This is a genomic window from Moraxella sp. E33BD, from assembly GCF_041807865.1.
Classification (GTDB): domain Bacteria; phylum Pseudomonadota; class Gammaproteobacteria; order Pseudomonadales; family Moraxellaceae; genus Moraxella; species Moraxella haemolytica.
In genome coordinates this window covers 57,672-115,342 of record NZ_JBGTZD010000008.1, presented here as the reverse complement: position 1 = coordinate 115,342, position 57,671 = coordinate 57,672, and the positions used below count along the sequence as shown (strand labels likewise).

At 44.3% G+C, this 57,671-nt stretch carries 49 protein-coding genes, 4 tRNA genes and 2 pseudogenes (1 of these 55 only partly in view); 26 read left to right on the top strand and 29 right to left on the bottom strand.

Annotated features, from left to right (window positions below):
* The first annotated feature begins 22 nt into the window (after nucleotides 1–22).
* From ACERC6_RS06530 to ACERC6_RS06490, 9 genes are all read left to right on the top strand, one after another.
* A complete protein-coding gene (locus ACERC6_RS06530) occupies nucleotides 23–472 on the top strand; it encodes a YraN family protein (protein ID WP_373628243.1) in 450 nt (149 codons plus the stop codon).
* 166 nt (nucleotides 473–638) lie between these two features.
* Nucleotides 639–1,451, top strand: coding sequence for a BON domain-containing protein (locus ACERC6_RS06525; RefSeq protein WP_373628242.1), 813 nt, complete (start codon nucleotides 639–641; stop codon nucleotides 1,449–1,451).
* Nucleotides 1,452–1,560: 109 nt separating this feature from the next.
* The gene (locus tag ACERC6_RS06520; protein WP_284673470.1) at nucleotides 1,561–1,806 is read left to right on the top strand and encodes a BolA family protein; all 246 of its coding nucleotides are present in this window, start codon (nucleotides 1,561–1,563) and stop codon (nucleotides 1,804–1,806) included.
* On the top strand, nucleotides 1,807–3,069 hold the full coding sequence (gene murA, locus ACERC6_RS06515) for a UDP-N-acetylglucosamine 1-carboxyvinyltransferase (RefSeq protein ID WP_373628241.1): 1,263 nt from the start codon (nucleotides 1,807–1,809) through the stop codon (nucleotides 3,067–3,069).
* A 133-nt stretch (nucleotides 3,070–3,202) separates the two neighbouring features.
* A complete protein-coding gene (hisG, locus tag ACERC6_RS06510) occupies nucleotides 3,203–3,838 on the top strand; it encodes an ATP phosphoribosyltransferase (RefSeq protein ID WP_373628240.1) in 636 nt (211 codons plus the stop codon).
* Nucleotides 3,839–3,902: 64 nt separating this feature from the next.
* The gene (hisD, locus tag ACERC6_RS06505; RefSeq protein ID WP_373628239.1) at nucleotides 3,903–5,222 is read left to right on the top strand and encodes a histidinol dehydrogenase; all 1,320 of its coding nucleotides are present in this window, start codon (nucleotides 3,903–3,905) and stop codon (nucleotides 5,220–5,222) included.
* Between the two features lie 32 nt (nucleotides 5,223–5,254).
* Nucleotides 5,255–6,349: a histidinol-phosphate transaminase gene (gene hisC / locus ACERC6_RS06500; RefSeq protein WP_373628238.1), complete on the top strand. Its 1,095-nt coding sequence runs from the start codon at nucleotides 5,255–5,257 to the stop codon at nucleotides 6,347–6,349.
* Nucleotides 6,350–6,461: 112 nt separating this feature from the next.
* A complete protein-coding gene (locus tag ACERC6_RS06495) occupies nucleotides 6,462–7,988 on the top strand; it encodes a fumarate hydratase (protein WP_284673475.1) in 1,527 nt (508 codons plus the stop codon).
* Nucleotides 7,989–8,003: 15 nt separating this feature from the next.
* Entirely contained in the window at nucleotides 8,004–8,240 is a 237-nt protein-coding gene (locus tag ACERC6_RS06490) for a hypothetical protein (protein ID WP_284673476.1), read from the top strand.
* Here the strand turns inward: ACERC6_RS06490 and mraY are convergent.
* The 6 genes from mraY to rsmH all read right to left on the bottom strand — a co-directional run bounded on the left by mraY (nucleotide 8,183) and on the right by rsmH (nucleotide 15,902).
* Entirely contained in the window at nucleotides 8,183–9,280 is a 1,098-nt protein-coding gene (mraY, locus tag ACERC6_RS06485; protein WP_373628237.1) for a phospho-N-acetylmuramoyl-pentapeptide-transferase, read from the bottom strand. The genes ACERC6_RS06490 and mraY overlap by 58 nt on opposite strands.
* Before the next feature lie 82 nt (nucleotides 9,281–9,362).
* Nucleotides 9,363–10,838, bottom strand: a complete 1,476-nt coding sequence (gene murF / locus ACERC6_RS06480; RefSeq protein ID WP_373628235.1) for a UDP-N-acetylmuramoyl-tripeptide--D-alanyl-D-alanine ligase — start codon at nucleotides 10,836–10,838, stop codon at nucleotides 9,363–9,365.
* Nucleotides 10,839–10,847: 9 nt separating this feature from the next.
* Complete coding sequence (locus ACERC6_RS06475) at nucleotides 10,848–12,380, bottom strand: UDP-N-acetylmuramoyl-L-alanyl-D-glutamate--2,6-diaminopimelate ligase (RefSeq protein ID WP_373628234.1); 1,533 nt, start codon at nucleotides 12,378–12,380, stop codon at nucleotides 10,848–10,850.
* Between the two features lie 51 nt (nucleotides 12,381–12,431).
* Nucleotides 12,432–14,348, bottom strand: a complete 1,917-nt coding sequence (locus tag ACERC6_RS06470; RefSeq protein WP_373628252.1) for a peptidoglycan D,D-transpeptidase FtsI family protein — start codon at nucleotides 14,346–14,348, stop codon at nucleotides 12,432–12,434.
* A 110-nt stretch (nucleotides 14,349–14,458) separates the two neighbouring features.
* Nucleotides 14,459–14,836, bottom strand: a complete 378-nt coding sequence (locus ACERC6_RS06465; protein ID WP_284673481.1) for a cell division protein FtsL — start codon at nucleotides 14,834–14,836, stop codon at nucleotides 14,459–14,461.
* 94 nt (nucleotides 14,837–14,930) lie between these two features.
* Nucleotides 14,931–15,902 (bottom strand): 16S rRNA (cytosine(1402)-N(4))-methyltransferase RsmH, encoded by a 972-nt coding sequence (gene rsmH, locus ACERC6_RS06460; RefSeq protein WP_373628233.1) that lies wholly within the window; start codon nucleotides 15,900–15,902, stop codon nucleotides 14,931–14,933.
* A gap of 407 nt (nucleotides 15,903–16,309) precedes the next feature.
* On the opposite strand from rsmH, the gene gltX reads away from it, so the two are divergent.
* The 4 genes from gltX (at nucleotide 16,310) to ACERC6_RS06440 (ending at nucleotide 19,709) form a co-directional block, all read left to right on the top strand.
* A complete protein-coding gene (gltX, locus tag ACERC6_RS06455; RefSeq protein WP_373628232.1) occupies nucleotides 16,310–17,809 on the top strand; it encodes a glutamate--tRNA ligase in 1,500 nt (499 codons plus the stop codon).
* Between the two features lie 118 nt (nucleotides 17,810–17,927).
* A tRNA-Ala gene (locus ACERC6_RS06450) sits at nucleotides 17,928–18,003 on the top strand.
* Between the two features lie 75 nt (nucleotides 18,004–18,078).
* Nucleotides 18,079–18,154, top strand: a tRNA-Glu gene (locus ACERC6_RS06445).
* A gap of 151 nt (nucleotides 18,155–18,305) precedes the next feature.
* Nucleotides 18,306–19,709 carry an FAD-binding oxidoreductase gene (locus ACERC6_RS06440; RefSeq protein ID WP_373628231.1) on the top strand — a complete coding sequence of 468 codons (1,404 nt, stop codon included), beginning with the start codon at nucleotides 18,306–18,308 and terminating at the stop codon, nucleotides 19,707–19,709.
* A gap of 176 nt (nucleotides 19,710–19,885) precedes the next feature.
* Here ACERC6_RS06440 and ACERC6_RS06435 read toward each other — a convergent pair whose 3' ends face one another.
* Together ACERC6_RS06435 and htpG are read right to left on the bottom strand one after the other, a co-directional pair.
* Nucleotides 19,886–20,731, bottom strand: coding sequence for a DUF3025 domain-containing protein (locus ACERC6_RS06435; protein ID WP_373628230.1), 846 nt, complete (start codon nucleotides 20,729–20,731; stop codon nucleotides 19,886–19,888).
* 140 nt (nucleotides 20,732–20,871) lie between these two features.
* Entirely contained in the window at nucleotides 20,872–22,797 is a 1,926-nt protein-coding gene (gene htpG, locus ACERC6_RS06430; protein WP_284673486.1) for a molecular chaperone HtpG, read from the bottom strand.
* A gap of 216 nt (nucleotides 22,798–23,013) precedes the next feature.
* Here htpG and ACERC6_RS06425 point away from each other — a divergent pair, with 216 nt between their 5' ends.
* The 3 genes from ACERC6_RS06425 to ACERC6_RS06415 all read left to right on the top strand — a co-directional run bounded on the left by ACERC6_RS06425 (nucleotide 23,014) and on the right by ACERC6_RS06415 (nucleotide 26,173).
* Nucleotides 23,014–24,093 (top strand): zinc-dependent alcohol dehydrogenase family protein, encoded by a 1,080-nt coding sequence (locus ACERC6_RS06425; protein WP_373628229.1) that lies wholly within the window; start codon nucleotides 23,014–23,016, stop codon nucleotides 24,091–24,093.
* A gap of 206 nt (nucleotides 24,094–24,299) precedes the next feature.
* Complete coding sequence (locus tag ACERC6_RS06420) at nucleotides 24,300–25,442, top strand: aminotransferase class I/II-fold pyridoxal phosphate-dependent enzyme (protein WP_373628228.1); 1,143 nt, start codon at nucleotides 24,300–24,302, stop codon at nucleotides 25,440–25,442.
* The gene (locus tag ACERC6_RS06415) at nucleotides 25,439–26,173 is read left to right on the top strand and encodes a methyltransferase domain-containing protein (RefSeq protein ID WP_284673489.1); all 735 of its coding nucleotides are present in this window, start codon (nucleotides 25,439–25,441) and stop codon (nucleotides 26,171–26,173) included. The genes ACERC6_RS06420 and ACERC6_RS06415 overlap by 4 nt, the downstream gene beginning before the upstream one ends.
* Nucleotides 26,174–26,323: 150 nt before the next feature.
* On the opposite strand, the gene pncA is transcribed toward ACERC6_RS06415, so the two are convergent.
* From pncA to ACERC6_RS06390, 5 genes are all read right to left on the bottom strand, one after another.
* Nucleotides 26,324–26,932, bottom strand: coding sequence for a bifunctional nicotinamidase/pyrazinamidase (pncA, locus tag ACERC6_RS06410; protein WP_284673490.1), 609 nt, complete (start codon nucleotides 26,930–26,932; stop codon nucleotides 26,324–26,326).
* 158 nt (nucleotides 26,933–27,090) lie between these two features.
* Nucleotides 27,091–27,978 (bottom strand): class II glutamine amidotransferase, encoded by an 888-nt coding sequence (locus tag ACERC6_RS06405; RefSeq protein ID WP_284673491.1) that lies wholly within the window; start codon nucleotides 27,976–27,978, stop codon nucleotides 27,091–27,093.
* A gap of 17 nt (nucleotides 27,979–27,995) precedes the next feature.
* Entirely contained in the window at nucleotides 27,996–28,823 is an 828-nt protein-coding gene (locus tag ACERC6_RS06400) for a hypothetical protein (protein ID WP_373628227.1), read from the bottom strand.
* 6 nt (nucleotides 28,824–28,829) lie between these two features.
* Nucleotides 28,830–29,795: a DNA cytosine methyltransferase gene (locus tag ACERC6_RS06395; RefSeq protein ID WP_373628226.1), complete on the bottom strand. Its 966-nt coding sequence runs from the start codon at nucleotides 29,793–29,795 to the stop codon at nucleotides 28,830–28,832.
* The gene (locus tag ACERC6_RS06390) at nucleotides 29,792–30,799 is read right to left on the bottom strand and encodes a homoserine kinase (RefSeq protein WP_373628225.1); all 1,008 of its coding nucleotides are present in this window, start codon (nucleotides 30,797–30,799) and stop codon (nucleotides 29,792–29,794) included. The genes ACERC6_RS06395 and ACERC6_RS06390 overlap by 4 nt, the downstream gene beginning before the upstream one ends.
* Before the next feature lie 305 nt (nucleotides 30,800–31,104).
* On the opposite strand from ACERC6_RS06390, the gene hisF reads away from it, so the two are divergent.
* The 5 genes from hisF to ACERC6_RS06365 all read left to right on the top strand — a co-directional run bounded on the left by hisF (nucleotide 31,105) and on the right by ACERC6_RS06365 (nucleotide 35,078).
* Complete coding sequence (gene hisF, locus ACERC6_RS06385; protein ID WP_335342694.1) at nucleotides 31,105–31,878, top strand: imidazole glycerol phosphate synthase subunit HisF; 774 nt, start codon at nucleotides 31,105–31,107, stop codon at nucleotides 31,876–31,878.
* Between the two features lie 154 nt (nucleotides 31,879–32,032).
* Entirely contained in the window at nucleotides 32,033–32,524 is a 492-nt protein-coding gene (gene ribE / locus ACERC6_RS06380; protein WP_284673496.1) for a 6,7-dimethyl-8-ribityllumazine synthase, read from the top strand.
* A 115-nt stretch (nucleotides 32,525–32,639) separates the two neighbouring features.
* Entirely contained in the window at nucleotides 32,640–33,197 is a 558-nt protein-coding gene (gene nusB / locus ACERC6_RS06375; protein ID WP_373628224.1) for a transcription antitermination factor NusB, read from the top strand.
* Between the two features lie 290 nt (nucleotides 33,198–33,487).
* On the top strand, nucleotides 33,488–34,417 hold the full coding sequence (gene thiL, locus ACERC6_RS06370; RefSeq protein WP_373628223.1) for a thiamine-phosphate kinase: 930 nt from the start codon (nucleotides 33,488–33,490) through the stop codon (nucleotides 34,415–34,417).
* Between the two features lie 85 nt (nucleotides 34,418–34,502).
* A complete protein-coding gene (locus tag ACERC6_RS06365) occupies nucleotides 34,503–35,078 on the top strand; it encodes a phosphatidylglycerophosphatase A (protein ID WP_373628251.1) in 576 nt (191 codons plus the stop codon).
* Between the two features lie 42 nt (nucleotides 35,079–35,120).
* Here the strand turns inward: ACERC6_RS06365 and ACERC6_RS06360 are convergent, their stop codons facing one another.
* Nucleotides 35,121–36,734 carry a hypothetical protein gene (locus tag ACERC6_RS06360; protein WP_373628222.1) on the bottom strand — a complete coding sequence of 538 codons (1,614 nt, stop codon included), beginning with the start codon at nucleotides 36,732–36,734 and terminating at the stop codon, nucleotides 35,121–35,123.
* Between the two features lie 252 nt (nucleotides 36,735–36,986).
* Here ACERC6_RS06360 and glmU point away from each other — a divergent pair, with 252 nt between their 5' ends.
* The 3 genes from glmU (at nucleotide 36,987) to upp (ending at nucleotide 40,253) form a co-directional block, all read left to right on the top strand.
* A complete protein-coding gene (gene glmU, locus ACERC6_RS06355) occupies nucleotides 36,987–38,339 on the top strand; it encodes a bifunctional UDP-N-acetylglucosamine diphosphorylase/glucosamine-1-phosphate N-acetyltransferase GlmU (RefSeq protein ID WP_373628249.1) in 1,353 nt (450 codons plus the stop codon).
* Between the two features lie 51 nt (nucleotides 38,340–38,390).
* Nucleotides 38,391–39,416: a PTS transporter subunit IIC gene (locus ACERC6_RS06350; protein ID WP_284673500.1), complete on the top strand. Its 1,026-nt coding sequence runs from the start codon at nucleotides 38,391–38,393 to the stop codon at nucleotides 39,414–39,416.
* A 195-nt stretch (nucleotides 39,417–39,611) separates the two neighbouring features.
* Nucleotides 39,612–40,253, top strand: coding sequence for a uracil phosphoribosyltransferase (gene upp, locus ACERC6_RS06345; protein WP_284673501.1), 642 nt, complete (start codon nucleotides 39,612–39,614; stop codon nucleotides 40,251–40,253).
* A gap of 79 nt (nucleotides 40,254–40,332) precedes the next feature.
* Here upp and ACERC6_RS06340 read toward each other — a convergent pair whose 3' ends face one another.
* The 15 genes and pseudogenes from ACERC6_RS06340 to tpiA all read right to left on the bottom strand — a co-directional run bounded on the left by ACERC6_RS06340 (nucleotide 40,333) and on the right by tpiA (nucleotide 55,078).
* Nucleotides 40,333–40,755 carry a YbaN family protein gene (locus tag ACERC6_RS06340; RefSeq protein WP_373628221.1) on the bottom strand — a complete coding sequence of 141 codons (423 nt, stop codon included), beginning with the start codon at nucleotides 40,753–40,755 and terminating at the stop codon, nucleotides 40,333–40,335.
* Between the two features lie 290 nt (nucleotides 40,756–41,045).
* Complete coding sequence (locus ACERC6_RS06335) at nucleotides 41,046–42,545, bottom strand: SulP family inorganic anion transporter (RefSeq protein ID WP_373628220.1); 1,500 nt, start codon at nucleotides 42,543–42,545, stop codon at nucleotides 41,046–41,048.
* 147 nt (nucleotides 42,546–42,692) lie between these two features.
* The gene (pnp, locus tag ACERC6_RS06330) at nucleotides 42,693–44,783 is read right to left on the bottom strand and encodes a polyribonucleotide nucleotidyltransferase (RefSeq protein WP_284673504.1); all 2,091 of its coding nucleotides are present in this window, start codon (nucleotides 44,781–44,783) and stop codon (nucleotides 42,693–42,695) included.
* 198 nt (nucleotides 44,784–44,981) lie between these two features.
* A complete protein-coding gene (gene rpsO, locus ACERC6_RS06325) occupies nucleotides 44,982–45,248 on the bottom strand; it encodes a 30S ribosomal protein S15 (RefSeq protein WP_284673505.1) in 267 nt (88 codons plus the stop codon).
* 251 nt (nucleotides 45,249–45,499) lie between these two features.
* Nucleotides 45,500–46,018 (bottom strand): annotated as a pseudogene (locus tag ACERC6_RS06320) (opacity family porin); the annotation flags it as partial.
* A gap of 276 nt (nucleotides 46,019–46,294) precedes the next feature.
* Nucleotides 46,295–46,900 carry an opacity family porin gene (locus ACERC6_RS06315; RefSeq protein ID WP_373628219.1) on the bottom strand — a complete coding sequence of 202 codons (606 nt, stop codon included), beginning with the start codon at nucleotides 46,898–46,900 and terminating at the stop codon, nucleotides 46,295–46,297.
* A 241-nt stretch (nucleotides 46,901–47,141) separates the two neighbouring features.
* Nucleotides 47,142–48,062 carry a tRNA pseudouridine(55) synthase TruB gene (truB, locus tag ACERC6_RS06310; RefSeq protein ID WP_373628218.1) on the bottom strand — a complete coding sequence of 307 codons (921 nt, stop codon included), beginning with the start codon at nucleotides 48,060–48,062 and terminating at the stop codon, nucleotides 47,142–47,144.
* Nucleotides 48,062–48,457 carry a ribosome-binding factor A gene (locus tag ACERC6_RS06305; RefSeq protein ID WP_284673509.1) on the bottom strand — a complete coding sequence of 132 codons (396 nt, stop codon included), beginning with the start codon at nucleotides 48,455–48,457 and terminating at the stop codon, nucleotides 48,062–48,064. Before ACERC6_RS06305 ends, truB begins: the two co-directional genes overlap by 1 nt.
* A 119-nt stretch (nucleotides 48,458–48,576) precedes the next feature.
* Nucleotides 48,577–51,135, bottom strand: a pseudogene (gene infB, locus ACERC6_RS06300) (translation initiation factor IF-2); the annotation flags it as partial.
* Between the two features lie 178 nt (nucleotides 51,136–51,313).
* Entirely contained in the window at nucleotides 51,314–52,795 is a 1,482-nt protein-coding gene (gene nusA, locus ACERC6_RS06295; protein ID WP_373628217.1) for a transcription termination factor NusA, read from the bottom strand.
* Between the two features lie 59 nt (nucleotides 52,796–52,854).
* The gene (gene rimP, locus ACERC6_RS06290; RefSeq protein ID WP_284673511.1) at nucleotides 52,855–53,352 is read right to left on the bottom strand and encodes a ribosome maturation factor RimP; all 498 of its coding nucleotides are present in this window, start codon (nucleotides 53,350–53,352) and stop codon (nucleotides 52,855–52,857) included.
* Nucleotides 53,353–53,533: 181 nt separating this feature from the next.
* Nucleotides 53,534–53,610, bottom strand: a tRNA-Met gene (locus ACERC6_RS06285).
* A 206-nt stretch (nucleotides 53,611–53,816) separates the two neighbouring features.
* Nucleotides 53,817–53,901 (bottom strand) — tRNA-Leu (locus tag ACERC6_RS06280).
* A gap of 50 nt (nucleotides 53,902–53,951) precedes the next feature.
* Nucleotides 53,952–54,278: a preprotein translocase subunit SecG gene (gene secG / locus ACERC6_RS06275; protein ID WP_284673512.1), complete on the bottom strand. Its 327-nt coding sequence runs from the start codon at nucleotides 54,276–54,278 to the stop codon at nucleotides 53,952–53,954.
* Nucleotides 54,279–54,340: 62 nt separating this feature from the next.
* Nucleotides 54,341–55,078 carry a triose-phosphate isomerase gene (gene tpiA, locus ACERC6_RS06270; protein WP_373628216.1) on the bottom strand — a complete coding sequence of 246 codons (738 nt, stop codon included), beginning with the start codon at nucleotides 55,076–55,078 and terminating at the stop codon, nucleotides 54,341–54,343.
* Between the two features lie 205 nt (nucleotides 55,079–55,283).
* Here tpiA and pilB point away from each other — a divergent pair, with 205 nt between their 5' ends.
* Nucleotides 55,284–56,963, top strand: a complete 1,680-nt coding sequence (gene pilB / locus ACERC6_RS06265; protein WP_373628214.1) for a type IV-A pilus assembly ATPase PilB — start codon at nucleotides 55,284–55,286, stop codon at nucleotides 56,961–56,963.
* On the top strand, nucleotides 56,956–57,671 hold the 5' portion of the coding sequence (locus tag ACERC6_RS06260; RefSeq protein ID WP_373628213.1) for a type II secretion system F family protein. The gene runs 520 nt beyond the window's last position; 716 of the gene's 1,236 nt are visible here — the first part of the coding sequence; its start codon is at nucleotides 56,956–56,958; its stop codon lies off the right edge, out of view. Before pilB ends, ACERC6_RS06260 begins: the two co-directional genes overlap by 8 nt.

The window sequence follows — 57,671 nt, the reverse complement described above, 5'->3', positions numbered from 1 at the left end:
TAATTGTAGTTATAAACTCTTGATGAACGACTTATCACAAAGACAATGTACCCATAAGACCACCCATCATCAAGCTGACAATAAAAAATCCATCGGTGATTTTTATGAACAGCGTGCCAGAGCATGGGCAGAGCATTCAGGGCTTGAACTGGTTGCTTGTAATTTTTATGCCCCAAGACTGGGTGAAATTGACATCATCGCCAAACAAAGTAATACCGACAGATTTGGCAGGACGATACAGACGCTGATATTTATTGAGGTACGCTCTCGCAAACTTGGACAATTTACCAACAGCATTGAGAGTATCACCCCTGCCAAACAACGAAAAATTATCCAAACGGCACAGTATTTTGTGGCAAAAAATCCGCAGTTTGAGCAGTACGATTGCCGATTTGATGTGATCGCCTTTGACCATCAAGAAGGCATTGAAAACGCCCAATGGGTACAAGCAGCTTTTTTGACGCAGTGGTAGTCGCTCCCCTTGAGTACAAATTGATTAAAATATGAATATTGATTACAACTACCCATCAAAATTGATGAGAATTTGTTAAAAACTGATTGATAAATGGCATAACTACAACACCATGTGTTGAAGAGCCATCAGTTATTAAGTCGTTAGTAGTTAAAAGGATAAAGCCATGCAGACATTCATACAACACACCCCGAAGATGGCAATGCTAATACTAGCAGCCGCCCTAAACTTGACAGCGTGCAGTACGCTTGGTGGTGGCGATGCCTTTGGGGTTTATGAGATGGGTCGCAGTATCCCTGAACGCATCAGTGATGAGAGCATCGAGCTGATGGCTCGCAAGAACCTAGCTCGCATTAGCGGAGTGAATGAAAACACGGTACGAATCGCATTTGATAGCTTTCGTAAAGAAGTACTCATCACAGGCGAAGTGCCAAGTCAAGCCATCAAAGATGACATAGAAGCAATGGTAAAATCCATGAGGGATGTTGCAGAGGTGTACAATTACCTAACCATCTCTAGCACCCCAAAAAGCCAAAGCCATACCCTACACGAAGGCTACCTAAAATCCAAGATTAACGCACGCCTGCTGACCAATCAAGGCATCAAATCATCACAATACAAAATAGTCGTACGAGACCAAACAGCCTATGTGATGGGACACATGAGTCCAGAGCAACAAGACCACATACTAGCAGCGATACAAAACACAGCAGGCATGGCATTGGCAGTAACACTGACCACGCTAATCAATGATGATATGCCAGCCACGCCAACAAGCACACAAGACATCACAGCTGACAACAGCGTAGTATATGGCGGCGTGGTTAGCACCGAGCCTACCAACGAACCCTATTTGCTTCAAGAAATCTATGTGCCTAACGCCAGCACCGACGCCCCAACCAACATCGCCCCTGCCTACACCCCAAAAAGTGGCACCAGTGGCTATGTACAACTACATCAAGGGACGAACAATCCATAACCCAGACTAACACAACACACAAAACCTGTATAAATTTGGGTATAAAAAGCCAAAATTTTGTTATAATAGCAAGACTAAACCCCATATTTTAAACCACTTTGGAACCAACATGAACGCTGACGACCTAATTGAACTACTACAACCACATTTTCCCAAAGCTCACCTTCAAGCCGCCAATCAAGGCAACAAATTTGAAGTACTCATTGTTGATGCCGTCTTTGAGGGCAAACGCCCCGTACAGCGTCAGCAAGCGGTTTATGCGATTGTGAATCCACACATCCAAAGTGGAGCAATGCACGCCTTAACCATTCATGCCTTGACACCTGATGAATACAACACCAAAAAGGGACAATAAATGGATAAATTTAAGATCATTGGCAAGAGCCGAATTGCAGGTGAAGTCGCCATTTCTGGCTCAAAAAACGCAGCCTTACCACTGCTTGCTGCCATACTACTCCCAAATGATGAAACCGTCCTGCATAATGTCCCAACCCTAAAAGACACAGAGACACTTGTCAAGCTCATCGCAGGTACTGGCGTTGCCATCACAAAAGAAGGTAACACGGTCGTGGCAGATGCTCGCAGTGTAACCAACTATTATGCTCCCTATGAATTGGTTCGCACCATGCGTGCGTCCATCTTGGTATTAGGTCCATTATTGGCTCGCTTTGGCGAAGCGGAAGTCTCTTTGCCTGGTGGTTGCTCTATCGGTTCTCGCCCTGTGGATCAGCATTTAAAGGCATTTAAGGCAATGGGTGCAACCATCGCTGTAGAAAATGGCTATGTCAAAGCAAAAGCTCCGGCAGGTGGCCGCCTAGTCGGTTGTAACTTTAGCTTTGATATGGTAACGGTAGGTGGCACAGAAAATGTCATCATGGCAGCCACCTTAGCTCGTGGTACAACTCGCCTAGAGAACTGTGCTTGTGAGCCAGAAGTGTTGGACTTAGCCAATATGCTTGTGGCAATGGGAGCTAAGATTGATGGCATCGGCACGCCAACCATGATCATCGAGGGCGTAGAAAGCCTGCATGGCTGTGAGTACAGTGTTATTGCTGATCGCATTGAAACTGGCTCATATTTGGCAGGTGCATTGATGAGTGAAGGCGATGTATTGACCACCAACACATCAGCAGAGCATCTGCACCCTGTCTTAAAGAAATTTGAGGCAATGGGTGCAACCATCACCACAGGCGATGACTGGATTCGTGCCGTCATGAAAGGCAGACCTAAGGCGACAGACATTCGCACCCAAGCCCACCCTGGCTTCCCAACTGATATGCAAGCACAACTGATGGCGGTGTGCTGTTTGGCTGATGGCACCAGCACCATCATTGAAAATATTTTTGAAAATCGCTTCATGCATGTGCCTGAGCTTAACCGCATGGGAGCAAACATTCGCATTGACGGACATACCGCCATCGTTACAGGCGTAGAGAAATTCACGCCAGCACCTGTAATGGCAACCGACCTGCGAGCATCCATGTCTCTTGTCATGGCGGCAGCGTGTGCCGAAGGCGAAAGCATCATTGACCGCATTTATCACATTGATAGGGGCTATGATGATGTGGAAAACAAACTAAAAGCCTTGGGCGTAAATATTGAGCGGATTAAGGGATAAAAGTTGCCAAACCCTTTGCCGGCAACCAACCATTGAGAAAGCAATCCATAACGACAAGTTAGAACAATGAGCGTTTTGTTGAGCTGTCGCTAGCACGCCTTTGTTAATTTTTTATAAAAAGTAAGGCAATATAATGACTGATGATTTTAACGGCTTGACCATCGCCCTATCAAAAGGGCGTATCTTAGATGAGACTCTGCCTTTATTTGAAAAGACAGGCATTCGCCCTTTAGAAGACATGAATAAATCACGCAAATTAATTTTTCAAAGCAGTGATTCAAATGTCCGATTTTTACTACTTCGTGCATCCGATGTACCAACTTATGTCGAGCATGGTGTAGCGGATATCGGCGTGTCAGGCAAAGATGTACTGCTAGAATATGCTGCCGCTGTGTATGATCTGATTGATTTAAAAATTGCCAAATGCCGTCTTATGACCGCAGGCGTTAAAGGAGCAACCCTACCTTCTCGCCGTCTTCGTATCGCCACCAAATATGCCAATGTCGCCAGAGAATATTTTGCTTCTTGTGGTCAACAAGTAGATATCATCAAGCTCTATGGCTCTATGGAGCTTGCCCCATTGGTTGGGCTTGGCGATTTGATTGTGGATGTGGTTGATACAGGGAATACTTTGCGAGCCAATGGGCTTGAACCACTTGATGAGATTTGTCAAGTGTCATCACGCCTGATTGCCAACCCCATCAGTTACAAGCGAAAACTTAGCCAGTTACAACCCATTTTAGACATTCTAGAACAGGCGGCTAGCTAATACCGCCAAGCCTCTTATTCACACGGAACACCGATAAGTTGTGCCATTTACTAGCAGGTATATCATGCCAGATTTAGCCATTTTAAATAGCCAAGATGCTGATTTTCAAGACAAATTAACCGAACTGCTTGCCTTTGAGACTGTAACCGATACAGCCTTAATTCAGACTGTTGATGACATCATCGCTCAAGTTCGTACGCATGGCGATGAAGCCGTGTTTGAATTAACCAAGCGTTTTGACCAACATCCTGCCATCAGCATGGATGAGCTGTTCATCAGTCAAGCTCAATTAAAAGCCGCCTTTGATGGTCTAACCGATGAGGTAAAAACCGCCCTAGAGCTGTCGGCTCAGCGTATTTTTGATTTTCATCAACACCAAAAAGAGACAGGATTTCGCTTCGTTGATGGGCTTGGCAATACTTTAGGTCAAAAAGTAACACCACTTGACTGTGTCGGCATCTATGTGCCAGGCGGTCTGGCGAGCTATCCATCAAGCGTCTTGATGAACGCCATTCCTGCCAAAGTTGCAGGCGTGGCGTGCATTACGATGGTCGTCCCTGCTCCAAAAGGTGAACTCAATCCGCTTGTCTTGGCGGCAGCACACCTAGCAGGTGTGAATGATGTCATCACCATCGGCGGTGCACAGGCTGTAGCCGCATTAGCCTATGGCACATCTCGCATCGCCCCTGTTGATAAAATCACAGGTCCGGGCAATAAATATGTCGCTGCTGCCAAGCGTGCAGTTTTTGGGCAAGTAGGCATTGACATGATCGCAGGACCATCTGAGGTCTTGGTTTATGCTGAGGGCGAATCTGCGGATAATACTGACTGGCTAGCGATGGATTTGCTGTCTCAAGCTGAACACGATACAGTGGCACAGGCGATTTTTGTAACAACTTGCCCCAAGCAACTAGAGGCGGTCAAAGTCGCCCTTGATAAGGCATTGGCAAACCTACCAAAAGCCGACATCGCTCGTCAGGCACTGAGCAATCGTGGAGCGTTAATCCTTGTTAAAGACAGGGCTGAGGGTGTGGCGGTCATCAACCAAGTCGCCCCTGAGCATTTGGAGCTATCACTTGATCAGCCTGATGAAGTAGAAAAACTGGTGCGTCATGCAGGAGCGATATTCTTGGGCAGACATACCCCAGAGGCGATTGGCGACTATTGTGCAGGGTCAAACCATGTGCTACCAACATCAGGGACGGCACGCTTTAGCTCATCTTTGGGCGTGTATGATTTCACCAAAAAAACCTCGCTCATCTACTGCACAGCCAAAGGTTCGCAGCCATTGGCTCATACGGCTGATGTCATGGCGGTACAGGAGAATCTAGATGCTCATGCCCTATCAGCACGCTATCGTTATGGCGTGGTTAATTTAGACTAATACAACATCAATCAAATCACACGAGCGACAACATGAGCATCAACAAAAGACTATGGAGCAAAAAAGTTAGCCAGCTTACCCCTTATGTGGCAGGCGAACAGCCAAAAGTGTCTAATCTATGTAAGTTAAATACCAATGAAAATCCATTTCCCCCAAGCCAAAAAGCAGTAGCAGCCATGCAGGCGGTCTTGGCAGATGACGGTCAAGCGTTACGCCTATACCCTGAACCAGAATCAGATGAATTATGTCAGGTGCTTGCTCATTATCACGGTTTACAGCGTGAACAGGTCTTTGTGGGTAATGGCTCAGATGAAGTACTGGCATTTGTGTTTGCCTGTTTTTTTACCAAAGAATTACCGCTACTGATGCCTGATGTAAGTTATAGCTTTTATCCTGTTTATGCACAGACTTTCGGAGTGGACACCAAAATCATTCCACTTGATGATGAGTTTTGTATCAATCCTAAAGACTATGATACAGCGTGCGGTGGCATCATTTTACCCAATCCAAATGCCCCAACAGGTATACTGCTTTCATTAGATGACATTCGTACTCTTGCCACCAACCACCCAGATTCGGTCATCGTCATTGATGAAGCATACATTGACTATGCAGATGATGTCAAATCAGCGTCAGCAATTGGTTTGATTGATGAGTTTGATAATATCTTAGTCACACAAACTTTCTCAAAATCTCGTGCATTGGCAGGGCTTAGAGTGGGTGCAGCTTTTGGCAACGCCAATTTAATAGCGGCACTCGCTACTTATAAGAACAGCTTTAATAGCTATCCTATTGACCGTGTGGCACAAGCAGGGGCGATGGCAAGCATCTTAGATGAAGATTATTTCATCAAACAGCGTCAAGCAGTTATTAGACTGCGTAATGACCTCACCGAATCATTAGTGGCACTCGGTTTTAAAGTATTGCCATCAGCAGCAAACTTTGTCTTTGCAAAGCCAAATCACACATCGCTTAGCACCAAAGAGATTTTTAATCAACTGCGTGAACAAGGTGTCATTGTGCGTCATTGGGACAAGCAACGCATTGCAGATTATCTGCGTATTACAGTCGGTACAGCTGAACAAAATCAGCGTTTGATTACCGCATTGACAGAGATTTTATCCTAGCCACCTAAGGCAGAGAAGGATTTTCACGCCTTGTTATTTGTGCTACAATAACAAGGCATTTATATACAATATCGCCAGTTGTCATCAGACAACCAGCCAAAAGGAAATCACCATGACCGTCATCAAAAAAGAAGACTTTATCCAGTCAATTGCGGACGCCTTTCAATACATCAGCTACTACCACCCTACCGACTATATCACGGCTCTATCCCAAGCCTTAGAGCGTGAAGAAAATTCTGCCGCCAAAGATGCCATGACACAAATCTTGGTAAACAGTCGTATGTGCGCCGAAGGCAAGCGTCCAATTTGTCAAGATACAGGGATTGCAACAGTATTTTTAAAAGTAGGCATGAATGTCAAATGGGACACCGACATGAGTGTGGCAGACATGGTAAATGAAGGCGTTCGCCGTGCCTACAACCACCCTGATAATACCTTGCGAGCCAGCGTACTTGCCGACCCTGCAGGCAAACGCATCAACACCAAAGACAACACGCCAGCCGTCATCCACATGGAAATCGTGGCAGGCGACACGGTTGATGTTACCTGTGCCGCCAAAGGTGGTGGTAGCGAGAACAAATCCAAACTTGCCATGCTAAATCCTTCTGATGACATCGTAGCATGGGTATTAAAGAGTATTCCAGAAATGGGAGCTGGTTGGTGTCCGCCAGGAATCTTAGGCATTGGTATTGGTGGCACACCAGAAAAAGCGACCTTGCTCGCCAAAGAATCACTGATGAGCCATATTGACATTCACGAACTAAAAGCCAAAGCAGAGACTGGTGCAGAGCTTTCTACCACCGAAAAACTTCGCCTTGAAATCTTTGAAAAAGTAAACGCACTGGGTATTGGTGCTCAAGGTCTAGGCGGTCTAACTACTGTGCTAGATGTAAAAATCCTAGACTACCCAACACACGCTGCTTCCAAGCCTGTGGCAATGATTCCCAACTGTGCAGCAACTCGCCATGTACATTTTGAGCTTGATGGCTCAGGGGCGGTCAATCTAGAGCCACCAAGCCTAGACGCTTATCCTGATATCACTTATAGCCCTGACAATGGCAAGCGTGTCAATGTGGACACCCTAACCAAAGAAGAAGTCGCCACATGGCAAACAGGAGATGTACTACTACTAAACGGTAAAATCTACACAGGTCGAGATGCCGCTCACAAACGCATGACCGATATGCTCAATAAGGGCGAGCAACTACCTGTAGATTTCACCAATAAACTCATCTACTATGTCGGACCCGTTGATCCTGTGCGTGATGAAGTGGTAGGACCGGCAGGACCAACCACCGCTACTCGCATGGATAAGTTCACTCGTCAAATGCTAGAACAAACAGGACTTATCGGCATGATTGGTAAATCAGAGCGTGGCAAAATCGCTTGTGAAGCGATTGCTGATAACAAAGCAGTCTATCTCATGGCGGTGGGGGGTTCTGCTTATCTTGTTTCTAAGGCAATCAAAAACGCCAAAGTAGTCGCTTTTGAGGATTTAGGCATGGAGGCAATCTATGAATTTGAGGTTAAAGACATGCCTGTAACAGTCGCTGTGGATAGCAATGGCGTGTCAGTTCATGCAACCGCTCCTAAGATCTGGCAAGCCAAAATTGGCAAAATCCCTGTAACTCAAGAATAGAATCACCCACCAATCATGATAAAGCCCAACCATAATGTGTTGGGCTTTATCATCAATGCCAACCCAAAATCAATCCCTGCCAAGTGGCACAGCACCTACAAATCCATCAAAGTAACGCACATCAAAAAAGCACAAGCGTTAATCTTGTGCTTTTTTAAGTTTATTATCATATGGCAAATGGCACACCACCATCGCTATCTTAGCTTAAGCGTCATCAACCCAAGCACCACCAAGATGATGCACACGATATAAAACCTAGCAACAACTTTGGTTTCTTTTAGACCCATCTCTTCAAAATGATGGTGCAGTGGTGCCATCAAAAAAATGCGTTTTTTGCGAAGTTTGTATGAACCCACTTGTAAAATCACAGATAATGCTTCCGCCACAAAAACACCACCCATGATGACAAAAGCAAGCTCTTGGCGAGTCATGACCGCCATCGTACCAAGCATTCCACCCAATGACAACGCCCCAACATCTCCCATGAATACATCAGCAGGGGCAGCGTTATACCACAAAAAACCAAGCCCTGCTCCGATGATGGCAGCACAAACAATGATAAGCTCTGCATTATAGGCGATATAAGGCACATGCATATAAGCAGCATAATTCATTGAGCCTGAAATATAAGCAAATACCCCAAGTCCTGCCACCACCAACACCACAGGCAAAATCACCAGTCCATCCAAACCATCGGTCAGATTCACCGCATTTGATGAACCATTGATGGTAAAGTAAGTTAGGATAATAAATCCCAAGCCAAATGGAATCGCTGATAGTGGAACTACCCAATGCTTAAATACAGGGATGAGTAAATCTTGCATGGCAGCAGCGGTGGCAGTATCCTGCTGTAAAGCGATATAATACAAAGAACCGCCCACAAACAGCGAACCCACCGACAGCCAAAAATACTTTTTACGAGCGATGAGGCCTTGTGGGTTTTTGTGCTTAATTTTTAGCCAGTCATCTGCCCAACCAACTGCACCAAAAACCACCATCACTACCATCAAAATCCATACATAAGGATTGGATAAATCAGCCCATGCCAAAGTTGCAATACCGATTGCCGCTAAAATGAGCACACCACCCATTGTCGGCGTGCCTTGTTTGACAAGATGTGTTTTTGGACCATCATCACGCACCGCTTGACCATACTTTAAAGTACGCAAATAACGAATGACAGGCTTGCCTGCACCGATGACAATGAGCAGTGCCGTAATCACCGCCAGCAACGCTCGTAGCGTCAAAGAAGAGATGGCAATGTCGCTATGCTGAAACAACCAGTAAAGCATAATCAAACCCTTGTAGCATTATTATCTATCTAAATCAGTTATCTAAAAAATTTGTCTAAAATCTATATCATCAAAGCCAAATTCACCCAAGATTCGCCAAATCACAAATCAGCGTCTCCATTTTCATACCACGAGACCCCTTGAACAGTATGGTTGTAGCACCATCTTGTAAACGCAGTCTTAGAGCATCAAACAAAGCTGACTTATCCTCAAAGTGTGTCGCTATCGGTCGCAATTCATTGACAGCACGCACCATGTGCTTCATATTCTCACCGACAGCAAAGATGGCGTCTAAGGCAAGTGGTGCGATGTTTTGCCCCAACTGATAATGTTCATCAGCTGCCGCTTCGCCCAGCTCAAAAATATCTCCCAACACCAAAATCTTGGCATTATCCTCTTGCTCTAGCACTTTGGCAGCAGCAAGCATGGAAGTTGGATTGGCATTATAAGTATCATCAATGACAATATGCTCACCAAACGCCATGCGAGTCAATCGCCCTTGTGGGGCAGTAACAGATTGCAGTCCACGAACAATGCTGTGAAGTGGCACACCCAAAGCGTAGGCACACGCTGATGCCGCCAACGCATTAGTTACATTATGCTCGCCAATGAGTGGTAGCTGTACCGGCAGGCTTTCAATCTCATCAATCTCAATATTTGTATTTAAACTAAAAGTGCTATGCGTGGTTGCCACATCAATGTCATCAGCAAACAAATCACCCATCATCAGCACCGAGCTAACACCCTGCTCAGACAACATCTGTATGTCCTCATCGGACAGCTGTGCCTGTGATAGTGGTACATTTTGTTCACCAAAGCTAAGCATTCTATCGGTAAAATTACTGGCGGTTTGGCTTAACAGCGTACAAAATTCATCGCCAAAAGGCACAATCGCCACGCCATCTTCACTAAGTGCCGAGTAAATTTCTGCTTTAGCACGAGCAATGTTGGCACGCCCACCGAACTCGCCTAAGTGAGCCGTACCGATATTTAGTACGCATGCCACATCAGGACGAACAAGCCCTGCCGTATAAGCAATCTCGCCCACATGGTTCGCCCCAAGCTCCATCACAGCAAATTTATGTTCGTCAGACAGCTCAAGTAGCATCATTGGTACACCCAAATCATTGTTTAGGTTGCCACGAGTGATGAGTGTCGGGGCGATTTGGCTTAAGATATGCCCTAGCATTTCTTTCGTGGTGGTTTTTCCTGATGAGCCTGTCAAAGCAACCACCATTAAATCAGGGTGAGCATCTCGGCGGTATTTGCCAAGAAGTCCCAACGCTTTTTTGGTATCGCCTGTGATGAGTTGTGGCAAATCACTTGCCACCTGTTCACTAACAATGGCAAGCACCGCTCCTTTTTCTTTTGCCATCTCAACATAATCATGCCCATCAAAATTTTCACCTTTGATGGCAAGAAAAATATCGCCCTGCTCTATTTTGCGAGTATCGGTCGTAATGCGGCAACTTTGAGCATCAAATTCGCCTGACCATCTGCCATTTGTGGCGGCCTGCAGGTTGTCTTTTTGCCAAAGATAAGGGGTATGCACTGTCATCTTGTTATCCTATTTATTAAATGCGTTGATAAATTCACCAACCACCGCCACATCATCAAAATCATAACGAACACCGTTAATCTCTTGATAGGTCTCATGACCCTTGCCCAGTATTACCACAATATCATCACCACCTGCCATCATCACCGCTTCTTTGATTGCACGCTTTCTATCAGGCTCAATGATGACCTTATAATGTGCTTGGCAATCAAGCTGTGTTTGCATGTCTCTTAAAATCGCATTGGGATTCTCAGAGCGTGGGTTATCTGCCGTCAGTATCACCATATCGGCATGACGAACCCCCACATTTGCCATGATAGGTCTTTTACGCTTGTCTCTATCGCCCCCACAACCAAATACCGCAATCAGCCTACCTGTACAATGCTTTTGTAGGCTAATGAGTACTTGCTCGATGGCATCAGGGGTGTGTGCATAATCAACAATGAACAACCCTGTTTTTGACGGTACTTGTTGCATTCTGCCACGAGCACTATGTAGCTTGGCAACCAATGCCGGTAGATTGTCTTGTTGGTTAGGATATAATGCCAAAAATGCCGCCACCGCCGCCATTAAATTATCCACATTAAATAATCCAAGCAGTGGGCTGTGCAATGTCATCAGCTTGCCTTGTGCCACAAGCTCAATTTGCACCCCATGTAGGCTTGGTGTAATCTTTTTGACAAAATAATCCGCCTTCTCATCTTGACAAGAATGACCAAGTAGCGAATAAGGCAAAGCACCATCATTGTTTTGAAGCAGTGGATAAGTAGCGTCTTGATTGATGATACCATGGGTGAGCGTACTAAAATAATGCTCATCAAACAACCTTGCTTTGGCTGCACGGTAGTCATCCATGTCCGCATGATAATCCAAATGGTCGTGCGATAAGTTGGTATAAATCGCCACTTGTACAGGCACGCCTTGCAGTCTGTGCTGATGCAAACCATGGCTACTGGCTTCTAATGCCACCACTTGCACGCCATCTTTTGCCATCTGATACAAAAACTCATGCACCGACAGCACATCGCCTGTGGTATTGGCTGATTGTACAAGCTGACCCAACCTACCATTGCCTGCTGTCCCCATAATGGCAGATGGCACGCCAGACAGTTCGCACAGCTGTGCCACCAGCTGACTGACGGTCGTCTTGCCATTCGTCCCTGTTACCGCCACCACCGTAGGTAGCTTGGCAGACCTATCCACTTGAAATCTAGCAGCAATCAAATCACCCAAATAATGACGAATGGTTGGCAGATATACGATGGGCGTAGACAGTGTTGATATATCCAGTTCTTGCGGATTGATTTGCGATAAAATAAATGCCGCCTTACCATCCACTGATTTGAGATATTCATTAGCACGCAATAGGCTTTGTTGATCCCCACCCACACTAGACAGTAACACAAAAACATCGCCCTCATTAAGACGACGACTATCTAAGCAAAACTGCCCAAAAGGCAAATCTGCCACCATCTTAATGGCATCACTTGGCAGATGCAGACTTATCGTATCAAATAAAGTAGCAAGCGTTGTGGGTTTCATGGCAAATTCCTTATAACTCTTTATTATGATTGGGATATTTTTTATTATGTCTTATTGAGCCTTAGGCGTACTCTTGGCATCGGCTTGTAACGGCTTATCAAAAGGCACATTATACAGACGAAGTGCCTCTTTCATGACATGATGAAACACAGGTGCAGCAACCACACCGCCATAATACTGACGGCGTGGGTCTTCTACCAAAATCGCAATGGCAAATCTTGGATTTGATGCTGGGGCAATTCCGACAAATGTCGTGCGATACTGGTCAGTATAATAACCACCTTCAGGCTTGGTACGGCGACTCGTGCCCGTCTTACCTGCCACACGATAACCATTGATGGCAGCAGCTCGTGCCGTACCTCCCGACTCCGTAACCAATTCCATCATCTTGACAATCGCTTCAGCGTGCTCTGGTTTAATCACCTGAATAGACTCTGGGCTTGGCTGATTTTTAACCAGACGCAATGGACGCAATTCACCATGATTTGCCAAAGCGGCGTACGCTTGAACCACTTGGGCAAGCGTTACCCTCTGTCCATAGCCATAGCTTAGCGTAGCACGACGAGTAACATCTTTTTCGCTGGGGTCTTTGACGCTACCTGATGCTTCGGCAGGGAAATTTAGGGCAGTTTTTCGCCCAAAGCCAAAGCGTCTTTGGATATCAGAGATGGCATTGGTTGGTAAGTTTAGTGCGATTTTGGCTGAAGCCACATTACTTGACTTTTGAATCAGTCTTGCCAAGGTGATGGCACCATAGTTGCCACTATCACGAATAACATAGCCACCGATATACATACTACCTGGTGCGGTTTCAATGAGTGAACTGGTGGTGTATTTACCTGACTCCAAGGCGGCTGCCACCGTAAAAGGCTTCATCACCGAACCCGGTTCAAAGGTGTCTAGCAACGGTCGATTACGCTCGTTTGCCCCTGTCCGCTCAGACAGATTGTTGGCATTAAACGATGGCCAAGAACCCAACGCTAATATATCGCCAGTTAATACATCCACCACGATGCCAGAGCTTGAACGAGCAGACTGGGCACGCCCCACTTGCTCCAACTCTTTGTATAGCACATACTGCAAGCGTGAATCAATGGTAAGCTCAATGTTCTCGCTCTCAATCTTTGGCTTAATTTCTTTAATTTCTTTGATGGCTGATCGGCGAGCATCTTTTAGAACCAATACCTGCCCTCGCTCGCCTGCAAGCTGTTTTTCGTATTGTGCTTCAATGCCTGCTCGACCGACATAGCCACCATTTTTCTCATCACTTGACTGTGCCATATAGCCTAGAATCTGTGCATTCGGCTCAGCTTGTAGATAATATCTTTGAAAGAATTTTTCTTCACTCACGCCCACAAAGTCCAGCTTAATAACCGGTTCAACCACCTCTGGCGATTCTTTTGTCAATAAAATCATACGGCGAGAGCCAGCCCCCCTTGGCAGAGCTTCTTTGATGGCACTCTCGTCAGCATAGTCTATGGCATTGTTGATTGCTACTGCTTTTTGTAGTTTTTCCAACGGAAAATTTGCCACTACAGCTAGTCTTACCAAATCCATCTCGGTAAGCTCTTTGGCAGCTTTGGCACGAGCTTTAGCATCAGTGGTTGTCTTAATGATTTTATCCAAGCGATAATATTCATTGGCATAATCATAGGGGCTAAATACCACCGTTGATAGCGGAGCATTCGCCGCCAATGGTGCTCCATTAGTGTCGGTAATCATGCCACGATATACGGGGACACTGCGTTTTGAGGTGATGAGCCTTTCGCCCTGATCCACCAGATAAGATGAATTGATGATTTGTAGATAAAACGCACGAGCAAACAACACCAAAAACGCAGTCGCCATCATAAACCAAACCAAACGATAGCGATTGACATCTTGCATACCGCCCAACATGGTCGCTTGGCGTCGATGATTTTTCTTACCAAATATACTCAACAATGACGATATCATGGACAAAACCATTGATGGGCGTTGCTCGTCTTGTTTGGCATCAGTCTTGTTTGGCATGGCTTTTTGACGCAACGGTGGCACAACTTTTGATGAAGCCCCTTGTTTTTGTGTTGGTTTTTTCATTATTGAACCACCTTTGTTGCATTGGGTTGGACGCCATTGGGTCTATTTGGTGCGATGACACGGCGATGATCCCCTGTTGGAAAGAACATACCCAACTCGCTCACCGCACGGCTTGCCACCTGTGGCGTTGCACTAAAAGTCTGCTGTTCAATGAGCAATCGCTGTTCTTCAACCTGCATGGCTGTCAGCTCACTTTTTAACTGCTTTAAGTAGCGATAGGTGGCATGATGTTCTTGTGTCTGGGCTGAGATACTCACCCCCGTCCACATGATAGCAACCAAAAGCACACCCAAAAACAAACGATACAAACCCACCATACTGACCGCTTCATCAGTAGTGGCTTGTGATTGGGTGAAGTGAGCAAGTTTATTATTCATGGTATCTATCAGATTTTAAATGGTGCAAAACAAAATAAATGACTTTAAAATAACTATCAATTTAAAGATGAATGAAGCATGACTTCAAGGGCAATCAACCCACAAAGGCGACATCTCGGCGCACCGCCCCCCGTAGCCACGCACTTCTGGCACGAGAGTTTTGTTTGACCTCATCATTACTTGGAGCGATACGCATCGGCTTATCAAAATATTTTTCTCGTTTGGGTGGCATGAGCAACTGATCATCGCCTTCATGGCGACCACGACTGTGGTTGTTTAAGAACTGCTTAATGCGTCTATCTTCTAACGAATGAAAGCTAATCACCGCCAAACGCCCGCCTGCTTTTAAGATACCAAGACTTTGTGCCAAAAAGTCATCAATATCACCAAGCTCATTATTGATAAAGATTCTGAGTGCCTGAAAACTTTGGGTGGCTGGGTGCTTGCCTTTTTGCCAAGCTGGGTGTGCCGCCTTGATGGTCTCTGCCAGTGCTAAGGTTGAATCATAACTATCCATCGCTTTGATGGCACGAGCAATCTTGCGACTGTGTCGCTCCTCACCGTACTCATACAACACATCTGCCAGCGTATCAACATCAACCCGAGCCAACCAAACACCCACAGACTCGCCACGAGTCGTATCCATACGCATATCCACCGCCCCATCTCGCATGAAACTAAATCCACGCTCGCCATCATCAATCTGCGGACTAGACACCCCCAAATCCGCCATCAGCCCATCAATCTGGTCCACACCAAGCTCTGATAATCTGTTGGTTAATTGGGCAAAGCTATCATGAATGACTTGCACACGCCCATCTTGGGTGGCAAGATGATTGGCGACTTCTATCGCTTGAATATCTTTATCAAATACAAACAATCTAGCATCATCGCTTAGATATTCCAAAAGCAAGCGACTATGCCCACCACGCCCAAAGGTTGCATCTACATACACACCATTCATTGAACCTTTCGGGGTCGCCAGCAAATCTTGCACACCTAGCACCATCGCTACCGTTTCATGTAGTAGAACCGTTTGGTGAGTGAATTGTTGCTTGCTATTCATGATGCCTCTTGTTGGTTGATGCGTGCATTGATTGTCTTGCTTGGTATTTGATTGTTAAAATGCGTATTATCTCAAGCTTTGTTATATAGTCAAGCCATTTATATTACTCGATCGGTTATTTGTGTAAAATTCATACACAAGCCTGCCAAGCCACCAATATCCATACCAAAAAACCAAATTTTTATTTAACCACTTATTCTATCAAGGATTTTTTGGATAATCCAATCTGTTTTTGTATGTAATTGTTGCTAAAGCCCTAGTTGTTCGCCCACCTTCACTTTTCACTACAAAAACCAAGCAGATTTTGGTATCATACCCTAACTTAAATTTATTTTAATGTATCTCAACTATCCACAATGTTTTGTTTCGCTGTTTTTAGCATTTTTTAAGACAATAAGAGAATTTTCATGGCCTTTACCAAAGTTCGTACTCGTATCGCCCCATCTCCAACAGGCTTTCCTCATGTTGGCACGGCTTATATCGCCCTGTTTAATATGGTTTTTGCCAAATCTATGGGCGGGGAATTTATTTTACGCATTGAAGACACCGACCAAGTCCGCTCCACCGCTCAAAGCGAACAGATGATATTGGACGCCTTACGCTGGGCAGGTTTGACATGGTCAGAAGGTCCTGATATAGGCGGTCAGTTCGCCCCCTATCGTCAATCTGAGCGTAGCGAGATTTACAAAAAATACGCTGAAGAGCTTTTGGATAAAGGACACGCCTTTCGTTGCTTTTGTACCACCGAAGAATTAGATGCCATGCGTCGTGAGCAAGAAGCAAATGGTCAGCCCATTCGCTATGATGGTCGTTATGCAAACTTATCTCGTGAAGAAAGCGACAAGCTAGCCAAGAGTGGCAAGCCTTTTGTCATCAGAATGCGTGTACCAACCGAAGGGGTCTGCACCTTTAATGACATGTTAAGGGGCGAGATTAGCATTCCTTGGGAGACGATAGATATGCAGATTCTACTAAAGACGGACGGACTGCCAACCTACCACCTTGCCAATGTCGTGGATGACCATCTCATGCAAATCAGCCATGTCATTCGTGGCGAAGAATGGATCAATTCCGCCCCCAAGCATCAGTTGTTATATGAGTATTTTGGTTGGGAAATGCCCACCTTGTGCCATATGCCACTACTTCGCAACCCCGATAAATCCAAGTTATCCAAACGCAAAAACCCAACCTCCATCACCTACTATCGTGATGCAGGCGTACTACCAGAGGTATTGATCAATTATTTAGGGCGTATGGGCTACAGCCTGCCGAACGAAGCAGAAGTCTTTACATTAAACGAAATGATTGAGTCATTTGATATTAAACGAGTCTCTCTGGGCGGACCTGTGTTTGATATTGAAAAGCTCTACTGGCTCAATGGCGAGTACCTACGCAAAATGAGTGCAGAAGAACTAAAAACACGCATCTTAACTTGGGCATTTAATGATGAAAAATTAACCAACATTGCCAAAGCCATTCAGCCTCGCATCAATACCTTGACCGATGCGGTGAATTGGGCATCTTTTTATTTTCAAAACCTGCCCAACATCAAGGTAGAAGATTTTGCTCATAAATCACTAGATAACGACAAGCTCTTAGAAATCCTATATCTGGCAACTTGGCAGTTAGAGGCTTTGCCAGTATGGAGCGAAGAGAATATCTACCAGACTCTAAAAGGTCTGGCAGGTCATTTTGAGATTAAATTAAAAGACTTTATGCAGCCGTTCTTTGTCGCCATTGCAGGTAGCACAAGCTCCACCCCTGTGATGAACTCAATGTACATCATTGGGGCAGACATGACCCTAGCTCGCCTACGCCACGCCTGCGAAGTACTGGGCGGACTTGGCAAAAAGAAATTAAAAAAATTAGAAGAGGTCAATAAAGCCTTACCAAATTTTCTAAGCTAGGCATCAAGAAAACAAAAAAGCCGATGATTTTCAATGAGTTGTCGGCTTTTTTCAATTTTAAAAAAATTTTTCTTGACAGCCCATAAAGCACATTATATAATACGCCCACCTTAACAAAGGGGCTATAGCTCAGTTGGTAGAGCACTTGCATGGCATGCAAGGGGTCAGCGGTTCGACTCCGCTTAGCTCCACCAAATTTGTTAATGTGGAATGTAAGCACCTAGGCAATCATCTTACATTTCAAAAGTTGAAAGACTTTTTTCTCTTGTGCTCCATTCGTCTAGAGGCCTAGGACACCGCCCTTTCACGGCGGTAACAGGGGTTCGAATCCCCTATGGAGTGCCAATATTCTAAAAAGCCAGTCTTACTACAGACTGGCTTTTTTATTTTTTGTTGTTATTTTTCTTTATTGGGTGCTACATTGATGATTTTGTCTTAAAAGCGATATCATTTTCTGTTATCATAGCACTTATTTCTTTGGATAAGAATCTGCCACATGACCAATCAAATCGACAGCCAATTTCTAAGCCAATTAACCAACCTGCTAGATGTCAGCCAAATAAAAACTGATGCAGACAGCCTAGACAACTGGGGTAAGGACTGGACGAAACACTTCGCCCCTGCTCCATCTGCCATCGTCTTTCCACGCACAACCGAAGAAGTGGCTAGCATCGTCCGCCTTGCCAACAAATACAAAGTACCACTTGTGCCATCTGGTGGTCGTACAGGTCTGTCTGCTGGTGCAGTTGCCAGTCATGGCGAGGTGGTGGTCAGCTTTGATAAGATGAACGCCATCGGTGTATTTTATGAAGCTGACCGCATGGTAGAGGTGGAAGCTGGTGTGATTACCAAAACCTTGCAAGAATTTGCCGAAAGCAAAGGATTGTACTATGGTGTGGACTTTGCCTCCGCAGGTTCTAGCCAAATCGGTGGCAACATTGGCACCAATGCAGGTGGCATTAAAGTCATTCGTTACGGCATGACACGCAACCAAATCTTGGGTTTGACGGTTGTTACAGGCAAAGGAGATATTTTGGAACTAAACGGCGGTATGCTAAAAAACGCCACAGGCTATGACTTTCGCCATCTGTTCATCGGTGCAGAAGGTACGCTTGGCTTTGTTACCAAAGCATTGATTAAACTTGAAAAACAGCCTGTAAACCTTACAGCGATGGTCTTGGGTGTGCCTGATTTTGGTTCAGTGGTGGGGCTGCTTGATAAGTTTGGCAAGGCATTAAATTTGACCGCTTTTGAATTTTTTGATAGTGTCGCTATTGATAAGGTACTAAATGCAGGTCATGCCAAAGAGCCTTTTGAGAGCCGTACGCCTTTTTATGTTTTATTGGAATTTGAGGCGGTCTGTGATGAAGTTTTGGATACTGCCATGAATGTGTTTGAGAGTGCGATGGCAGAAGGTTTGATTGTTGATGGCGTAATGAGCCAAAGCGTAGGACAACTTCAAGACCTATGGAGACTGCGTGAAAGTATCTCCGAAACCATTTCAGTATTCACCCCTTACAAAAATGATGTATCAGTACTCATTACGCACTTAGGCGATTTTATTAGTGATATCGATCAGATTGTCAAGGACAATTACCCTGATTTTGAGATTTGTTGGTTTGGGCATATTGGCGATGGCAATTTACATCTAAATATCCTAAAGCCTGACACCCTTAGCAAGGACGACTTTTTTGCCAAATGTCAAACGGTCAATAAATATGTCTTTGAAACTGTACAAAAATACAAAGGCTCCATCTCTGCCGAACACGGTGTGGGTATGACCAAAAAGCCATATTTGGATTACACTCGCTCCCCAACCGAGATTGAATACATGAAAGCAGTCAAGGCGGTATTTGACCCCAATGGCATCATCAACAAAGGCAAGATTTTTGACAGTTAGCCAATTTAAACATCTGGGCAATTTGAATAATCTTTAAAAATGCACGCCTAACTTTAGGGTGCATTTTTGTTATACAGCGTTGCTTGTTAATAAGTACTCATAAGCGACGACTTGTTGGCAAGTTGGACAAGATTGGATAACCATCAAATTAGGGTTGTATCATCTCAGCAAAACACTTATTTTCTACGCCCATCACGAAACACAAAAGCATCATCATAAAATGACGCATTATCATTATCCCAAAAGTGTGGCACGCCTAAAATGGGTAAAGGTGATAAGTCTCTTGGGGTTGCCCCTGCCACTAGCCAACGAATAAGCCGAACACTTAACAGTTCGTCTAGATAACTTAGCCTACCTGCCAAATCTTTGGAAAAGTATTCATCATCCACCTCAATAATCAGCGTATGACTACATAAAGGTTTTCTAGGCGTGATGAGTTGCTCAAGTAAAGCATGCCCAAAGATGACAACCTGACTACTTTCTTGGTCGCTGATGGCATTGGGGTTGTGCCAAAAGATTCTGGGGCTAACCAATGAGTTTTGCCAATCAAAATTTTTTAAAGCGGTGGCAATGCCCTTATCTTTGGTTACCAAAATCGCCCCGTTTTCATCAAATACCGTGATGGCATCTCTGACACGATTGCGTCCACCTAGCTGATCATCGTACGCCATCTCACGAATATGCACATGGTTTAACACCGCCTTTGATTTAGGGAATACCGACCAGACACACGCACCAAACCAATCATGAAGATTGTTTCTAGTCGGAATGTTGGCAGTATCAAAAATATGCTTTTCATAGGCTGTGCCATGTGGCAAATCATCTTGACTGACAAAACGCAATGACCGCTCCGTACCGTATAGCACAGGCTTGATGGCATACTGGCAAAAATAGCCATTCAACCAATCAGCAAGATCTCCTGTCTGCTCGCTCTCAACAAAAAGCTGATGAATATGTTGATAAGGCATCAGCCACGGTGCAGACAGATTGATGGTTGCAAAAAGAGAAGAAAAATCACTCATGGTTATATAATGGTTATATATTAGGCTTAATACATCAAGCAATATTGTACAATGTTTATGCTCATCATACCACCTTTACCCACCACACCAACAAACAAAAACGCCCAAAAAGTGGGCGTTTTTATACTTAATCATACAATTTATTTCAATAATAGCTTATTGATGCGTTTTAAATACCCTGCTGGGTCATCAAGCGTACCACCATCAGCAAGCAAAGCTTGATCAAAGATGACTTGGGCTAGGTCATCAAAGTCGCTACTATCATCTAAACGAGTAATCAGCGGATGCGTTGGGTTAATCTCAAGGATTGGTTTAATCTCAGGCACATTTTGCCCCATTGCCTTTAACATCTGTGCCATCTGCGGTGTTAATTCGCCATCACCCACCACCAGACAAGCAGGACTATCTACCAGACGGCTAGAGACTCTCACATCTTTGGTACGCTCGCCTAGTGTGCTTTTTAGGCGTTCAACCACAGGTTTTAGATTTTCTGTTTGTTGCTTCACTTCTTCTTTTTCAGCTTCATCAGTCAAATCACCCAAATCCACCGCTCCTTTGGCAATGTTTTGAAGTGGTATGCCATCAAACTCATGCAGAAAATTCATCGCCCATTCATCAACACGAGAAGTCATTAAAATAACCTCAATGCCTTTTTTATTAAACAGCTCAAGCTGTGGGCTATTCTTGGCAGCGGCTAAATTATCAGCGGTCAAATAATAAATCGCTTTTTGCCCCTCTTTCATGCGTGCCTTATAGTCAGCAAAACCTGTAGCAAGCTCGCCATTGGTGCTGGTGGTATAGCGAAGTAACTTGGCAATGCGTTCTTGGTTTGACATATCCTCGCCCAAACCTTCTTTTAGTACATCGCCAAATTCAGCATAAAATGCCTTAAACTTATCTTGCTTATCTACATCTTCACTGTTTGCCAATGAGGCAAGCAAAGTCAGTATACGGCGTGCATTACCATCACGAATTGCTTTAACATCTTTGCTTTCTTGGAGAATCTCACGACTGACATTCAGTGGCAAATCTGAAGTGTCAATCACACCCTTGATGAAGCGTAGATACATCGGCAGTAGCTGTTCGGCATCATCCATGATGAATACTCGTTTAACATAGAGTTTTAGCCCTCTTTGTTGTTCTCGGGCATATAAGTCATGCGGTGCTTTGGTCGGGATATATAATAACTGGGTATATTGCACACGCCCTTCAACACGGTTATGCGTCCAAGTAAGCGGATCACTAAAGTCATGACTTAGTGTTTTATAGAACTCTTGATATTCTTCATCGCTGATGTCAGCGGTTGCACGCGTCCATAGGGCAGACGCCTTGTTGATGGTCTCGTATTCATCGGTAGTAACATACTGCCCTTTGCCAGCGATTGGCTTGCCCTCGTCATCTAGCTCATCTTGCCATTGTTCTTTGTACATCTGAATAGGAAGGCTGATGTGGTCAGAGTATTTATTAATGAGTGAAGTGATTTTGTAGCGATTTAGGTAGTTTTGCTCACCTTCGGCATACTCATCTTTTAGATGCAAGGTGATGGTTGTGCCTCGTGCCTGCTTATCAATAGACTCAGTCGTGAATTGCCCTGTGCCATCAGATACCCAACGAACACCTTGACTGCTATCCTCGCCTGCTTTTCTGCTCTCAACAACAATCTTATCAGCAACAATAAAACCTGAATAAAACCCCACACCAAACTGTCCAATCAGGTTGCCGTCTTTTTTGTCCGTCTCCGACAGCTTATCCAAAAATGCCTTAGTGCCTGATTTGGCAATCGTACCTAGATTTTCAATGACATCGTTCTTATTCATGCCAATGCCATTATCACTGATGGTCAAAGTCTTATCAGTTGGATTGATATCAATCTTCACTGCCAATTCGCCATCGTTTTCGTACAAAGTGCCGTCTGTGGTCGCCAAAAAACGCAATTTATCGCAGGCATCAGAAGCATTTGACACCAGCTCACGGATAAAAATATCAGGATTTGAGTATAATGAGTGCGTAACTAAATGCAAAAGTTTGGTAACTTCAGCTTCAAACTGATGGTTGGTTGCGGTCATGATTTACTCCCATATGATTAAAAAATACACCAAATAATTTAGAGATAAAAACTGATTTTTCAAGAGCCTAACTCTTAAAGCGTTCATAAAATAATAATTGATATAATATAACATATTGATTTTATTAAATTTTTTTTCTTTACCTTGTGTTTGACTTATGCTAATGTAGCAAATAGGTTGACAGTCAACCTTATCAAATCAAAAGGAGTGTGTATCATGGCAACAATGAAAGCAATGACCTACTACGGAGCGAACGACATTCGTTTTGAAGAGCGTCCAAAACCCACCATCATTGACCCAACAGACGCCATCATCAAAATGACCAAAACCACCATTTGCGGTACAGATTTGGGTATTTGGAAGGGTAAAAACCCAGAGATTGAAGCTGTCGCTCGTGAAAAAACCGGCGAGTGGAATGGCCGTATCTTAGGACATGAAGGCATTGGCATCGTTGAAGAAGTTGGTTCTGCCGTCAAAAATTTCAAAAAAGGCGATAAAGTCATCGTCTCTTGCGTCAGTCGTTGTGGTTCGTGCGAAAACTGTCAAAAACAACTGTATTCTCACTGCCAACAAAATGGCGGTTGGATCATGGGCTATATGATTGATGGTACACAAGCAGAATATGTGCGTACACCATTTGCCGACAACTCTTTGTACATTCTACCAGACAACCTAAACACCGATGTTGCCGTATTCTTATCAGATGCTCTACCAACAGGGCACGAAATCGGCGTACAGTATGGCGATGTCAAACCAGGTGATACCGTTGCGATTGTTGGTGCAGGTCCTGTAGGCATGGGCTGTCTTTTGACTGGTCAGCTTTACTCGCCATCAACCATCATCGTCATTGATATGGACGAAAACCGCTTGGCAATGGCAAAAGAAATGGGTGCGACACACACCATCAATCCTGATAAAGAAGATGCTGTTGCTAAAGTACTTGAAATCACAGGTGGGCGTGGCGTAGATTGTGCCATGGAAGCGGTCGGCTATCCTGCCACTTGGGACATCTGCCAAAAAATCGTCAAAGAAGGTGGCAACATCGCCAATGTGGGCGTACACGGTCAGCCAGTTAACTTTGAACTAAACAAATTATGGATTAAAAACCTAAAAATCACCACAGGTCTGGTAAACGCCAACACAACTGGTATGCTACTAAAGGCTTGCGAGTGCAGTAAATTGCCAATGGAAAAATTGGCAACTCATCACTTTAAATTTAGTGAAATTGAGAAAGCCTATGATGTGTTTAAACACGCATCAGAGACAAAAGCGATGAAAGTGGTGATTGAATACTGATTGCTTACTAATTGCTTGATTGACAAATAAACATAGCCATTGTCAATAATGGCTATGTTTTTATCTTCTGCCTGCTTATCACGCCGAGCAAATCTACCAACCACCTGATATCTGTAAATCCATATAAACAAATAAGTTGCAACGACTTGCATTTACCCCTTATATCCCCTAAGATAAGCCAAATCCTGTCAGCTGTTTGATGATTTATGAACCACAAGTTTACCCCCTATCACCAGTTAATAGCGTCCCTACATGCCAAAGATAGCATTCGTAGCTTTCGCCCACAGACTGCACTGATTAACCTATCTAGCAATGATTATCTAGGGCTAATCAATGACCAAGCCTTAAAAGATGAATTTTTACGCACTTATCAGCACTGCACTGATTTTAGATTTGGCTCATCGTCATCACGGCTACTGACAGGCAATTTCAACGCCCATGAACAGCTAGAAGCCACGCTATCAAAAGCATACAAACGAGAGGTGCTGATATTTAATAGTGGCTATCACATGAATATTGGTATCATGCCTGCTTTATGCGATCAACAAACGCTTATTTTGGCGGACAAATGGGTACATGCCAGCATGATAGATGGCATACGCTTAGCCAAAGAGCGTGGCACAAAATCTTATCGCTATCGCCATCAGGATTTTTGTCAATTAAACGCACTGCTTGACAAGCACCACGCCCATTATCGCCACATTATCATCATGACCGAAAGCGTCTTTAGCATGGACGGCGATGTGACAGATTTAACCGCTCTTGCCGCCTTAAAGCAGGCATATCCCAATGTGTCTTTATATGTGGACGAGGCTCATGGCGTGGGCGTATTTGGCAGGTATGGACTTGGAGTGGCAGAGCAGATGGGCGTGATGAATGAGATTGATTTTTTGGTGGGGACATTTGGCAAGGCATTTGCTAGCATCGGCGGCTTTTTGGTCTGTGATGAGGTCATCAAACAGGTGCTGATTAATACCATGCGACCTGTAATTTTTAGCACCAATCTGCCACCCATCAATGCCTTGTGGTCAGATTTTATTTTCCAAAAGTCATCATCGCTTCACAAAAAACGCCAAGAGCTACTAGACAATGCCAAATATTTTATTCAAAGACTCAAAGAATTAGGCTATCAATGCCCATCAGACAGCCACATCATACCCATCATCATCGGTGATAACAACCAAACAGTTGCTTTAGCGGATAAGTTTCGCTCACATGGTTTTTATGTACTGCCCATTCGTCCGCCCACCGTGCCTGTAGGCACATCTCGCCTACGAGTGTGCTTGACCGCTGATATCACACGAAGACAAATTGATGACTTTCTTCATGTGTTAGGTAGTTTTCAATGATCAATACTCATGTGGACACCCATAAAGTCGCTCAAAACTTCGCCAAAGCTCATGCCACTTATGGCAAAGCAGCCATCGTTCAGCACCAAATGTGCCAGACGCTCATCGACTTGTTGTCATTACACCTGCCCAACATTAGTCCAAAAAGCGTACTAGAGATTGGTTGTGGCATCGGAAACTTGACCAATATTTATACAAGCATATGGGAGATTGAACAACTATATCTTAATGACTTGTACAATGTGGGTATTGATGGAGCAGATTTACTAATCGGTGATATAGAAAGTCTTGATTTGCCAAAAGTGGACTTAGTTTTATCAAGCTCAGCACTACAATGGATAAAGGACTTATCTAGCCTTATTCAAAGAGTCTTTCAAAGTTTGACAACTGGTGGTGTACTTGCCTTTGCAAGTTTTGGCAAACAAAACTTAAGTCAAGTCAAAACATTGACAGGCATAGGGCTAGACTATCATAGTATGGATGATATTTTAACCATGCTAAAAACGGCAGGTTTTGATGTCATCAGCACCCATCAACATCAAGAAGTGCTATATTTCTCTTGCCCCAAAGACATCTTAAAGCACATTAAAGATACAGGTGTGGCAGTGGGCGGACAGGTGTGGACACGCTCTTCCTTGAATGCTTTTTATGATAATTATGAAAAATTTGCCACCGATAAAGGCTATCCTTTAAGCTATGATACGCTATTTATCATAGCAATCAAACCTTAAACACTCGCCCCCACACTTCTGGCCAAATCAATACTCTCTTCAGTACATGGATGGATTTCTCAAAACGATTTCGCATCCGTGTTCTGTCGCCATCTTTCAATCACTTTACCTATTTTGCCGTATCTAAATCAGGCTATTTTCATGGTAGATTTAATCTAAAGTGTAGTGCAAAATACCAAAATCATCATTCTGTAGAAGTTCTTTTTTCTGCTTTTGATAATTTTCTTCAGAAATGGCTCTGGTGGCATTTTCATATAATTTCACTTTAAAACCTAATTTTAAAGCATCTTTCATTGAGTGATATACACAATAATCTGCAGCCAAACCTACAAAGTGTAATTCTGTAATCTTTAATTCTTTAAGGCATCCTTCAAGCCCTGTTGATTGCACATAATCATTATCAAAAAAGCTACTATAACTATCTACTTCTGGGTTGGTGCCTTTACGAATAATGACTTTAAAGTACTGTGTTTTCAAATCAGGGTGAAACTCTGCCCCACAGCTCCCAGCTATGCAATGATTGGGCCACAGCACTTGTTCTATACCATTTATTATTATCACATCAAAAGGTTTCTTGCCTAAATGATTAGAGGCGAAACTTTTGTGATGCTTAGGATGCCAATCTTGTGTGGCAATAATGTGCTGATACTTGGGTAGTAATACATTTACTATAGGGATGATTTCATCGCCTAGCGGTACGGCTAACGCACCACCAGGCATAAAATCGCATTGGATATCAATCACAACAAGAGCTTTCATTTTTTAGCTAAAAATCGGAGAATTGTAGGGTTTGTTTGTTCTGGAATCAAGCTATTGTTAAGTTTGATACAATCAAAATTTCCCACTGGATGCACCTTTGCGGTACGACTATTATGTGGCTTTAGAACCTCTTTTCGCTTACCTAATTTGACCAAACCTTAAACACTCGCCCCCACACTTCTGGCCAAAGCAATGCCCTCTTCAATGGATAGGTAGGTTTTTTTGCTTGGGGTGTCTCTAAAGACCACATCGCCATCAGCGAACACCACACACTCATCAACGGCGATTTGTTGCCAGTTTTCATTGGTGGTGAGTGGTATCGTTACCAAAATAGTTACCTTATCCTTATCGGTCGCAACATCACCAAAATTGACACTCATCTCACCATCAGACAGCTGAGCTTCGCCAAAAGGAGCTTTACGAGTCAGATAAAATAAGAGACTTCCTGCATAAGCCAATTGCCAGCTACCATTAGAAATCAAGCAATTAAATAGACCGTTAGCAGATAAATATCGGCACTGAGCGGTTAAAAAAGCAAATAACGCCTCATCAGATGGGCGAGTCTTAAAGGTTGCTTTTAGGCGGTTTAATAGATAACAAAAAGCAAGTTCGCTGTCGGTCGTGCCTACAGGAGCGTAATATTCAGCGTTGCCATTGGCAGCCAAACGCTGAGTACGACGCACAAAACTCTGACTCATCTGTCCGTTGTGAGCAAACGCCCACTGCTCGCCCCATACTTCACGCACAAAGGGATGAACATTAGATAGATTGTTTTTATCTCCCATCGTGGCTCGCCTAATGTGAGCGATGACATTCATCGCACGGATGGGATACTGATTGATCAAATCTGCCACTGGTGATAAATGGCTTGGCTGATTATCATGAAACTGGCGTAACCCCATATTGCCAGTTTCACCACGCTCAAAAAAGGCAATGCCAAAACCATCTTCATGATGGTCGGTCGCTCCGCCACGCTGACGAAAGCCAGCAAAGCTAAAACCGATGTCGGTGGGGGTGTTGCAGTTCATTCCAAGTAATTGGCACATGGGTTCTACCTAGTTTTTTATGAATTAAAAATATCCAAAGGTTTGATTTTAAATTGCAAAGATGTGGGGTCGGGCGTACCGCCTTTGCGTTGGGCGGTGAGCCTGCCAATGACAAGACTTCCTTTTGGGCTAATCTGCACATCGCCTTGAGCATAGTGGTTGATGACTTCATTGATGTTTTTTAGGCAATAATCAATCATACCGTCCCCATAAAAACGACTCACCAAAAACCACTCGGCACACAGCATGCCACGCCCCTTGATAATGTCGCTGATGATGAGATATTTGTTGGAAGTCAAAAATTCTATCAGTTTTTGGGTATCACTACTGGGCAATTCGGTCAAATACCACCGTCTTTTGTCCTTTAATGAGATTTGCTCCCTTTCGGTGGGGATAATCTCGCCTGTAAATTGTTTGAGCGTTTTGGCAATGTCATCATCAAATCCCCACATTTGCTGATAGGTGGTTACTGCCCGTTTGTCTATTTGATTAAAATTGGCGGACAAATCTGCTTTTTTTACAAAGATGTTTTCACGATAAATAATATCATCAACACAAATGGTTAATTGAATTTGCAAGTCGGCTTTTTTGTATTTTTGGGTAAAGTCAAATTGCTCGGCACTAATGCCAAATTGTGTGACTTTGTTTTTATTTAGGCGTGTGGGCATTTGTATGGCATTGAGCGTTTGAATATCATCGGCATGATAGCCCATTGTGGCAAGCCATGCTTGGGCGTGCTTGTCATTTTTATAATTATTGAATTTAGCGACAATGGTTTTTTCATTAGCAAAACCGCCTTTTGCGGTGTTTGAACCCAATTGTTGCTTATCATTAAACATTGTCATTTTATCCTAATATGATTTGATGTTTTTTAAAATGGCTTTTAAAACAGGAATTGCCACGCTATTGCCAAACTGCTTATAGGCTTGGGCGTCTTTTGGGTTGATGATAAAATCATCACCAAAGCCTTGTAATCTGGCACATTCTCTGGGGGTGAGTTTGCGAATGTGTCCGTCTATGTGGTACAGTCCCGTTTTTGCCCCAATGCCCCCGCCATGAGCCGATAGCGTAATGGCATGACCGTCCGTATGATAAATACGCTCGCCTTGTCCGCCTTTACCGACAATGCCAATTTGAATGGGTTTGTTGGGTAATATTTTATTGCCATGTTTATCAAAAATGGCTTGATAATTATTTTTAAAAATAACATCATCACGCTGTATTGGGGCAATATGGGAATGATTTTGTAAAATATCCAAAACACAAATCGGGGAATTATCGCCAATGGGAAAAGTAAAGCCATCTTGTTGTAGGCTGTCATGAAACCCGACAATGTAAATCCGCTCTCGGTTTTGAGGTACACCAAAATGCGATGCGTTTAATACTTGATAATGCACACGATAGCCCAAGTCATTTAAATGAGCTAATATTACTTTTAGGGTATTGCCATTATCATGCTTGGCGAGATTTTTGACATTTTCTAATAGGACGATTTTGGGGGTGTGGTGTTTAATGATACGCACAATATCAAAAAACAACGTCCCACGCACATCATCAAAGCCTTTTTGCTTGCCAGAGATAGAAAACGCCTGACAGGGAAATCCTGCACACAAAATATCATGGGCAGGAATGTCGTGTTCGGCAATCTGGGTGATATCGCCATGTGGCATGATGCCATAATTGGCGTGGTAAGTGTGGCAGGCGTGGCGGTCTATCTCACTGGCAAACACGCAAGTTGCCCCAAAATGGCTTAGAGCTTGATGAAAACCGCCAATACCTGCAAACAAATCAATAAAGGTGCTTTGGGCTAAATTCATGAGCGGACAGCACGCCCCCAATGCAAACTCGCCAGCCGTTTCATCAAATCAGGGTTTTTTACCATAATGTCATCGCCTGTACGCCCTTGTTCACGATTATAGTGGATAACATTTAGGCGAAGCAACCAAAAGATTGCGGCAGAGTAAGCAAGCATGACAGGCAGGGCAATTTTTTCATCATTGGTAAGCGGACGAATGCTTTCATAACCGTCAATAAAAGCCGTCATTTTATCAGTGCTAAAATTGACGCTTTCGCCATCAGTCGCATTACCCCAAGTGGTACAAAAATCATTGATGGTAATGGCAATATCCATCAGATAACGCTCAACCGATACCTCTGTAAAGTCAAGCAGTCCTGTTAGACTAGCCGTATCATCTGAAAAGTCCCACAGCGTATTATCCGTAAACATATCCAAATGGCACAAGCCTTTTGGCAAATCATCAGGCAGATTGGCATAAGCTGTCCAGATGTCATTCATAAGACGAGCCTCATCAGAGGGCATATAGGCGGTCTCACGGTCTTTGACCCTTGTCCAGTCATAAAGTGGCACGCCGTACTTTTCGGCAGGCTCTAAGGTTTTTAGGGTCTGATGCAAAGTTGCCAATGCTTTTCCCATCTCAAAGCACATGGATTCATCGGTATTGGCAGGGTGTGAACCTGATAATTTTGGCACCACCAAAATCGCCTTATTCTCATATCGCATGACACAATCTTCGCCGATATTTTGACCCTTAGCGGTCAGCTTGATGAGTGGCGAGGCGATCGGTAGCTTGTCTTTTAGGGCGTGCATGACGGTCGCCATTTTAATAATATCAGCAGGCACTCGCTCTTCGTATAAAGTAAACACATAAGAGAAGCTCTCACCACTGTCCGTATCGGTCTGGATAAACCAATTAGAATTTTTGATACCTTGCGTGATGGGAATGGCTTTATTAAACTTCACACCGAACAAACCACAAAACGCAAAAAATTCATCATCAGACAGGTGGGTATAGACAGACATGGCAGGCTCTCGGTAATAATGGATAAAATAAAATCAGCCAAAATGGCTATTTTAAAACTTTTTGGATAAATTTACCATAAAAAACCACCAGATAGGTGGTTTTAATCTGCTAGCAACTAGGCTAGAGATTTAAAAATCTTGAATAAAAATGACAATAAAAAAATAATGATGTAAAAAAGGCAGTACAAACAATCAAATTGATCAATAAATAAGCCCCAAGAAAAAATCTCTACCAAGATGGTTGTATAAATACGCCTTTATTGTCATAATAAGTGCAACAAATCAGATATCACATACAAGAGAAAATCATGCTAGCAAAACGCCTAATCCCCTGCCTTGATGTTGAAAATGGTCGAGTTGTCAAGGGTGTAAACTTTGTGGACATTAAAGATGCAGGCAATCCTGTTGAGGTTGCTACTCGCTACAATAATGACGGTGCCGATGAGATTACTTTTTTGGACATCACCGCCACCAGCGATGGGCGAGACACCACCTATCATATGGTAGAACAAATCGCCAAAAATATCTTTATTCCACTGACAGTAGGTGGTGGCGTGCGTAAAATTGACGACATCAGAAATCTGCTAAACGCTGGAGCGGACAAGGTTGGTATCAACTCTGCTGCCATCACCAACCCTGAGCTGGTCAGCGATGCCGCCGCTCGCTTTGGTTCTCAGTGCGTCGTGGTCTCTATTGATGCCAAGCGAGTGGTACGAGCAGATGGTAGCATTGGTTTTGAGATTTTTACACATGGCGGTCGCCGTGCTACTGGCATTGATGCGGTTGAATGGGCGGTTGAGATGACCAAAAGAGGAGCAGGCGAGCTACTTGTTACTAGCATAGATGGCGATGGCACACGAGCAGGCTATGATTTGTTGCTCACACGCACCATTAGCAATCTTGTGAATATCCCTGTCATTGCATCAGGTGGCGTGGGCAACTTACAACACCTAGCCGATGGCGTACTCCAAGGCGGTGCTGATGCGGTGCTAGCAGCAAGCATCTTCCACTTTGGCGACCATACCATCTTTGAAGCCAAACAGTACATGGCAGAACAAGGCATCTCTGTCCGCCTTTGATGGATTGGGCGAAAGACAAATAAAACCAACTTATTTACCATCAGAAAAGCCACTTGGTCGCAACCAAAACGCACGAGAACCGCCCTATTTTTGCCAAAATATGCTATCATAAGCAAAATTTTATACCCATTTTTTAGTAAAAAACGAGTCAACTATGAACTACACCACCCAAAAATCTGCCGTCACTCACCTTGATGGTGCTTTAGACCAAAATCAAGACCTACGCATCGCCATCGCTGTCGGTCGCTTTAACGGATTTTTGGTTGAGAGTTTGGTAGAAGGGGCATTAGACGCCCTATTGCGTCATGGCGTACAAGGTCAAAACATCACTGTCGTGCGTGTGCCAGGGGCATTTGAATTGCCTTTAACCGCTCAAAAACTCGCCAAATCAAAAAAATATGACGCCATCGTCGTTTTGGGTGCGATTATTCGTGGAGCGACACCACATTTTGACATCGTAGCTAGCGAGTCTGCCAAAGGCTTATCTAAAGTTGCTCTAGATTATGACATTCCTGTCATCAATGGCATTCTTACCACCGAAAACATCGAACAGACCATTGAGCGAGCTGGCACCAAAGCAGGCAACAAAGGCTATGAAGCTGGCATGACTGCCATTGAGATGGCAAGCGTATTAAAGGCGATTTAATAATCTGGTATTGGGGCGGTTTTTCATCAGTAACAGCATTGAATATCGCACCTTGCTCCAATTTTTCCATTGAAAGATGATTTCAATGTAGCACTATTTTATTTTAAGGTATATTATGAACACCACCAACGACCAATTCAACATCAACGAAACAGGCTATAAAACCAGCTACACCGCCGTGCGTAAGGCTCGCCGATTTGCAGTGCAAGGTCTGTATGAATGGCTGATGACCGATTATCGTTTTGCCACACAGAGTCGTGATTTATTAGGTGGTAATGAGCCACACACGATTGTCGCCCGTACTCGTAGCGAAAATGCCATGCACACAGTGCATCTAGGCTATTATCATGAGCTAATGCGTGAGATTCCCATACAGGCAGGCGAGTTGATTGTGGATATTTCTCGTTATCTTGACCGCAATTTTGACAAGTTAGATACCATCGAAAAAGCCGTACTACTCATCGGTGCATACGAATTAAAACACAGCCTGCACATTCCATACAAGGTAGTGTTAGATGAAGCCATGCAGTTAAATACTCACTTTGGGGCAACCGATGGGCATAAGTTCATCAATGCCATCTTAGACAGATATGCCAAAGAGGTGCGTGCTAGCGAAAAACAAGGTGCCAACTTACATTCTACTGATACAAACCCCCTGCCAAATCTGGACTAAATCCAAAAGTGGCACACCGATAAAAACGGCACACCAAAAATGCTAAATTTTCATTAAAAATCCCTGTTTGCTAAGCAGGGATTTTTAAAAATTTCAAAAACAATGTAGATATTCAAAGGTTTAAAAGCAACCACTCTTTTATTAACCGTGCCATTGTTATTGGTTTTTTCGCTATTTTTATAATATAGGTACAGTCAAGCCAAACAGTCTAACCATCATCATATGGCAAACATCAATTAGATTGTGATTCATGTGCTTTTAAGACTCATCATCCGACCAGAATACCCATAATGTCCGAATTTTCTTTAATCAATACGCATTTTAAAAACAGCACCAACCGACACCAAAATACCGTACTAGGGATTGGTGATGATTGTGCTGTCAGCACCATTTCAGCCAATACCGAGCTTGTCAGTTGCATGGATACGCTGATTGCAGGGCGACATTTCGCCTTTGAAACCACCGCTTATGCCATCGGTTATAAGTCGGTGGCGGTTAATTTATCCGACCTTGCCAGTATGGGAGCTACACCTTATGCAATTTTGTTGGGACTGTCTTTACCCAAAAACAATGCAAATTGGCTAAAAGAATTTGCTTTGGGTGTGTCAGATATTTGCAATCAATTTCATGTAGAGTTAATCGGCGGCGATACCACAAAGTCAGATGTCTTGACCATCAGTGTTACCGCTTTAGGTTTTGTCAAAAAAGGACAGGCTATTAAACGAGGTGGGGCAAAAATTGGCGATATGATTTGTGTCAGTGGTAACATCGGCACAGCAAGCCTAGCATTATCACACATTTTAACTGGACAACAAACCACCTTACAAAATGCGTTGGATTTGCCCATGCCTAAGGTGGATTTAGGTCAAAAACTGGTCGGTTATGCCAGTAGTATGATTGACATATCAGATGGCTTGGGGCAAGATTTGGGGCATATCTTAACAGCCGGCGGTGTCGGAGCAGTGCTTCATCTGGAGGATATTCCCTGCGATGATGAGGTGGATGCCCTGCCTTTTGATAAAAAATATCAACACATTTTAAATGGGGGTGATGATTATGAGCTGTGCTTTACAATATCAAAAGACAACTTTGATAAATTCAATGCTCTTCACCCCAACCAAATTTTCAAGATTGGCAAGATTACAGAACAACAAGGCTTACAACTGTACCACCGCCATCAAAAAGTGGATATTGCTATTCAGGGCTGGGAACATTTTTGATGAATGGTTTAAAAAGCGATAATATCAACAATCAATGCCCAATCCAAAAAATTTATTAACCAACCTTTTTACCGATAAGGCAATTATTATGAGCCATAAACCCAATATTTATAAATCTAACATTTGCCCACCTTGCCCAAGTTCCGCCACACTTTGGGAAAAATGCGTTTATTGGCTTGGTATCGGTCTAGGCTCTGGCTTGCCAAAACGGGCGGCAGGCACTTGGGGGACTTTGGGAGGATTGATGATTGCCCTACCAATGTTGTTGTTGGGATTTTGGGGTTTTTTAATCATAACGCTCATTGGTTGTTTGGTGGGTAGTCATATTTGCGGTAAAACTTCGGATTTGATGAATGTGCATGATGACCCACATATCGTTTTTGATGAATGGGTGGGAATGTGGATAGCGTTATTACCAAGCGTTTGGTTGCTTTGCTCGGATAAAAATCCAGTGCAGTCGGTGCTGATGCACCCTTTGCTTGCTGTGTTGTTCATCATTCCTTTTATCTTGTTTCGCTTTTTTGATATTATTAAACCCTTTCCCATTAAATGGGTGGATAAAAATGTCTCTGGCGGATTTGGCATTTTGATTGATGATGTCTTAGCAGGGGTGATGGCAGGGATATTGATGGTTTTGGTAAGCAGATTTATCATTGCTTAGTTCAGCTTGGCTCATCTATTTTGTGACACATAGCCAAGCATCTCATGCGTTGTTATTGTTTTCATGCTTCATCTGATGACCAACTATCACAAAATACAGCACACTCAAAACAAACAGCCCAAGTTGAAACACGCCCAACATAGAAACTGGGTCTGACACATACAAAGGCAGGCACATCATCAGCATCGCCAGTAAAACAATAAAACGACCAAATGCCGATTTAGGTTGTTGATGGTGTCTTTGCGGCACACAGATATCCTGATCAGCACCATAAGCCACATCGTATAAGAGCGAATAGTGGACGGTTTGTTTTTGTGCTCGAGGATACGCCATGAGTGCATAAAACGCCACGCATAAAAACCAAACAGGAATGAATACAAAAAACAAATGCACGCCACTCATCAGCAAGATGACAGCAAGCAAAAGCCCAAACAGCCAAGTCTTGATTGCACTTATGTTGGCAGATTTACCCCCATACCAAAACGGTCGCACGCCCAGACGAGGTAGGATAAAATGCTCACAAGCAATGATTGCTCCCACAGGTGCCATGACGATATTAAAATACGCCATCAAATCCAACCACTTCAAAAAAATCAATGGCAAGCACGCCACTGCTGTCGTCAGCACGCCAAGCAACAATACAGTCTTAGTAAAACCCAAGTGCCATAAAGCATCAAAGGCTAATGCCGCACGGTACAAACTAGGCACAGCAGTAGTAACCGATGCCAGTACCACCGCCAATACCCCTGCCAACCCCAAAATCGGCACAACCACCCCACCGATGTCAAGTTCATGTACAGACACGCCCAGTAATATGGCACTGCCCGCCCCGAGCATACCTGCCCCCACCCATGCCACAAAATGACCGCCATAGCACGCCCATACCGAATGATAGCCATATCGCCATTTCTTAGCAAATCGCAATGTGCTCATATCACCCAAGCCCAGATGCAAAGGCAGATTTAGCCCCCATGTAAAAACTGCAATATGCCACATACTAAGCGACCTATTATCAGAAGACGGCGTCCACAAATAAGTAGAAAAAATCTCACCAAACGACAAGCCTGATTGTTTCCCTGATTGCCATAAAATTGGTAAACTTGCCAAAGCACATACAACAAAAATAACAAACAGATAAGGCGAAACATACCGAGCAAAATTTGTCAGCTGTCTAAACCCCATAAGGCTAATTAGTACAACCATCAAACCAACAAACCCCACCAAAATGACAAACAGCATACTGCTAGGATACCAATTCATCTGAGGGGGCTGTCCTATTATCCCTTGTATCGCTTGTGCGGATATGGTCATCATACCCCCTGCGATGACTAGGAAAATAAGACCGTTCACCACATTGAACACACGCACAAAACCCACGCCTGCCGTGCGAGACAGATATTCATACAAAGTCAATCTGGCACGCACTGCCACAGGTGCACACACCCAAGCCCAGCTTAGCACTGCCAGCAGATTGCCCATGACAAGCCCCACGAGTACTGCCATCGGAGATGCACCCCAAGCTGCAAAAGCCGCCCCAATCACAAACTCCCCACCAGCCACATGCTCAGCAGCATAAGTGGCAGCAAAATGAGAACCGCCCAACAGCTTATCGCTAGGCACTCGGACATTTGTGTATTCTGATTGGCTTGGTTTCATAAAACTCATGGGAATATTATCAACATTATCAAGTAATTATCCAAATGATTAAGCCACCATAAGACAAGTAGCAAAAAAGAGTCTGATGACGCATCATCATTTCAACGGCGAACTGATGCTAACAGTTGATGGCTGAAAAACAACCAGATGACCAAAACCAACTGTTATCTTGCACTTATTATATGCTAAAATAACCAAAGCATACATTCATCATTTTATATTTTGGTTATTAAAAATACCCATTAAGGATCTATCATGCTTAGCGTCATCATCATGGCAGCAGGTAAAGGCACCCGCATGAAATCTACCAAACCCAAAGTCTTGCAACCTTTAGCAGGCAAGCCTTTACTTGGTCATGTCTTAGACACCGCCAAAAAACTAGGCAGTCAACAGAACATCATCATTTATGGCTTTGAAGGCAAGCAAGTCAAAAATGTGTTTTCAAATGAAAGTATTGATTGGGTAGAGCAAGCTGAGCAGTTAGGCACAGGGCATGCTGTCATGATGACCTTACCTGTACTGCCAAGTACAGGAAAAAGCTTGATTTTATCAGGTGATGTGCCTTTGATTGGCGTAGATACCTTAAGTAAATTGGTGGAGAATGACAGCCCCTTTGCCATGCTAACCATGAGCGTAAACAACCCATTTGGACTGGGCAGAATCATTCGCCAAGATGGCAAAGTCATTGCCATTGTTGAACAAAAAGACGCCACCGACGCCCAAAGACAAATCACCGAAATCAACAGCGGTGTGTACTGCGTAGCAAACGAAATCCTGCATAAATACCTAAAGAACCTAAACAACAATAACGCCCAAGGCGAGTATTATCTAACCGATATTGTCAAAATGGCGGTGGACGATGGCATTGATATTGCTACCGTATCGCCCACACACGCTTTTGAGATTGAGGGTGTCAATGACCGTTTACAGCTAGCCCAATTAGAACGCACTTGGCAAATCCATCAAGCAAATCAGCTCATGCAAGCTGGCGTGCATATCATTGACCCCACTCGCTTTGATTTGCGTGGCAATCTAACAGTCGGCAGAGATGTTGAGATTGATATCAATGTGATTTTTGAGGGCGACTGCATACTTGGCGACAATGTCAAAATCCAAGGAGGCTGTGTGATTAAAAACACCACCATTGCAAGCAATACAGTGGTTGCTCCTTATAGCATTCTTGAAAATGCAATCGTAGGTGAGGCTAACAAGATTGGACCATTCGCCAGACTTCGTCCAAACGCAGTAACAGCGGACAATGTTCATATCGGTAACTTTGTTGAGCTTAAAAATACCCAAATGGCAAGCGGTGCAAAGGCCAATCATTTGGCGTATCTAGGAGACAGTACTGTGGGCGAGCGTACCAATGTGGGGGCTGGCACGATTACTGCCAATTATGATGGCGTCAATAAACACAAGACCACCATCGGCAAAGAAGTACGCATTGGTTCTAATGCAGTATTGGTCGCCCCTGTCGTGGTGGGCGATAAAGCCACCATTGGGGCAGGCTCGGTCATCACCAAAGATTGTGAGGAGAATAAGCTGACCATCGCTCGTGGCCGACAATCCACCATCAGTGGCTGGATACGACCTGAAAAAAACTAAGGTCAGCTCCACCAAAACTCATCATTCACCATCAGCCGTATCTATATATCTATGCGTAACTTTAACATCACCACTCACCTAGAACGCCAAAACATCGTCTTGTCTTGGCGTAGATATGGCATTGACGCCCTAAATGGCATGACTCTTGGATTGTTCAGTTCACTCATCATTGGACTGATTTTAAAGAACATCGGCACTTGGGCAAACATCGCACCATTGGTCAATGTCGGCACACACGCCCAAGCTGCAGTTGGGGCAGCGATTGGGGCGGGGGTTGCTTTTGGACTAAAAGCACCACCACTTGTGCTGTTTGCTAGCGTTGCTACAGGCTTGGTTGGTGCTGAACTTGGCGGCGTGGTTGGGGCATTGGTCGCTGTAGTGGTTGGGGCAGAGATTGGTAAGCTGTTTTATAAGACCGCCCCTATTGACATCATCATCACGCCTGCCATCACGCTGATTACAGGCGTGACAACCGCCCAACTCATCGCTCCCGCCATCTCAAGTCTGATGACTTCTTTGGGTGATTTTATTAGCTGGTCCATGGCTCTTTCACCCATCTTGATGAGCATCGTCATTGCCATCGCTATGGGTATGCTACTCACCCTGCCCATCTCTAGTGCTGCCATCGCCATCAGCTTGGGGTTATCCGACCTATCAGCAGGAGCGGCGACAGTTGGTTGTGCTGCCCAGATGATAGGCTTTGCGGCGATGAGCTATCGAGACAATGGCATCTCTGGCATCATCTCTCAAGGATTAGGTACAAGCATGATTCAGATGCCAAATATCCTAAAAAACCCTTATATTTGGCTACCTACCATATTGGCAGGGGCGATACTTGCACCGATTGCTACGGTGATTTTTGGCATGACCAACATTCCCATCGGTGCTGGTATGGGTACTTCAGGCTTGGTGGGGCAAGTTGGCACGATAGAGGCAATGGGAGCTAGTGTGCATACACTGATGCTTATTGTGCTGTTTCATGTGATACTACCCGCCATCTTGACACTCGCCATCTCTCGCATTATGCGTCGCAAAGGGCTAATTAAAGATGGAGATTTAACCCTGACCAATCTTTAATTGATTTTAATCCCCCTTGCCCACTTAGGCTTGATTGTCCATTTTATTACCAAAACCAACAAGCCTAAGCCTTGCCATCATCAAACAGGAAACTTTTATACAAGAATCGTCAATCAACTATTTTAAAATCACCCCACAGTTGGTATCATATACAAAGAATTAAGACAGAACTAAACCAAGTAGAGCATAAACCCCATGAACAATTTAGACATTCAAGTCATCGACCACCCTTTAGTCCGCCACAAGCTATCCTTGATGCGTGCAGCTTCGTGCAACACTTATCGGTTTCGCACCCTAACCAAAGAGCTAGGCAGATTGATGGCGTACGAAGCCAGCCGTGATTTTGAGATTGAAACCTTTAAAATGCAAGGGTGGTGTGGTGAGATTGACGGAGAGCAGATTAAGGGCAAGACAGTAACGCTTGTGCCTATCTTGCGTGCTGGTATTGGTATGCTTGACGGTGTACTTGACCTGTTACCCACTGCTAAAATCTCAGTTGTCGGCTTGCAACGAGATGAAGAGACGCTTGAGCCTGTGCCATTTTTTGAGAAATTTGTCAGCGACATTGACAGACGCCCTTCTCTGATTCTAGACCCAATGCTCGCTACAGGCGGTAGTATGGTTGCTACCATTGATATGCTCAAAAAGCATGGATGCACCAACATCAAAGCTCTTGTTCTGGTCGCCGCCCCTGAAGGCGTGAAACTGGTAAATGATGCTCACCCTGATGTTAAAATTTATACCGCCGCCCTAGATAGTCATCTTAATGAAAATGGCTACATCATTCCTGGTCTTGGTGATGCAGGCGATAAGATTTTTGGCACCAAACAAATCTAAACACCTGATTTAATTATTGCCATTATAGTCAATAAAAATATCCGCACAGTCAGCTGTTGCGGATATTTTTGTGATTGATTTAGGCATCAGGCAATCTTGCCATCCAAATCCCCACGCCCAAGCACAGCACCATAAATAGCCCACCAAGCCATAGCCTACCATCAGGCAGACGAAAGAACATCAGCACACAAGACAACAGCATCATACCCCACGCCAAATATTTGGCGAAACGGGGCATGGCTCGTCTCTCTTGCCAGTCTCTTAATATCTTACCAAAAACCTTGTGATTCATGAGCCTTGCGTGAAAGCGTCGTGAGCTTTTTGCCCAACAATAGCCTGCCAATAAAATGAACACCGTTGTCGGCACACCTGGTAAAACCACCCCCACAATACCAAATCCCACAAAAATAAAACCCATAATCAAAAATGCCAAACGCAGCCATGGGTTGTTGTGCAGCTGCTGATTTTGCTTGGGCAAGCGATGATGTTGATGGTCAGACATGACAACACAAAATGGCAGTGGGCGAGTGGATAACTCCGATGGTTTGGCAGATGAGCGATTCAAAATACAATCCATTAAAAATAATAACAACTAAATCACCAAGCGAATGCCTGATGGTAGGTTATAATTATAGCATTTCAACTCTCGCTGTAAGATTGAAAATAAAAATAATACACTTTAATATAGTGAAACAACACCACACCATAGGGCATGATGATTGTTTAATCGGTTTCTTACGCATTCAATAAGCCCTACCATCACCCCATGCCATGACATATTAAAAGGCTTTGCTAGTGCGTGGTCAAAATATCCACATCAACTTCCTTATCGTGCGTACCAAATTTATCCACTAAGGTTTTACTGGCTTCATTTAAGCCAATGACATCCACCGCCACCCCAAGTTTGCGGTATTTTAGCACCACCTTATCAAGAGATGATATAGCGGTAACATCCCAAAAATGAGTATGGGTTAAATCAATACTCACCGACTTGACCGCCTGATAATCAAAACTTGCCACAAACTCATCAGCACACGCAAAAAACACCTGACCGATGACTGCATACGCCATACTGTCATCATCGCCTGTGGGCAAAGGGCGTACCGATAGGTAACGCCCAATTTTATTGGCAAAAAACAACGCTGATAACAGCACACCTGCAAACACGCCTAAAGCAAGGTTGTGGGTATAGACCACGATTGCAACCGTGATTATCATCACGATGTTAAAACCAACGGGGTGCGTTCTTAGCTCCTTGACTGACTGCCAGTTGAATGTGCCAACAGACACCATAATCATCACTGCCACAAGTGCTGGCATGGCAATAATTTTTAATAAATCACTCAAAAACACCACCATGATGAGCAAAAATACCCCAGCAAGCAAAGTGGATAAACGAGTGCGACCACCTAATTTGACATTGATGACAGACTGACCTATCATCGCACAACCTGCCATACCACCAAACAGCCCAGCCACAATATTGGCAACGCCCTGCCCCTTACATTCTTGGTTTTTGTCGCTATCGGTTTGAGTCATCTCATCAACGATGGTGGCAGTCATCAAAGATTCTAGCAATCCTACCGCCATAAGACTAAATGAATACGGCAACACAATCATCAGAGTTTGTAAATTAAAAGGCACATCAGGCAACAAGAACACAGGCAATGTATCAGGTAGCTTGCCCATATCACCCACCGTCCGCATATCCATGCCCATGACATATGCCACCGCCGTCAAAACGACAATGGTAACCAAAGGAGATGGCAACAACGAGCCGATGATGGGCAGGCGTGGAAACAGATAAATAATAGCAAGACCTGCCACCACGAGAGCGTAGGTTGTCATGCCATGACCGATAAGCTCAGGCATCTGTGCCATAAAAATCAAAATCGCCAACGCATTGACAAAGCCTACCACCACCGCACGAGCCACAAACCGCATAAGCAGCCCAAGTTTTAAGAAGCCTGCGATGATTTGCAAAACTCCTGTCAAAATCGTCGCAACAAGTAAATACTGTAGCCCATGCTCTTTAACTAAAGTTGCCATGACTAACGCCATCGCCCCCGTTGCTGCCGACATCATGGCAGGACGACCACCAAAAAAGCTAATCACCACCGCAATACAAAACGATGCGTACAGCCCCACCTGCGGATCCACCCCTGCAATGATAGAAAAAGCAATCGCCTCTGGAATGAGTGCCAGTGCCACCACAAGCCCTGACAACACATCGCCACGCACATTACCAAACCATGCGTCTTTTGAAAAATGCTTGGCAAAATTGATGAGCATACCACCCCCTCTTGATGATGTAAAAAATTTGGCAGTATAAAGAAATCTGCCCAAAAAGTCCAACAAAACAAAACCACCCCATTCGGAGTGGTTTTATGCTTATCATGATTAGCCATAATGCTAGCATGATGACTGCATGAAAGCAGATTATTGCTCAATGCCTTTCATGGTCAATTTGATGCGTCCACGATTGTCAATGTCTTGAACCTGTACCTTGACCGTTTGACCTTCGGTTAGGTAGTCGGTAACATTTTCTACACGCTCATCAGAGATTTGGCTAATATGTACTAAGCCATCTGTACCTGGCAAAATGGTAACAAACGCCCCAAACTCCACGATGCGAGCCACTGTTCCTGTATAGACCACACCCACTTCCACTTCGGCAGTAATCGCCTCAATCTTGGCAATGGCAGCACGAGTAGAGGCTTTAGATTCACCAAAGATACGAATGGTGCCATTGTCATCAATATCAACTGTCGCACCTGTCTCTTCGGTCAAGGCACGAATGGTTGCACCACCTTTGCCAATGACATCACGGATTTTTTCAGGGTTGATTTCAATGGTGGCGTAGTTTGGTGCATGGGCATTGATTTCAGTGCGAGAAGTTGCAATGACCTCATTCATGGCATTTAGGATATGGATACGACCTGCGTGTGCTTGGCGTAGGGCTTGCTCCATAATCTCTGGAGTGATGCCCTCAATTTTGATGTCCATCTGCAAGGCAGTGATACCATTGACAGAACCTGCCACTTTAAAGTCCATATCGCCCAAGTGATCTTCATCGCCCAAGATATCAGAGAGTACAGCAAATCGATCGCCTTCTTTAACCAGACCCATAGCAATACCTGCTACTGGGGCTTTTAGCGGAACGCCAGCGTCCATAAGCGACAATGAAGCACCACAAACACTCGCCATCGATGACGAACCGTTAGACTCAGTGATGTCTGATACCACACGAATGGTATAAGGGAAGCGATCCGCCTTTGGTAACACTGCTTGTACACCACGACGAGCCAAGCGACCATGACCAATTTCACGGCGTTTTGGACCGCCCTCACGACCTGTCTCGCCCACCGAATAATGCGGAAAATTATAATGAAGCATAAAATGGTCTTGTTTAGTACCTGACAAGGTATCAACCAAGCTCACATCACGAGTTGTGCCAAGCGTGGTAGTAACAAGTGCTTGGGTTTCGCCACGAGTAAAGAGTGCTGAACCATGCGTATAAGGCAATACACCCACCTGAATGTCCAAAGCACGCACGGTGTCTAAATCTCGCCCATCAATACGGGGTTTACCTGATAGGATATTATCACGCACGGTGCGGTATTTTAGGGTTTCAAACAGCTCTTTAATTTCTTTTACCTTGTCGGCATGGTCTTCGGCAGTTTCGTCCCCTGCCAGTAGCAATGCTTCTTTGGCAAGTTCGTCTAGGCGAGCATAACGGTCTTGTTTAACAGTGATGGTATAAGCCTCGCTCACTTTAGCGGTGAACTGCTCTTTTAGGGTGTTGTTTAGCTCTTCGTTGATGGCAGGAGCAACAAACTCAGCTTTGGCATTGCCAACGGCTTGAGCAAAAGCATTAATGTTATCAATAACGATTTGCTGCTGAGCGTGTCCGTATAGCACCGCCCCAAGCATTTGGTCTTCAGACAGCTCATCAGCTTCTGATTCAACCATTAACACGGCTGATTTTGTTCCTGCAACAACCAAGTCAAGCGAGCTGTCTTTCATTTGGGCAAGATTTGGGTTTAAAATGTATTCATTGCCAATAAAGCCCACACGAGCCGCCCCAATCGGACCGTTGAACGGTGCAGGGCTAATCGCCAGTGCTGCTGACGCACCAATCATCGCTGCAATATCAGCATCTTGGGTTTTGCCTGATGAGATGACGGTAGCGGTAACTTGAATCTCGTTATAGTAGCCCTCTGGGAACAACGGACGGATAGGACGGTCAATCAAACGACTGGTCAGAGTTTCAAATTCTGATGCACGACCTTCTCGCTTGCCATAGCCTCCTGGAATCTTACCAGAAGCGTACATTTTTTCTTGGTAGTTTACAGTCAATGGGAAAAATTCTTGACCTGCAACAGCTTCTAGGCGTACAACCACTGCCACCAGTACAGAAACATCACCCATATGTACAAGCACACTGTTCGCTTGACGAGCGACACGACCTGTTTCTAGGACGACTTGTTGATTGCCATATTGAAATTCTTGACGAATAATGTTAAACATAAGGTTTCCTTATAACTTTAATTGCAAACCATAAAAGGCTAATGCTTGATTTTTAGATCAATGGCTTTAAAATTCAGGCATTAGCATTCTAAGGCACTGCAATTAGGATTTTAAAAAATTAAAAAACGGCGTTCATAAAAACACCGTTTTTCATTTAGGGTTTGCTGGCAAAAACCAACAGTAAAACCCAAACACCCATTAACGGCGTAGTCCAAGTTCACTGATAAGAGTAGTGTAACGGTCTAGGTCTTTGCCTTTTAGGTAGTCTAGTAGCTTACGACGCTGGTTTACCATACGAATCAGACCACGACGGCTGTGATGGTCAGCTTTGTGAGCTTTAAAGTGACCTTGTAGGTCATTGATACGAGCAGTCAAAAGAGCTACTTGCACCTCTGGGCTACCTGTGTCGTTCTCGCCTCGTTTGAATTTAGCGATGATTTCTTCACGTTGTTGATTGGTTAGCATGACTAATCCTTAAAAATACGCAATGCAAAAAAGTACAGGCAAACATCGCATTGCTAAGGTTTGCCTAAGCCTATCGGCACATGGGTTGATTATAACACAAAAATTTTAAAAAGTCATTTTAAAATCACAAAATCAAAAATCCCTCTGCGTGAAGAACAAAGGGATTTTAACAATTCCATTAAAAAATTAGAAATTGTAGCGTAGTCCAACTTTAGCACCGTATTGGTTGACTGCTGTACCATCAAATTTGCCTAAATAGTTGTCGCCACATCTAGTGTAAGCTGTGAATTTAGAGCATACTGTGCACCAACAGTGATACCTGTACCAAGTTTGGTCATTTTCTTTGATTCATTATAATTTTCATTCTTCAAAGAGCCATCTGTTGACATGATAGTCTTAAACCCTTCTTCTTGATAGTTGAGTTGATTGATGCCAATACGCACACCTGTATATGGTGTGAAACCTTTGTTGGTTTGATAGTCATAAAAAGCAGATGCACCCACTGACTGAACTTTCAAGGTTTCCGTCCATTCGTCATAGTCAGGCCTACCACGCTCTCCTATCAAGCCTTTTGCTTTAATTTTACCAAAATTGGTATAATCTAACGCATAGCGTGTCGCACCAAAATCTTTACCAACTGCAATACCAAATCCCGCCTTACCATACGTCCCATTATCTTGAATTTTTAGTTTTGATGCACCAACATTACCCTGAACATACACACTGCCGGTATCAGCCATCGCTAGAGTTGAAATGCTTGCCACTAGGGTAGCTAAAAGTAACTTTTTTCATCATTGTTCCTTAAAAATCACCTTAGTCAAGCCTAAGGTCTGTGAAGAAATACACTTTTTTACAAAAGCTTAGCTATTATACCCCCCTGCAATATTTTGCAAGTGAAAATTAAAGAAATATTACAAAAAATTATCTTTGCGTTATAAAAATCGCTCTCTATGTATACTTGTTATAAAGCTCAAAAAAATAAAAGCCCCTTGCCAAAAAACAAGGGACTTTTTTAAAACTTAGAAAAAACAAGGGGTTTTTAAAACTTAGAAAGCATAACGCAAGCTGGCTTTAGCACCATATTCCTTGATTTTAAAGTTATCTACTTTACCCAAATGGTTATATTCTACACCACCATCAATCGTCCATTGTGGACTAACAGCATATGACACACCCGCCACAGCACCCACGCCTATTTGAGTTTTCTTGGCACTGATAGATGGGTAATGTGGCTTATCGGCGGTCACTCTATAATTTCTATCAAAACTTAGTTTGTTAGCAGCCAAGCGAACGCCAGCATATGGCGTAAAGCCTGAATAAGACTGCAAGTCATAGATAGCAGACACCCCCAATGAATGTGCTTTTAGGGTAGTTTTGCGGTAGTCATTTGGATCATTAGCAAAGCCTGTTTCGGTGTGCTGAATTTTACCAAAATTGGTATAATCCACCGCATAGCGTACCGCACCCAAATCTTTACCAACAGACACAGAAAGTGTCATATCTTTATCTTTGATTTTGCTTTGGATATCTTTACTGTTTAGGCTAGATACGCCCACTGAGCTTTGTACATAGGTATTAGCACCATTAGTAACATTGGCAACTGCTGTTGCAGACAGACTGGTCATCACAAGCATTGAGAGTAATTTTTTCATAAATCATACCTTAAATATTGCAAAAAAGTTTGTACCCAAATCATATTTTTAGATAATATCGCCAATCACCGACATCATAAAAACAGGCAGTGATGGGCATGCAATCAAAAACTTGGGTATTTTATGCTAACAGCTGACAGATTGCAACCAAAATTGTATGATTACATGGACAACCGATACACTTAATGGTCAAACACACTGTTTTGGCAAACATATTTATCAAAACAAACTTGACTTTTAATTATGCCACCAATCGCAAAGGCTGTAATCGCCCATTTGTCTCTAGTCGCCCAAGCCCCACAAAACAATCATCATGATACAGGCGAACTTGACAACTCTCATGGGCGACATCAAGCCTACTCATACGGTCTTTAATGTTAAGTCTTTGCCCCATTTTGATGCGTGCAGTTTCGTCAGTGGTCAACTGGATAATGGGTAAATGGCCAAGCAAAACATCAATCGGTAGCAGTTTGTCAAAACGCTCATCAAAAGACAAACCTAATAGCTCATCAAGACTGATCGCACTTGCGACCTCAAATCCACCTGTGCTTGTGCGGTACAGGGCAATCAGATGCCCCACCGTCCCTAGTCTCTTAGCAATCGTCTCGCCCAATACTCGCACATAAGTACCCTTAGAGCAGATGACCTCAAGGGCAATCTCATCATCACTTAGCCAAGTTAACTTTAGATGATGAATGACAATGGGGCGAGCCTCTCGCTCCACCTCAATGCCATCTCGAGCATATTCATAGAGTTTTTTGCCGTCTTTTTTTAGGGCAGAATACATGGGCGGAGTTTGCAACTGCTTACCTGTAAGCAAGTGGGCAATGTCGTTTAATTGCTCTTGAGCAAAGGGCGGTATGGGGGCAGTTTTGATGGTTTGACCCTCTTTATCGCCTGTGTCGGTCTGACTGCCTAGCTTGATGATGGCGGTATAGCCCTTGTCAGCATCTAGCCCAAAGGCACTAAATTTGGTCGCCTCACCCAGACAAATCGGCAAAAGCCCTGTTGCCATTGGGTCAAGCGTACCTGTATGCCCTGCTTTTTTGCTGTCAAATTCTGCCGACATGAACAGGCGTTTGGCTTGAGCAAGGGCGGTATGCGAGCTGATGCCACTGGGTTTGTTAAGCAGTAATACACCTGAGACGATTTGTTTAGCCATCACTCGTCCGTCTCACTCACACTCTCGCCTGTTTTTTTCATGGCTTCGCTAACAAGGGCTGCCATGTAGTTACCATGTGCAGTTACTTCATCATAATGAAATCTTAGGCGTGGCGTGGTGCGAGTTTTCATCGTGTGAGAGAGTTCGGTACGCAAAAATCCTGCGGCGTTTTTTAAGACTTTTAAGCTCTCACGATGTGCATCAATATTCATGCCACCGTCTTGGGTCGGTTCTAGAATCGTTACATAGACATCAGCATAACCCAAATCAGGGCTAACTTTGACACTAGAGATGGTTACAAACCCTGTCAAACGGGGGTCGTTAATCTCATCACGGATAAGTACAGACAGTGTACGCTGAATTTGATCAGCTAGGCGTTGTAGGCGTTGATTCATAATGTTTTCCTTATTTGGAATGACTGATTGCAATGATTGTAATATGTTGTGGCTAGTATAATATATTTTTTATAAAGAACAAAACCCTACATCAGTAGGGTTTTGTTGATCGTTAGCGATTATAATTCACGCTTTACTTCGTGAATCTCAAAGACTTCAATCTTATCGCCAGCAGCGACTTCATAGCCCTTGACCGCAAGACCGCATTCCATACCAGATTTGACTTCATTCACATCGTCTTTATAGCGACGCAGTGATTGTAGCTGACCTGTGAAAATAACCTTATCATCACGCAGAACACGGATAGGCTTGTTGCGATAGATGGCACCTTCTTGAACCATACAGCCTGCCGCCGCACCGAACTTGCTTGAGCGGAATACTTCACGCACCTCAGCAATACCCAAGATTTTTTCACGGTGTTCAGGAGCAAGCATACCACTCATCGCCGCCTTGACATCGTCAATCAAGCCATAAATCACGCTATAATAACGAATATCTAGCCCTGCTTCATCTGCCTTGCGTTTGCCTGCTGTATCGGCACGCACATTAAAGCCAAGCAATACCGCTTCACTAGACTCCGCCAAAATCACATCGGATTCACTAATCGCCCCCACACCTGAGCTGATGACACGCACTTTCACCTCATCGGTCGATAGCTCATCTAATGCACCCAATAGAGCCTCTAGCGAGCCACGCACATCGGTTTTTAAGATGATGTTCAGCGTTGAGATTTCACTACCCATGTTCTCAAATAGCATGTCTAGACGCATCTTGTTTTGACGATCTAAGATGCGTTCTCGTTCACGAGCAGCACGGAAATCTGCCACTTCACGGGCTTTTTTCTCATCAGAGACCACCAAAAACTCACTGCCTGCCATCGGTGCATCAGGCAAACCCAAAATCTCTACAGGAATTGATGGACCTGCCGTCTTGATACGCTGACCGTTTTCGTCATTCATGGCACGAACTTTGCCGTAGAACTCACCGGCCAACACCAAATCGCCTTGGTTCAGCGTGCCTTTTTTGACAAGTAAACTTGCCACCGCACCACGACCTTTGTCAATGCGTGATTCAATGACCACGCCTTGTGCCGCACCATCAATCGGTGCTTCAAGCTCCATGACTTCTGCTTGGATACTGATGGTCTCAAGTAGCTCATCAATACCCATGCCTGTCTTGGCAGAGACTTGAATCATAGGCACATCACCGCCCCATGCCTCAGGCACTACTTCTTTAACCGCAAGCTCGTTGATGACACGGTCTGGATCGGCAGTGTCTTTGTCCATCTTGTTGATGGCGACAATCAGCGGTGTGCCTGCTGCACGAGCATGGTCAATCGCCTCTTCGGTCTGTGGCATCATGCCATCATCAGCTGCCACCACCAAAACCACGATATCAGTTGCCTGTGCACCACGAGAACGCATGGCAGTAAAGGCGGCGTGACCTGGTGTGTCTAGGAAAGTAATCACCCCTCGGTCAGTTGTTACATGATATGCACCAATATGCTGTGTGATGCCACCTGCCTCGCCACTGGCGACTTTCGCCTCACGAATCTTATCAAGTAGCGATGTCTTACCATGGTCAACATGACCCATGATGGTAACTACAGGTGGGCGAGCTTGTACATTGCCCGATTTTTCATCTACAGACTCTTGTAGGTCGTCTTCTAGCTTGGTGTCTGAGACCAATACCAAATTATGACCAAATTCTTCAACCACAAGACCTGCAGTATCTTGGTCAATGGTGTCAGATTCACGCACCATCTCACCCATTTTCATGAGTGATTTGATGACCTCACGCACCTTGACCGCCATTTTTTGGGCAAGGTCAGAAACAACGATGGACTGCCCCACCTCAACATTATAAATAATTTTTTCAACAGGCATTTCAAACTTATGCTTGTTAGACTGCGAAGATTTTAGACCACGCTGTTTAGGACGAATCTCAAGCTCTTCTTTGCCTTTTTTCTTACCGCCTTTGCCACGAGCGTTATTGGTGCTTGCACCACGCTTAATCTCACGACGCTCTTTTTCAAACGACTCTTCTAGTGCAGCACCTACCAAGCCTTTGGCAAGCGGTTCATCTTTACGCACGATGGTGCTAGTGGCATCGTCTTTTTCTGAATAACGACTTGCCATCTGCTTCATCTGCTCAAGCGTGCGTTTTTGAGCCTCTTCGGCTGCCTTACGGCGATTTTCTGCTTCTAGTTGGCGTAGTTTTTCTTCTTCTGCCTCACGAGCCAAGCGAGCTTTTTTCACCTCTGGTGTCTCAACCTTGCTAGGCTTGGCAGTTTTTTTGTTTTTATCTGATTTGTTGTCAGCTTTATTGGTGCTGTCGTCTTTTTTGGTTTTTTTGACCACAACGGTAGCACTTGATACTTCTGCTGGCGTACCGCTTTGGGTATTAGCACGCATGGCAGCCAAAGTTGCTGCTTGACGCTCTGCTGCTTCTTTTTTGCTGCGTTCGGCGGCTTGTTTTTCTTCGGCGGCTTTTAGGCGTGCTTCTTCAGCCGCTTTTGCTTGGGCAGCGACTTCTTCAGCGATTTTGTTAGCGTTAGGTTTTTCAAAGACGATTTTTTTGGTTTTGACGACATTGACCGCCTTAGCTTTACCTGATGTTCCAGTTACTTTGGCAGTAGAAGTGGTTTTTGATTTAATACTGATGCGTTTATTTTCTTTATCTTGGGTATTATCTACCATGTTTTTCACCTAATTCTTGGCAAAGGCAATACCAAATTTGTAGCATTGCCAATTTATCTGATGGCTTGCCAAATCACGCAAATTAGGTGTTTTGGCAAGCGACTAATTCAATGCAAAGGCACCCATTATAAGGCACTCGCACAGGCGGCACGCATGGTTATTCAAACCACGATTGGCGTGCACTCATGATAAGATCGCCTGCAAGTTTACTATCTAGACCTTCAATGTCCTCAATGTCAAATACCGCCTGCTCTGCCAAATCGTCTAGCGTAATAACATCACGCTCAGCCAATTTATAGGCAATCTCAGTGGTCATGCCTTCTAAAGCAAGCAACTCAGCACTTGGTTCTTTGATGTTTTTTTGTTTTTCAAGCTCATCAGCGATGACGATTTCTTTGGCACGCTCTTGAATGGTGGCGATCACTTCATCGTCCAAACCGTCAATATCATAGAAAGTCTCAACAGGTACATAAGCGACTTCTTCAATGCTAGAGAACCCAATCTCCGCCAGTGCCTCTGCCAAGTCTCTATCCACCTCTAAACGCTCGTAGAATAGGCTGATGGTCGCCTCCGATTCTGACGCTTGACGCTCTAGGTATTCAGACTCTAGCATCATGTTAAGTTTATAGCCTGTCAGTTCTGATGCTAGGCGAACATTTTGTCCTTGTGAGCCAATGGCACGAGCCAACTGGTCATTGGTAGCAAAGATAATATCGGCAGTTTTGGCGTCTTCATCTAGTACAAGGCTTGACACATCGGCAGGCTCTAAGGCACTGATGATGTATTGGGCAGGGTCATCGCTCCACACCACGACATCAACACGCTCACCGTCTAGCTCTTGCTGTACCGCTTGGATACGAGTGCCACGCATACCAATACACGCACCCACAGGATCAATGCGATGGTCATTGGTTTTTACAGAAATCTTGGCACGCATACCTGGCAGACGAGCCACATCACGAATCTCAATGATGCCCTCGCTAATCTCTGGCACTTCTTTGGTCATCAAGGCAATCAGCATATCTTTGTTTGTACGAGACAATAAAAGCTGTGAGCCACGACCATCACGGTTCACTTGATACAATAAAGCGGTTACTCGTGATTTTGGACGCAACATCTCTCTTGGCAAAGACTGTTCTTTGGCAAGATAGCCCTCAGCATTCTCGCCTAAGTCAATCACATAGCCATCACGGCTTTGTTTTTTGACCTCGCCTGTGATTAGCTCGCCAATGCGTGCTTCAAAAGCATCGGCAACCAATGCACGCTCTGCTTCACGAATCTTTTGTATGATGACTTGCTTGGCTTGAGTAGCAGCGATACGACCAAACTCAATGGATTCAATTTGCTCTTCTTTGATATCGCCGATTTTCCACTCATTTTCATCCAAATCACTGATGGCAAGCTGACAAGCTGGCATCTCGTGATCTTCATCTGCCACAACCGTCCAATAACGGTAAGTGTCATAATCGCCCGTCTTACGGTCAATTGATACACGAATGGCAACTTCTGGCTGTTCGGTATAAACTTTTTTCTTGGTAGAGACAACTAACGCCTGCTCAATCGCCTCAAAAATATCTTCAGGATTTAGCCCTTTTTCGTTACTTACCGTCTCAACAACGGTCAAAATCTCACGGCTCATATAACACCCTTTGGGTTAATTTTCGGTTAATCTTATTGATAAATAAAGCACTAAAAGCATCAGCCTTCATAGATCAAATGTGCTTTATCTACATTATTAAATTCAATCTCAAATTCTAGCTTATCTTCAGTAACAACCGTCATACTGCTCTCGCCTGCCGTCATCAAGCGACCTACGACCTTACGGCGTTTGGTATCGCCTTGTCCGATGGCGTGAATCAGACGCAAATTGACAATTTCACCGATGAATAAGGCAACTTGTTCAGGTGTGAATAGCGGACGGTCAAAGCCAGGACTTGACACCTCCAAAATATATTCGCCTGCAATCGGATCATGCACATCAAGCACACCTGACACTTGATGATTGACCGCCGAACAATCCTCAATGGTGATATGCTCGCCATTGGCACGCTGTTTGGCATCGACCTCAATATAGATACGGAGCAAAGATTTGCGACCTTGTGGCATGAACTCAATACCCCACAGGTCAACACCGCACGCACGCACAGCAGGTGCGATCAGCTCGGTCAATTCAGCGATTTTACTCGATGGTTTCATATTGCTTGGTATGTCCTTTAATAAAAATGACCTGTTTGTATTGTATCATCTGTAAATGACAAATACAAAAAAACCCACAAAACTCTTGTTGGTGGGCTTTAGATTTATTAGCCTAATCTTATCTGCTTGATAAGATACCCCATGTGTTACCAGTAGGTAAAAACAATAAGGATTTAAAAAGTGGTAGCGGGGGCTGGATTTGAACCAACGACCTTCGGGTTATGAGCCCGACGAGCTACCAGACTGCTCCACCCCGCATCAATTTAGAACACCATTCTATCATGATTTTTTAGGTTGTCAAGCGTTTTGTTAAAATTATTTGTATTCTAATGGCATGATAGATGGTTCATACTCTAATCGTGCCTCAGAACCGCACAGCACCATATTGGCAAATTTTGCTTGAACTACTTAAAAGACCAAACCATTAAAAAACCGAACGACGAACATCACTCGGCTAAAATATTTGGTGCGATCGGAGGGACTTGAACCCTCACGCCGTGAAGCACTACCCCCTCAAGATAGCGTGTCTACCAATTCCACCACGATCGCAAAGTAGCACTTATTATAACGATAAATCTTAAAATATCAAGTGATTTTTATTAGTGCGTGTCTGTCGGTGTTTCGTTGGTGCTTGGCGTACTCATTGCTGGCATCGTGTGAGCCATAGGTATGTCAATACGGCGCTGGTCTTCTGCTTGACGCTGAGCGTACCAAGCCAAAACCAAACTGGTAACAAAAAACACCGTCGCTAGCACAGCAGTAGCACGAGTCATAAAATTGGCTGAGCCTGCTGCACCAAATACCGTGCCTGCTGCACCTGCACCAAATGACGCACCTGCATCAGCACCTTTGCCATGTTGCAACAAAATCAAGCCAACCATGGCGATGGCAACCACAATATGAAAAACCAATAATACTGTAAACATAATCTAAAATCACTGCTTGATGATATTTTTCAATCTTAACTTTAAAACCAACCCAAATGATATCAGCTGAATGCTTGAGCGATGAGAGAGAAACTCTCTGCCTTTAATGACGCACCACCCACCAACGCACCATCAATCACTTCACAGGTGGCAAGCTCTTTGGCGTTGTTATCATTGACGCTGCCACCATATAGCACACCCACATCATCAATGCCTTGGCTTGCCAAGTTCGCCTTAATGTGGCGGTGCGTAATCGCAACTTCATCAACTGTCGGCGTAAGCCCAGTGCCAATCGCCCACACAGGTTCATAAGCGATGAGTAGCTGTTGTTTAGGCACATCTAAGCCATGAAGCACAGACAACTGTTCGTCTAGCACCGCCAAGGTTTCGCCTTGATCGTACTGCGTCTTCGTCTCGCCAATACACAGCACCACAACCAAACCAACATCAATGGCGTGCCTAATCTTATCTGCTAGCACCACATTCGTCTCGCCATGATAGCTACGGCGTTCTGAATGACCGATGAGAGTGAAGTTTGCACCCATATCAACCACTTGGGTGGCGGATACATCGCCTGTGAATGCACCCGTCTTGCCAAATGCACAGACATCTTGAGCACCCACCCAAACAGATGAGTCTTTTAAAATCTCTTTAACCGCCCCAAGATGCAAAAAAGTAGGACAACAACCAATATGGCAACTTGCCTGCTTTGATGCCAAACTGATGGCGTGAGCGAGTGCGGTGGCATCAGCGAGCGTTGCTGGGTTTAATTTCCAGTTACCAATGACATACTTAATCATGATAAGTCCTTTGATTGACCCCTACTTAAAAATAAATGCGGTTTATAAACAGGTCATTATAACGCATTTTTTTGATAATACGCAGATTTTTTGTTGTTTTTTATCACAAACCGACAAAAAACATACTCACGATACAGCAAATATAGTATCATGTAGGGCATGATAGCAATCACTTTCGCCGATCACTTTGACCCATAATTTGTCCATGAACGCATCATCTTTGACAGACTTATCACGGCTTTTATTAGACAAGCAACTACTCAGCTTAGCTCAGCTTAGCCAAGCCGAACAAGAATCCGCCAAGCAATCAATGAGCTTGGTGCGTTTTTTGGTTAGGTACGATTATCTACCTTCCAAGACCATTGCTCAGGCATTATCCGACGCCTTAGGCGAGACGATTGTAGATATTGATGAGATAGACCCATCCACCCTACCCAATGACCTTGTTGATGCCGAGCTACTCAATCGTCATGAAGTTCTAATCTTAGCACACAAAGATGGGCAGGTATTCATCGCTACTAGCAATCCACTTAGAACACAGATGATCAGTGAGATGGCTTTTGCCACCAATGCCCACATCGTGCCTGTGTTGGTTGATGAGACTAAGCTGTCTTTTGTCATGCAAAGCCTACGGCTTGGGGCGTTTCATGACTTTGGCACGCACGATGATGAACATGATATCGATACCGCCCCCACCGATAATATTGATGCCCTACTAGAGACACCAACGGTAAAATTCGTCCAAAAAATCCTACAAGACGCCATCGCACTTGGGGCATCCGACATACATTTTGAGCCGTTTGAGCACCATTATCAAGTCAGATTTCGCATTGATGGCGTCATGCAGGTTGTCGCCACACCGCCTAAGACTTCTAGCCGTCAGATTAGCACTCGCCTAAAAGTGATGGCTCAGCTTGACATCGCCGAATGCCGAAAACCCCAGGATGGCCGTATTAAGTTTTGGGCTAATGAACATGGTGGCAAGTCCATAGATTTTCGTATCAGCACCACACCGACCTTATTTGGCGAAAAGATTGTTCTACGGCTACTGGACTGCACCCAAGCAATCATTGGCATGGACGCATTGGGCATGAATGATGAACAAAAACACCTGTATCTGACCGCCCTAAAAAAATCACAAGGCATGATACTCATCACAGGTCCGACAGGCTCAGGCAAAACCATCTCACTATATACAGGGCTAGGTATCTTAAATCAGCCCACCATCAACATTCAGACAGTAGAAGACCCTGTGGAGATTCAGCTTGACGGCATCAATCAAGTCAATATCCACCCAAAGATTGGGCTAGATTTTGCTGAGGTGTTGCGTGCCTTTTTACGCCAAGACCCAGATGTTATCATGGTGGGCGAGATTCGAGACATACAGACAGCAGAAATCGCCATCAAAGCCGCCCAGACAGGGCATTTGGTGTTGTCCACTTTGCACACCAACTCCGCCCTTGATGCGGTGATTCGCCTAAAAAACATGGGCGTTGCCACCTTTAATATCGCAAGCTCCATCAGTCTCATCATCGCCCAACGATTGGCTCGCAGACTCTGCCAACACTGCAAAAAACCTGTACAAATCCCCCACCAAAGCCTAACACAGCTTGGCTTTGGTGATACAGACATTGCACAGGCGACTTTCTTTGAGGCGGTGGGGTGTCATGCCTGCCGAGAGGGGTATCGTGGACGCATTGGTATCTATGAAGTACTGCCCATTACCCCCAAACTTGCCACACTCATCATGGCAGATACACCACGCCAAGAGCTTCAGGCATACGCCAACCGACAAGGCCATCAATCCATCAGGCAATCCGCCAAACAACAAGCCATGCTAGGCATCATCAGTTTACAAGAGATGGAAAGACTCACGCATGACTAAGCCCATTAAGCCCACCAAATACACCAAACCCACCAACAAAACCTACACCTACAAAGGCATAGGACTGCGTGGCGACAAGCTAAGTGGCGAGATAGATGCCCCTACCTTGCACATGGCACGCCTACAACTACACAAAAAGAACATTGCCCCCACCAGTATTCGCCAAAAACACCGCTCGCTGACATGGACAAAACCCATCAGCTCCACCGATATGACTCTATTTTTTCGGCAGATGTCCACCATGCTACTTTCAGGCATTGCCCTAACCAAAGCACTAGATACCGCCCAACAAAACAGCAACAACCCCACACTAAAGACCGCCATCAGCACCATCAAAACCGATATTGAATCAGGCTTGAGTCTCGCCCACGCCCTAAAAAAACACACGGCGTTTGGTGGGCTGACTATCGCCTTGGTTGATGCAGGCGAACGCTCAGGCTGTCTTGATGTCATGCTCACACGCATCGCCCAATACCAAGAGCGACTAGAGACACTCAAAAACAAGCTCAAAAAAGCCATGTATTACCCCATCTTTGTCATGGTGGTGGCAGTCATCGTAACTGTCATTTTACTCATTAAAGTTGTGCCGATTTTTGCTCAGATGTTTGGCAATCTAAACCAAGAGCTACCCCTACCCACTCGCATCATCATGACGATATCCGATGTACTGGTGGCTCATTTTTGGTCGCTAATTACCATCATTTGTAT

Bases quoted from the DNA above. Each gene is read 5' to 3' on its own strand.
- ACERC6_RS06420 (WP_373628228.1), top strand. From the start codon at position 24,300: ATGAACCACAAGTTTACCCCCTATCACCAGTTAATAGCGTCCCTACAT.
- rpsO (WP_284673505.1), bottom strand. From the start codon at position 45,248: ATGCTAACCAATCAACAACGTGAAGAAATCATCGCTAAATTCAAACGA.
- ACERC6_RS06305 (WP_284673509.1), bottom strand. From the start codon at position 48,457: ATGAATCAACGCCTACAACGCCTAGCTGATCAAATTCAGCGTACACTG.
- ACERC6_RS06405 (WP_284673491.1), bottom strand. From the start codon at position 27,978: ATGTGCCAATTACTTGGAATGAACTGCAACACCCCCACCGACATCGGT.
- ACERC6_RS06465 (WP_284673481.1), bottom strand. From the start codon at position 14,836: ATGAATAATAAACTTGCTCACTTCACCCAATCACAAGCCACTACTGAT.
- ACERC6_RS06470 (WP_373628252.1), bottom strand. From the start codon at position 14,348: ATGGTTTTGTCCATGATATCGTCATTGTTGAGTATATTTGGTAAGAAA.
- ACERC6_RS06395 (WP_373628226.1), bottom strand. From the start codon at position 29,795: ATGAATTTAGCCCAAAGCACCTTTATTGATTTGTTTGCAGGTATTGGC.
- nusA (WP_373628217.1), bottom strand. From the start codon at position 52,795: ATGAGCCGTGAGATTTTGACCGTTGTTGAGACGGTAAGTAACGAAAAA.
- thiL (WP_373628223.1), top strand. From the start codon at position 33,488: ATGTCCGAATTTTCTTTAATCAATACGCATTTTAAAAACAGCACCAAC.
- murF (WP_373628235.1), bottom strand. From the start codon at position 10,838: ATGACAGTGCATACCCCTTATCTTTGGCAAAAAGACAACCTGCAGGCC.
- ACERC6_RS06490 (WP_284673476.1), top strand. From the start codon at position 8,004: ATGATAAAGCCCAACCATAATGTGTTGGGCTTTATCATCAATGCCAAC.
- ACERC6_RS06525 (WP_373628242.1), top strand. From the start codon at position 639: ATGCAGACATTCATACAACACACCCCGAAGATGGCAATGCTAATACTA.
- gltX (WP_373628232.1), top strand. From the start codon at position 16,310: ATGGCCTTTACCAAAGTTCGTACTCGTATCGCCCCATCTCCAACAGGC.
- ACERC6_RS06335 (WP_373628220.1), bottom strand. From the start codon at position 42,545: ATGCTCATCAATTTTGCCAAGCATTTTTCAAAAGACGCATGGTTTGGT.
- tpiA (WP_373628216.1), bottom strand. From the start codon at position 55,078: ATGATTAAGTATGTCATTGGTAACTGGAAATTAAACCCAGCAACGCTC.
- hisC (WP_373628238.1), top strand. From the start codon at position 5,255: ATGAGCATCAACAAAAGACTATGGAGCAAAAAAGTTAGCCAGCTTACC.
- murA (WP_373628241.1), top strand. From the start codon at position 1,807: ATGGATAAATTTAAGATCATTGGCAAGAGCCGAATTGCAGGTGAAGTC.
- upp (WP_284673501.1), top strand. From the start codon at position 39,612: ATGAACAATTTAGACATTCAAGTCATCGACCACCCTTTAGTCCGCCAC.
- ACERC6_RS06360 (WP_373628222.1), bottom strand. From the start codon at position 36,734: ATGAAACCAAGCCAATCAGAATACACAAATGTCCGAGTGCCTAGCGAT.
- ACERC6_RS06495 (WP_284673475.1), top strand. From the start codon at position 6,462: ATGACCGTCATCAAAAAAGAAGACTTTATCCAGTCAATTGCGGACGCC.
- ACERC6_RS06340 (WP_373628221.1), bottom strand. From the start codon at position 40,755: ATGTCTGACCATCAACATCATCGCTTGCCCAAGCAAAATCAGCAGCTG.
- hisG (WP_373628240.1), top strand. From the start codon at position 3,203: ATGACTGATGATTTTAACGGCTTGACCATCGCCCTATCAAAAGGGCGT.
- mraY (WP_373628237.1), bottom strand. From the start codon at position 9,280: ATGCTTTACTGGTTGTTTCAGCATAGCGACATTGCCATCTCTTCTTTG.
- pncA (WP_284673490.1), bottom strand. From the start codon at position 26,932: ATGAAAGCTCTTGTTGTGATTGATATCCAATGCGATTTTATGCCTGGT.
- ACERC6_RS06530 (WP_373628243.1), top strand. From the start codon at position 23: ATGAACGACTTATCACAAAGACAATGTACCCATAAGACCACCCATCAT.
- pnp (WP_284673504.1), bottom strand. From the start codon at position 44,783: ATGTTTAACATTATTCGTCAAGAATTTCAATATGGCAATCAACAAGTC.
- ACERC6_RS06435 (WP_373628230.1), bottom strand. From the start codon at position 20,731: ATGAGTGATTTTTCTTCTCTTTTTGCAACCATCAATCTGTCTGCACCG.
- truB (WP_373628218.1), bottom strand. From the start codon at position 48,062: ATGGCTAAACAAATCGTCTCAGGTGTATTACTGCTTAACAAACCCAGT.
- secG (WP_284673512.1), bottom strand. From the start codon at position 54,278: ATGTTTACAGTATTATTGGTTTTTCATATTGTGGTTGCCATCGCCATG.
- ACERC6_RS06415 (WP_284673489.1), top strand. From the start codon at position 25,439: ATGATCAATACTCATGTGGACACCCATAAAGTCGCTCAAAACTTCGCC.
- ACERC6_RS06425 (WP_373628229.1), top strand. From the start codon at position 23,014: ATGGCAACAATGAAAGCAATGACCTACTACGGAGCGAACGACATTCGT.
- ACERC6_RS06520 (WP_284673470.1), top strand. From the start codon at position 1,561: ATGAACGCTGACGACCTAATTGAACTACTACAACCACATTTTCCCAAA.
- ACERC6_RS06475 (WP_373628234.1), bottom strand. From the start codon at position 12,380: ATGAAACCCACAACGCTTGCTACTTTATTTGATACGATAAGTCTGCAT.
- ACERC6_RS06350 (WP_284673500.1), top strand. From the start codon at position 38,391: ATGCGTAACTTTAACATCACCACTCACCTAGAACGCCAAAACATCGTC.
- htpG (WP_284673486.1), bottom strand. From the start codon at position 22,797: ATGACCGCAACCAACCATCAGTTTGAAGCTGAAGTTACCAAACTTTTG.
- pilB (WP_373628214.1), top strand. From the start codon at position 55,284: ATGAACGCATCATCTTTGACAGACTTATCACGGCTTTTATTAGACAAG.
- ACERC6_RS06440 (WP_373628231.1), top strand. From the start codon at position 18,306: ATGACCAATCAAATCGACAGCCAATTTCTAAGCCAATTAACCAACCTG.
- hisD (WP_373628239.1), top strand. From the start codon at position 3,903: ATGCCAGATTTAGCCATTTTAAATAGCCAAGATGCTGATTTTCAAGAC.
- rsmH (WP_373628233.1), bottom strand. From the start codon at position 15,902: ATGAATAGCAAGCAACAATTCACTCACCAAACGGTTCTACTACATGAA.
- ribE (WP_284673496.1), top strand. From the start codon at position 32,033: ATGAACTACACCACCCAAAAATCTGCCGTCACTCACCTTGATGGTGCT.
- nusB (WP_373628224.1), top strand. From the start codon at position 32,640: ATGAACACCACCAACGACCAATTCAACATCAACGAAACAGGCTATAAA.
- ACERC6_RS06400 (WP_373628227.1), bottom strand. From the start codon at position 28,823: ATGACAATGTTTAATGATAAGCAACAATTGGGTTCAAACACCGCAAAA.
- rimP (WP_284673511.1), bottom strand. From the start codon at position 53,352: ATGAAACCATCGAGTAAAATCGCTGAATTGACCGAGCTGATCGCACCT.
- ACERC6_RS06315 (WP_373628219.1), bottom strand. From the start codon at position 46,900: ATGAAAAAATTACTCTCAATGCTTGTGATGACCAGTCTGTCTGCAACA.
- ACERC6_RS06390 (WP_373628225.1), bottom strand. From the start codon at position 30,799: ATGTCTGTCTATACCCACCTGTCTGATGATGAATTTTTTGCGTTTTGT.